At 69.7% G+C, this 56,401-nt stretch carries 54 protein-coding genes (1 of these 54 cut by a window edge); 30 read left to right on the top strand and 24 right to left on the bottom strand.

Annotated features, from left to right (window positions below; genetic code table 11):
- Positions 1-1,047: the 3' portion of a lysylphosphatidylglycerol synthase transmembrane domain-containing protein gene (locus CRP55_RS30090; RefSeq protein ID WP_245923475.1), read on the top strand. Its footprint begins 33 nt before the window's first position; the window shows 1,047 of its 1,080 coding nt (coding positions 34-1,080); the start codon falls outside the window, past its left edge; it ends in the stop codon at positions 1,045-1,047.
- A 47-nt stretch (positions 1,048-1,094) separates the two neighbouring features.
- Here CRP55_RS30090 and CRP55_RS30085 read toward each other — a convergent pair whose 3' ends face one another.
- The gene (locus tag CRP55_RS30085; protein ID WP_143234995.1) at positions 1,095-1,748 is read right to left on the bottom strand and encodes an Rv1352/Rv1906c domain-containing protein; all 654 of its coding nucleotides are present in this window, start codon (positions 1,746-1,748) and stop codon (positions 1,095-1,097) included.
- Positions 1,749-1,938: 190 nt separating this feature from the next.
- A complete protein-coding gene (locus tag CRP55_RS30080; protein WP_097323934.1) occupies positions 1,939-2,703 on the bottom strand; it encodes a tetratricopeptide repeat protein in 765 nt (254 codons plus the stop codon).
- Positions 2,704-2,854: 151 nt separating this feature from the next.
- Here CRP55_RS30080 and CRP55_RS30075 point away from each other — a divergent pair, with 151 nt between their 5' ends.
- A complete protein-coding gene (locus tag CRP55_RS30075; protein WP_179855388.1) occupies positions 2,855-4,726 on the top strand; it encodes a zinc metalloprotease in 1,872 nt (623 codons plus the stop codon).
- Positions 4,727-4,778: 52 nt separating this feature from the next.
- The gene (locus CRP55_RS30070; protein WP_097323930.1) at positions 4,779-7,688 is read left to right on the top strand and encodes a hypothetical protein; all 2,910 of its coding nucleotides are present in this window, start codon (positions 4,779-4,781) and stop codon (positions 7,686-7,688) included.
- Here CRP55_RS30070 and CRP55_RS30065 read toward each other — a convergent pair.
- The 5 genes from CRP55_RS30065 to CRP55_RS30045 form a co-directional block, all read right to left on the bottom strand.
- A complete protein-coding gene (locus CRP55_RS30065) occupies positions 7,669-8,142 on the bottom strand; it encodes a hypothetical protein (RefSeq protein ID WP_097323927.1) in 474 nt (157 codons plus the stop codon). The two genes, CRP55_RS30070 and CRP55_RS30065, sit on opposite strands and share 20 nt — an antisense overlap.
- Positions 8,143-8,299: 157 nt before the next feature.
- Positions 8,300-9,211 carry a carbohydrate ABC transporter permease gene (locus CRP55_RS30060; protein WP_097323924.1) on the bottom strand — a complete coding sequence of 304 codons (912 nt, stop codon included), beginning with the start codon at positions 9,209-9,211 and terminating at the stop codon, positions 8,300-8,302.
- Positions 9,208-10,149, bottom strand: a complete 942-nt coding sequence (locus CRP55_RS30055; protein ID WP_179855397.1) for a carbohydrate ABC transporter permease — start codon at positions 10,147-10,149, stop codon at positions 9,208-9,210. Before CRP55_RS30055 ends, CRP55_RS30060 begins: the two co-directional genes overlap by 4 nt.
- 131 nt (positions 10,150-10,280) lie before the next feature.
- Positions 10,281-11,651, bottom strand: a complete 1,371-nt coding sequence (locus CRP55_RS30050) for an ABC transporter substrate-binding protein (RefSeq protein WP_097323917.1) — start codon at positions 11,649-11,651, stop codon at positions 10,281-10,283.
- A gap of 307 nt (positions 11,652-11,958) precedes the next feature.
- The gene (locus tag CRP55_RS30045; RefSeq protein ID WP_097323914.1) at positions 11,959-13,323 is read right to left on the bottom strand and encodes a UDP-glucose dehydrogenase family protein; all 1,365 of its coding nucleotides are present in this window, start codon (positions 13,321-13,323) and stop codon (positions 11,959-11,961) included.
- 359 nt (positions 13,324-13,682) lie between these two features.
- Between CRP55_RS30045 and CRP55_RS30040 the strand changes: the two genes are divergently transcribed.
- The 6 genes from CRP55_RS30040 (at position 13,683) to CRP55_RS30015 (ending at position 26,286) form a co-directional block, all read left to right on the top strand.
- Complete coding sequence (locus CRP55_RS30040) at positions 13,683-16,346, top strand: cellulose-binding domain-containing protein (protein WP_097323911.1); 2,664 nt, start codon at positions 13,683-13,685, stop codon at positions 16,344-16,346.
- A 20-nt stretch (positions 16,347-16,366) separates the two neighbouring features.
- Positions 16,367-19,294 (top strand): glycoside hydrolase family 48 protein, encoded by a 2,928-nt coding sequence (locus CRP55_RS30035; protein ID WP_245923474.1) that lies wholly within the window; start codon positions 16,367-16,369, stop codon positions 19,292-19,294.
- A 10-nt stretch (positions 19,295-19,304) separates the two neighbouring features.
- Positions 19,305-20,402 carry a lytic polysaccharide monooxygenase auxiliary activity family 9 protein gene (locus CRP55_RS30030; protein ID WP_097323908.1) on the top strand — a complete coding sequence of 366 codons (1,098 nt, stop codon included), beginning with the start codon at positions 19,305-19,307 and terminating at the stop codon, positions 20,400-20,402.
- Between the two features lie 247 nt (positions 20,403-20,649).
- On the top strand, positions 20,650-21,939 hold the full coding sequence (locus tag CRP55_RS30025) for an SGNH/GDSL hydrolase family protein (protein WP_097323905.1): 1,290 nt from the start codon (positions 20,650-20,652) through the stop codon (positions 21,937-21,939).
- On the top strand, positions 21,936-25,070 hold the full coding sequence (locus CRP55_RS30020) for a glycosyl hydrolase 115 family protein (protein ID WP_101536220.1): 3,135 nt from the start codon (positions 21,936-21,938) through the stop codon (positions 25,068-25,070). Before CRP55_RS30025 ends, CRP55_RS30020 begins: the two co-directional genes overlap by 4 nt.
- 1 nt (position 25,071) lies before the next feature.
- On the top strand, positions 25,072-26,286 hold the full coding sequence (locus CRP55_RS30015; RefSeq protein ID WP_097323901.1) for an SGNH/GDSL hydrolase family protein: 1,215 nt from the start codon (positions 25,072-25,074) through the stop codon (positions 26,284-26,286).
- 3 nt (positions 26,287-26,289) lie between these two features.
- Here CRP55_RS30015 and CRP55_RS30010 read toward each other — a convergent pair whose 3' ends face one another.
- On the bottom strand, positions 26,290-26,910 hold the full coding sequence (locus CRP55_RS30010) for an L-threonylcarbamoyladenylate synthase (RefSeq protein WP_097323898.1): 621 nt from the start codon (positions 26,908-26,910) through the stop codon (positions 26,290-26,292).
- A 31-nt stretch (positions 26,911-26,941) separates the two neighbouring features.
- Here CRP55_RS30010 and CRP55_RS30005 point away from each other — a divergent pair, with 31 nt between their 5' ends.
- Positions 26,942-27,490 carry an RBBP9/YdeN family alpha/beta hydrolase gene (locus tag CRP55_RS30005; RefSeq protein ID WP_097323894.1) on the top strand — a complete coding sequence of 183 codons (549 nt, stop codon included), beginning with the start codon at positions 26,942-26,944 and terminating at the stop codon, positions 27,488-27,490.
- A gap of 13 nt (positions 27,491-27,503) precedes the next feature.
- Here CRP55_RS30005 and CRP55_RS30000 read toward each other — a convergent pair whose 3' ends face one another.
- Together CRP55_RS30000 and CRP55_RS29995 are read right to left on the bottom strand one after the other, a co-directional pair.
- Positions 27,504-28,229: a hypothetical protein gene (locus CRP55_RS30000; protein WP_097323891.1), complete on the bottom strand. Its 726-nt coding sequence runs from the start codon at positions 28,227-28,229 to the stop codon at positions 27,504-27,506.
- An 18-nt stretch (positions 28,230-28,247) separates the two neighbouring features.
- Entirely contained in the window at positions 28,248-29,000 is a 753-nt protein-coding gene (locus CRP55_RS29995) for a class I SAM-dependent DNA methyltransferase (protein WP_097323888.1), read from the bottom strand.
- A gap of 18 nt (positions 29,001-29,018) precedes the next feature.
- On the opposite strand from CRP55_RS29995, the gene CRP55_RS29990 reads away from it, so the two are divergent.
- Positions 29,019-29,672, top strand: a complete 654-nt coding sequence (locus CRP55_RS29990) for an NAD(P)H-binding protein (RefSeq protein ID WP_097323885.1) — start codon at positions 29,019-29,021, stop codon at positions 29,670-29,672.
- Here the strand turns inward: CRP55_RS29990 and CRP55_RS29985 are convergent.
- Complete coding sequence (locus CRP55_RS29985; protein WP_097323883.1) at positions 29,650-30,543, bottom strand: NAD(P)-dependent oxidoreductase; 894 nt, start codon at positions 30,541-30,543, stop codon at positions 29,650-29,652. The genes CRP55_RS29990 and CRP55_RS29985 overlap by 23 nt on opposite strands.
- A gap of 60 nt (positions 30,544-30,603) precedes the next feature.
- Between CRP55_RS29985 and CRP55_RS29980 the strand changes: the two genes are divergently transcribed.
- Both CRP55_RS29980 and CRP55_RS29975 read left to right on the top strand, forming a co-directional pair.
- On the top strand, positions 30,604-30,837 hold the full coding sequence (locus tag CRP55_RS29980; protein ID WP_097323880.1) for a hypothetical protein: 234 nt from the start codon (positions 30,604-30,606) through the stop codon (positions 30,835-30,837).
- A gap of 105 nt (positions 30,838-30,942) precedes the next feature.
- On the top strand, positions 30,943-31,926 hold the full coding sequence (locus CRP55_RS29975) for a hypothetical protein (RefSeq protein WP_097323877.1): 984 nt from the start codon (positions 30,943-30,945) through the stop codon (positions 31,924-31,926).
- Here CRP55_RS29975 and CRP55_RS29970 read toward each other — a convergent pair whose 3' ends face one another.
- Entirely contained in the window at positions 31,927-32,382 is a 456-nt protein-coding gene (locus tag CRP55_RS29970) for a cyclophilin-like fold protein (protein ID WP_097323872.1), read from the bottom strand.
- Between the two features lie 101 nt (positions 32,383-32,483).
- Between CRP55_RS29970 and CRP55_RS29965 the strand changes: the two genes are divergently transcribed.
- On the top strand, positions 32,484-33,347 hold the full coding sequence (locus CRP55_RS29965; protein ID WP_097323870.1) for a helix-turn-helix domain-containing protein: 864 nt from the start codon (positions 32,484-32,486) through the stop codon (positions 33,345-33,347).
- On the opposite strand, the gene CRP55_RS29960 is transcribed toward CRP55_RS29965, so the two are convergent.
- Entirely contained in the window at positions 33,257-34,582 is a 1,326-nt protein-coding gene (locus CRP55_RS29960) for a hypothetical protein (RefSeq protein ID WP_097323866.1), read from the bottom strand. The genes CRP55_RS29965 and CRP55_RS29960 overlap by 91 nt on opposite strands.
- Before the next feature lie 70 nt (positions 34,583-34,652).
- Positions 34,653-34,874 carry an HAD family hydrolase gene (locus CRP55_RS29955; RefSeq protein ID WP_097323862.1) on the bottom strand — a complete coding sequence of 74 codons (222 nt, stop codon included), beginning with the start codon at positions 34,872-34,874 and terminating at the stop codon, positions 34,653-34,655.
- A gap of 380 nt (positions 34,875-35,254) precedes the next feature.
- On the opposite strand from CRP55_RS29955, the gene CRP55_RS29950 reads away from it, so the two are divergent.
- Together CRP55_RS29950 and CRP55_RS29945 are read left to right on the top strand one after the other, a co-directional pair.
- Positions 35,255-35,548: a hypothetical protein gene (locus CRP55_RS29950; protein ID WP_097323859.1), complete on the top strand. Its 294-nt coding sequence runs from the start codon at positions 35,255-35,257 to the stop codon at positions 35,546-35,548.
- Positions 35,549-35,606: 58 nt separating this feature from the next.
- Complete coding sequence (locus CRP55_RS29945) at positions 35,607-35,960, top strand: hypothetical protein (protein WP_143234991.1); 354 nt, start codon at positions 35,607-35,609, stop codon at positions 35,958-35,960.
- A gap of 2 nt (positions 35,961-35,962) precedes the next feature.
- Here CRP55_RS29945 and CRP55_RS29940 read toward each other — a convergent pair whose 3' ends face one another.
- On the bottom strand, positions 35,963-37,405 hold the full coding sequence (locus CRP55_RS29940) for a peptide MFS transporter (protein WP_097323852.1): 1,443 nt from the start codon (positions 37,403-37,405) through the stop codon (positions 35,963-35,965).
- A gap of 35 nt (positions 37,406-37,440) precedes the next feature.
- Between CRP55_RS29940 and CRP55_RS29935 the strand changes: the two genes are divergently transcribed.
- A complete protein-coding gene (locus CRP55_RS29935; RefSeq protein ID WP_097323849.1) occupies positions 37,441-38,868 on the top strand; it encodes an NAD-dependent succinate-semialdehyde dehydrogenase in 1,428 nt (475 codons plus the stop codon).
- Here the strand turns inward: CRP55_RS29935 and CRP55_RS29930 are convergent.
- Positions 38,858-39,355: a GNAT family N-acetyltransferase gene (locus CRP55_RS29930; RefSeq protein ID WP_245923472.1), complete on the bottom strand. Its 498-nt coding sequence runs from the start codon at positions 39,353-39,355 to the stop codon at positions 38,858-38,860. The two genes, CRP55_RS29935 and CRP55_RS29930, sit on opposite strands and share 11 nt — an antisense overlap.
- A 107-nt stretch (positions 39,356-39,462) precedes the next feature.
- Between CRP55_RS29930 and CRP55_RS29925 the strand changes: the two genes are divergently transcribed.
- From CRP55_RS29925 to CRP55_RS29910, 4 genes are all read left to right on the top strand, one after another.
- The gene (locus CRP55_RS29925) at positions 39,463-39,870 is read left to right on the top strand and encodes a GntR family transcriptional regulator (RefSeq protein ID WP_097323845.1); all 408 of its coding nucleotides are present in this window, start codon (positions 39,463-39,465) and stop codon (positions 39,868-39,870) included.
- Positions 39,867-40,745: an ABC transporter ATP-binding protein gene (locus CRP55_RS29920; RefSeq protein WP_097323842.1), complete on the top strand. Its 879-nt coding sequence runs from the start codon at positions 39,867-39,869 to the stop codon at positions 40,743-40,745. The genes CRP55_RS29925 and CRP55_RS29920 overlap by 4 nt, the downstream gene beginning before the upstream one ends.
- Positions 40,742-41,752 carry an ABC-2 membrane transporter-related protein gene (locus CRP55_RS29915; RefSeq protein ID WP_097323840.1) on the top strand — a complete coding sequence of 337 codons (1,011 nt, stop codon included), beginning with the start codon at positions 40,742-40,744 and terminating at the stop codon, positions 41,750-41,752. Before CRP55_RS29920 ends, CRP55_RS29915 begins: the two co-directional genes overlap by 4 nt.
- A gap of 241 nt (positions 41,753-41,993) precedes the next feature.
- Complete coding sequence (locus tag CRP55_RS29910; protein ID WP_097323836.1) at positions 41,994-43,130, top strand: sugar ABC transporter substrate-binding protein; 1,137 nt, start codon at positions 41,994-41,996, stop codon at positions 43,128-43,130.
- 105 nt (positions 43,131-43,235) lie between these two features.
- Here the strand turns inward: CRP55_RS29910 and CRP55_RS29905 are convergent, their stop codons facing one another.
- On the bottom strand, positions 43,236-43,952 hold the full coding sequence (locus CRP55_RS29905) for an alanyl-tRNA editing protein (protein WP_097323832.1): 717 nt from the start codon (positions 43,950-43,952) through the stop codon (positions 43,236-43,238).
- The gene (locus CRP55_RS29900) at positions 43,952-44,422 is read right to left on the bottom strand and encodes a MarR family winged helix-turn-helix transcriptional regulator (RefSeq protein WP_097323828.1); all 471 of its coding nucleotides are present in this window, start codon (positions 44,420-44,422) and stop codon (positions 43,952-43,954) included. The genes CRP55_RS29905 and CRP55_RS29900 overlap by 1 nt, the downstream gene beginning before the upstream one ends.
- A gap of 47 nt (positions 44,423-44,469) precedes the next feature.
- On the opposite strand from CRP55_RS29900, the gene CRP55_RS52335 reads away from it, so the two are divergent.
- Complete coding sequence (locus CRP55_RS52335) at positions 44,470-45,615, top strand: TspO-related membrane protein (RefSeq protein ID WP_143234989.1); 1,146 nt, start codon at positions 44,470-44,472, stop codon at positions 45,613-45,615.
- A gap of 88 nt (positions 45,616-45,703) precedes the next feature.
- Entirely contained in the window at positions 45,704-46,018 is a 315-nt protein-coding gene (locus tag CRP55_RS29890) for a hypothetical protein (protein WP_097323822.1), read from the top strand.
- Between the two features lie 117 nt (positions 46,019-46,135).
- Here CRP55_RS29890 and CRP55_RS29885 read toward each other — a convergent pair whose 3' ends face one another.
- The 3 genes from CRP55_RS29885 to CRP55_RS29875 are packed head-to-tail and all read right to left on the bottom strand — an operon-like array spanning position 46,136 to position 47,929.
- Positions 46,136-47,167, bottom strand: a complete 1,032-nt coding sequence (locus tag CRP55_RS29885; protein WP_097323818.1) for an LLM class flavin-dependent oxidoreductase — start codon at positions 47,165-47,167, stop codon at positions 46,136-46,138.
- A 1-nt stretch (position 47,168) separates the two neighbouring features.
- On the bottom strand, positions 47,169-47,654 hold the full coding sequence (gene smpB / locus CRP55_RS29880) for an SsrA-binding protein SmpB (protein ID WP_097324300.1): 486 nt from the start codon (positions 47,652-47,654) through the stop codon (positions 47,169-47,171).
- Positions 47,655-47,665: 11 nt separating this feature from the next.
- Positions 47,666-47,929: a hypothetical protein gene (locus tag CRP55_RS29875; RefSeq protein ID WP_097323815.1), complete on the bottom strand. Its 264-nt coding sequence runs from the start codon at positions 47,927-47,929 to the stop codon at positions 47,666-47,668.
- A gap of 123 nt (positions 47,930-48,052) precedes the next feature.
- Here CRP55_RS29875 and CRP55_RS29870 point away from each other — a divergent pair, with 123 nt between their 5' ends.
- The 3 genes from CRP55_RS29870 to CRP55_RS29860 all read left to right on the top strand — a co-directional run bounded on the left by CRP55_RS29870 (position 48,053) and on the right by CRP55_RS29860 (position 52,120).
- Positions 48,053-50,137, top strand: coding sequence for an MMPL family transporter (locus CRP55_RS29870; RefSeq protein ID WP_097323812.1), 2,085 nt, complete (start codon positions 48,053-48,055; stop codon positions 50,135-50,137).
- Positions 50,138-50,204: 67 nt separating this feature from the next.
- Positions 50,205-51,161, top strand: coding sequence for an NAD(P)-dependent alcohol dehydrogenase (locus CRP55_RS29865; protein ID WP_245923471.1), 957 nt, complete (start codon positions 50,205-50,207; stop codon positions 51,159-51,161).
- Positions 51,161-52,120: an amidohydrolase family protein gene (locus tag CRP55_RS29860; RefSeq protein ID WP_097323805.1), complete on the top strand. Its 960-nt coding sequence runs from the start codon at positions 51,161-51,163 to the stop codon at positions 52,118-52,120. Before CRP55_RS29865 ends, CRP55_RS29860 begins: the two co-directional genes overlap by 1 nt.
- Here CRP55_RS29860 and CRP55_RS29855 read toward each other — a convergent pair.
- Positions 52,096-52,875 carry an IclR family transcriptional regulator gene (locus CRP55_RS29855; RefSeq protein ID WP_097323802.1) on the bottom strand — a complete coding sequence of 260 codons (780 nt, stop codon included), beginning with the start codon at positions 52,873-52,875 and terminating at the stop codon, positions 52,096-52,098. The genes CRP55_RS29860 and CRP55_RS29855 overlap by 25 nt on opposite strands.
- Before the next feature lie 74 nt (positions 52,876-52,949).
- On the opposite strand from CRP55_RS29855, the gene CRP55_RS29850 reads away from it, so the two are divergent.
- Positions 52,950-53,276 (top strand): putative quinol monooxygenase, encoded by a 327-nt coding sequence (locus CRP55_RS29850; protein ID WP_097323799.1) that lies wholly within the window; start codon positions 52,950-52,952, stop codon positions 53,274-53,276.
- A 149-nt stretch (positions 53,277-53,425) separates the two neighbouring features.
- Positions 53,426-54,304 (top strand): arginase family protein, encoded by an 879-nt coding sequence (locus CRP55_RS29845; protein ID WP_097323795.1) that lies wholly within the window; start codon positions 53,426-53,428, stop codon positions 54,302-54,304.
- 2 nt (positions 54,305-54,306) lie between these two features.
- On the opposite strand, the gene CRP55_RS29840 is transcribed toward CRP55_RS29845, so the two are convergent.
- Entirely contained in the window at positions 54,307-54,513 is a 207-nt protein-coding gene (locus CRP55_RS29840) for a metallophosphoesterase (RefSeq protein WP_218854734.1), read from the bottom strand.
- Positions 54,514-54,617: 104 nt separating this feature from the next.
- Between CRP55_RS29840 and CRP55_RS29835 the strand changes: the two genes are divergently transcribed.
- Together CRP55_RS29835 and CRP55_RS29830 are read left to right on the top strand one after the other, a co-directional pair.
- The gene (locus CRP55_RS29835; RefSeq protein ID WP_097323790.1) at positions 54,618-55,475 is read left to right on the top strand and encodes an NAD-dependent epimerase/dehydratase family protein; all 858 of its coding nucleotides are present in this window, start codon (positions 54,618-54,620) and stop codon (positions 55,473-55,475) included.
- 64 nt (positions 55,476-55,539) lie between these two features.
- Positions 55,540-55,905, top strand: a complete 366-nt coding sequence (locus CRP55_RS29830) for a hypothetical protein (protein ID WP_143234987.1) — start codon at positions 55,540-55,542, stop codon at positions 55,903-55,905.
- 120 nt (positions 55,906-56,025) lie between these two features.
- On the opposite strand, the gene CRP55_RS29825 is transcribed toward CRP55_RS29830, so the two are convergent.
- Positions 56,026-56,401 (bottom strand): transposase family protein (locus CRP55_RS29825; RefSeq protein ID WP_143234985.1); only part of this gene is annotated, 376 nt, incomplete at its 5' end.

The following is a 56,401-nucleotide window of genomic DNA, read 5'->3' as shown; positions in this document are numbered from 1 at the left end:
CCCGCGGCCCCGCCCGCCGGTGTCCGGAGGCGCTGGTGGCCGCGCCTGCGCCTGCCACTGATCCTCGTCGCGGCGGTCGCCCTGGCCGCCTACGGCCTGCGCGGCCGCTTCCCCGATCCCCGCGACTTCCTGGGCGCTTTGACCGGCGCCGACTACTGGTGGGTCACCCTGGCCGTGGCCCTTCAGGCCGTCTCGATCGGCGCTTTCGCCTGGCAACAACGTCAACTGCTGAGAGCTTTCCGGGTACGCATCCGGGCCCGCTTCGCTTTGGCGGTCACGCTGGCCCGTACGGCCATCTCCATCTCGATGCCCGCCGGCGCCGCCGTCTCCGCGGGTTACGCCGGCCGCCAGTACGTCCGCACCGGCGCCACCAAAGAGATCGCCGCCGCCTCGATGATCGTCTCCGGCCTGACCTCGATCGGCGGCCTGGCCCTGCTCTACGTGGTCCTCGGCGCCGCCCTGCTCACGACCGACCCCGACCTGCTGGCCACCCCCCAGCCGCTGATCGTCGTGGCCGCCCTGATCGCCCTGACCGCCACCGCCGTGATCCTGGGCCGCCGCGCCATGCACCGCCCACCGCGCCCCGACTCCGGCCGCACACGCTCCGGCAACAAGATTTTGGTGTACGCCCGCAAACTGCTCACCGCGGCCGCCGAGGCCTGGCGCGCCGGCGCGGCCCTGCGCTCCCGCGAGTGGATCACCGGCGTCCTCTACTACACCGTCAACTGGCTGACCGACCTCCTGTGCCTGGCCGCGACATGCCGCGCGGTAGGCCTCCCGGTAGGCGTCATGACCTTGGCCGGCATCTACTTGGGCGTCCAGATCGTCCGCCAGGTCCCGTTGACCCCCGGCGGCGTCGGCGTCATCGACACCGCCCTGGTGGCGGGCTTGACCGCAGCCGGCGCCACCGCCGCCACGGCCGCCGCCGCGGTGGTCATCTACCGCCTGATCTCCTGCTGGCTCCTGATCCCGGCCGGCGGCATAGCCGCCCTGTACCTGCGCCGCGACGTAGCCACGGTTCCCGCCCGAGCCGCCCGCGATCGATGATGAGGGGACGACCGCGCCGGCCCCCTCGTCGACCCGCGACTGCCGGGTCAGCCAGATGATGAGGGCCTCGTCCATCTGTTGTCGTCGTTGGTGCAGCCGCGTGAGGTGAAACCCTCGCCGGCGCGGATCGTGACCGTCACACCGGAGGGGGCGTTCGTGACGAAATTCTTCTCGATGCTCTCGCCGCTGGGGGTTGAGCGCTCCCAATAGCAGTCGGCCAGTGGGCCCTTCAGGCGGTAGGTGCCGGGCAGGACCATTCCCGCCTTGGTCCCCACGGTGTAGCGGCCGTCGGGGAAGCGCTTCGCGGGGTGGGTCTGGTTGTACTCGTCCTCGGCGGCGCGTGTGGCCGCGGCGTGGACCGCCGGCTGCAAGGTCTTCCACGCCGCGGTCATCTCCGGGCAGAAGTGCTCCAGTGACAGCTGCACCAGGGCGGTGTCGTCCATGGCCAGACGATCGATGTACTCGGCGTCGTCTCGGACGGTGTGGTCGGCGTACACCTTCACGCCGGCGGAGGTTTGGGTGGCGTAGTCGTCGGCGCGGGACATGACCGTGGCGACGTCGCCCTTCACCTGGTCCTCGTACGGCCAGGACAGCGGTTGGCCGCCGTTGACGGCCAGGGTGACGCAGACGTACACGGGAAGCTCTTCGAGGGTGTCGGCGTCGTAGGAGCCGGCCAGCCGCGCCTCGTATCGGCTCGCCATCGCCGGTGGCATGGCCGCGACGACGGCGGTGGGCCACAGTGCCGGAGTCGACGGAGACGGTGATGGTGACGGCGAAGGCGGAGGCGGAGGCGAAGTGACGGCGGCCGGCACCGGTGCCGCCGGCTCCGCGTCGCCGCACCCGGTGGCGGTCAACACGGTTGCCGCCACCACTGCGTGAAGCCATCGCATGTCAGGTGCGGCGACGGGGGTGGCGGTGGAGGGTCTTCCCAGGGGCGCCGCCCAGGCGGAGCAGGGCGCCGCGGCGGGTGGCGGCGGTGGCCAGAGTCTGGGGGTGGGACGGCCCGAGAGCGTTGATCATGCGGTTGACGGTGTCCTCCAGGAGGGCTCGAGCCGGGAGCAGGGCGCCGGCGGCCAGCAGGGCCCGGGCCAGCTCGTGGGCCGCGGTCAAGGTGTCGGGGTGGTCGGGGCCCAGGTCGGCGCTCCAGGCGGCGTGGAGCTCGGCGGCTATCGTGCGGGCGGGGCGGGGCTTGCCCCGGTGCAGGAGCGAGGCGACCAGGCGGTGGGCGGCCGAGCGCAGGGCCGGGTCGGAGCTGTGGGCGGCGTCGGCGGCGATCAGGTGCGGGGCCAGGGCGGCCCAGCGGGGCCACGTCTCCGGGTTCTCCACCTCGGCCGGTGCCGCGGCGGCGATCAGCGTGCCGGCGTAGGAGCGGCAGACGCGGACGGCGTCAGGGCCCAGGTCGTCGCGGACCGCGTCGCGCACCTGGTCGGGGATGGTGACGCCGGTGGCGTCCGAGGCGGCCAGGCCGTGGGTGGTCAGGGTTTCGACCACCGCGGGCAACGACGACGGGGCGACGGCGCCCAGTGGGCGGGGCAGTGCGGGCAGGCCCGGCGTGAGGACCTCGACGGGCAGGGGCGCGGGATGCAGGACGGCGCACACGCACAGGAGCTGGGCGGCGGCGGGGTTGTCGTCGCTGAGCTGGTCGATGGCCTCCATGCGAACCGTTATAGCGGCCGGTACAAACGGCCGGTGCGGTGCGGTGAGGCGCCGACCTGGGAAAAGCTGGTATCGGGGATGCGGGGTGCCGGAAAACATCACCGAAAGAGTGACGCTTGCCATCGATCTTTGTTGATGGTCTGGTGGCGTGATGAGACGAAGAAGCGTGTTCATCGTTGCGCTGACCGCTGTGCTCGTCGGTGCGTCGGCCACTCCGGCGGGGGCGGCGTCGCCCTCGTACAGATATCAGTTCCTCGATCCTGGAGGTCAGCCTCGCCTGACCGAGAAGGTGCCGGTCAACGTCGTTTTCGTCGGCTACGAGCCGGGGCGGGCGGCGTTCACCAAGGAGCTCGCCCGCAAGTACGAGCCGGTGGTGCGCTCGCGGCTCCCGTACGGCGTCACGGAGAAGCTGGGCATCACCTACACGTACGACTACAAGCTCCGGTACGCCGATGAATCGTACGAGAACAGGTTCTTCTCGCAGTTGACCAAAATGGCGAAACCGGCGCCGCTGACCGAATATCAGACGGCCTACAACGCGCAGCCGAAGCGGACGAAGACCATCACGCGCAACCACGCCATCGACGCGCCCAGCGTGGAGAAGTGGCTCGCGCTGAACCCGCCCTCGGGCGTGGACACCCGGCGCAACACGATCTTCTTCGTGAACTGGTACGGGCGGCCCGACTTCAAGTTCCACGTCTACACCAAAACGGGGGAGCCCGATCCGGACACCGGCTACGACTTCGGGGCCAACCGCGACAGCCGCAAGATGATCGCGTGGGGTGGCACGACCGCGGACGACGAGGAGACCGGGCTCGGGCGGACCCGCCGGGTCTGGTTCCACGACCTCTCGGCCGGGCCGGAGTCGTGGACGGGCAACTACGACATCACCAACGCCGACGTGGACGGCGACGGCGTCGCCGACTACCGGATGCCGCCGGTCTGGGAGTACGCGCCGGGCGGCTACCGTGCGCCGGGCGCGCTCGCCGGCGACCTCGGCAAGATCACCCGCTACGTGGCTCTGAACCTGCTCATGACCAGTTCGCCGCTCTACCCGGTCGAGCTGCCCACGCCGGAGCCGCCCAAGACGATCGACATCGACAGCAACACGTACGAGGGGTGGCCGGGCGTCGACGCCTCCGCGCGCTATCAGAAGCCGGGGCTGCTCCTGCGCGAGCTCGGTGAGCTGCGGTGGCGCAACAAATTCAGTTTCGACAGCCAGGATCTGCCGTACGACGCCGGGGCCGCGGCCTGCTACGCCGGCCTGCTCGAGGAGGAGAGCTGCTACCCGGAGACCGGATATCCGGCGTGGGCGAACCTCTACCTCTACAACCGGGAGAACCTCGCCCGTACGCGGGACGACCAGGGCCGGGTCGACTACGAGCTCCCGGTCTTCAACTACGCGGTGGGCGCGGACGTGGGCTCGCCGGCGCTGGGCTTCGCCGACGAGGACTACGTGACGGGCGACCAGACGTACGTCTTCACCTTCATCTCGCCGGAGATCGTCGAGTCCGGATACGGCCTGACCACCACGCAGATCCACGAGGTCGGCCACCACCTGGGCATGTCGCATCCGCACGACGGCTACGACAGCGAGACCGGTGTCGCCTACGAGCCGGTGGGCGCGTTCTTCTACGCCTGGGCCGGCGACGAGAACAACACGATCATGAGCTACATCGACGTGAACTGGGACTTCAGCCAGTTCGACCGGGACAACAGCGACCGTTTCCTGACCGCCGCCTACTGGGAGGCGGCCAACCGCCTCGCGGCGACGGTCCCGGCCGGCACGAGCCTGCATCAGGCGGACGCCCTGCTCGGTGTGGCCAAGGCGGCGTTCGCCAAACATGACTACCGGGTGGCGTACGCGCTGAGCGAGGCCGCCTACGCCCAGGTGGCCGCCGTCGCCGGCAAGGCAGCGGTGTCCACGTTGAAGGCCGGCACGCCACGCGAGAACACCGACGTGCACGGCCCGCACGAGTTCATCGACACGCTGGCGCCGGACGGCCCGCGCAGCCAGTCCTGACGCGACGATCGGCCGCCGTGGAGACGCGGCGGCCGATCGTTAGTGTGCAGGCATGACCGAGGAGCTGCCGGGATTCGTACGGCGGGCGTTCCTGCCCAGCCCGGAGGGGCGCGCGGTGGCCGCACTGGCCTGGTCCTGCGACGGGCGGCGCCTCGCCACGGCCGGTCTCGGCGGCGACGTGTGGGAGATCGACGGTTTCGAGGCGCGGCACGCGTTCACGTTCGGGGCGCCCCGCGAGGACCACTTCCAGGTGACGTGGTCGCCCGTCGACCCCGGCCTGTTCGTCTACGTCGAGAAGCACCGGATCGTCGGCGCGCGTGTCGCATCGCACGGCCGGCGCGCCGAGCGGCTGTGGAGCATCCCCTACGAGTCCGACCGGAGCCTGCGCCCGGTCGTCTCGTTCTCGCCGTCTGGGGACCGGATCGTGGTGGCGACCGGCGAGGACCACGTCGACATCTTCTCCATCGCCGACGGGGCGAAGACCGGCTCGGTGCCGGCCGGAGGGTACGCGCTCGGCGCGCTCTCGTCCCCGGCGACCTCGGAGATCCTGTTCCTGCACCACGGAAGTGTGTCGCTGGCGGAAAGCTCGCTCCTGCGCGCCCGCACCGGCAACCCGGTCCGGTGGGCGGCCTGGTCACCCGACGGGAAGGCGTATGCCATCGGAACCGAGGACCCGGTCATCCGGGTCGTCGGCGCCGGCCTGTCGGCGGTCACCCTGGAGGGGCACACGGCCGGTCTGCTGAGCGTCGAGTTCTCCACCGATGGCCGGTTGCTCTTCTCCGTCGGCCTGGACGGCACGCTTCGCCTGTGGCGCACCGACACCTGGCAGATGGTCGGCCGGGTCGACGTCGGTGAGACGCACGAGTTCGTCGGTGGTCTCGCCGCGGCTCCCGGCCGGCCCGTGCTCGCGCGCCGGAGCATCAACCCCACGGGCGTCGAGCTGTACGAGGTGGTCCTCCAGCGTCTCGTCGAGCCCGACGAGCGGCCCCGCACCTACGCCAACGCCAAGGTCGTGCTGCTCGGCGACACCGGAGTCGGCAAGTCCGGTCTGGCCATGGTGCTGGCCGGGGAGCCGTACGCGCCGACCGACTCCACGCACGCGCGCAAGGTCCGCACCTTCGACGCCTGCGAGGTCGAGCGCCCCGACGGCAGCGTCGAGCGGCGCGAGATCCTGCTGTGGGACATGGCCGGGCAGCCCGCCTACCGCCTCGTGCACCAGCTGCACCTGGCCGAGGTGGCGGCCGCCCTCATCGTCTTCGACTCGCGCAGCGAGATCGACCCGTTCGCCGGCGTGCACTACTGGGTGCGGGCCATGCGCCTGCGCGCCGACGTGCCGCTGATCCTGGTCGCCGCCCGCACCGACATCGGCGGGCGCCCGGTCGGCCGGGTGCGCGTCGACGGGATCCGTGACGGGCTGGGGCTGGCCGGATATTTCGAGACCAGCGCCCGGGAGGGCAAGCAGATCGCCGAGGTGGCCGCGGCGATCCGCGAGGTGATCGACTGGTCGTCGTTGCCGCGCTCGGTCTCCAGCGACCTCTTCGAGTCGATCAAGAGTTTCGTGCTGCGGGAGGCCGTCTCCCGGCAGATGGCGACCACCGCCGACCTGTTCCGGGCGTTTCAGCCGCAGGCCGCCGAGGTCGGTGAACAGGAGCTGCGGGCCAGCTTCGACACCTGCGTCCGCGTGCTGGAGCTGCGCGATCTCGTACGCCGGCTGTCGTTCGGCGATTTCGTGCTGCTGCGGCCGGAGCTGCTCGACTCGTACGCGGCCGCCCTCGTCATCGCGGCCCGCGACCAGCCGGACGGGCTCGGCAACATCGCCGAGGACGACGCGCTGGCCGGGCGTTTCCCGCTACCGGCCGAGGACAGGCTGCCGCCGGCCGAGGAGAGGCTGCTGCTGATCGCGGTGGTCGAGGAGTTGCTGCGGCACGACCTGGTGCTGCGGGAGCCGACCGTGGACGGTGTCGACCTGGTCTTCCCGTCGCAGCTCACCGTGGACCGGCCGGACTCGCCGGAGCAGGAGGCGGCCGACATCATCTTCCGGTTCGACGGGGCGGTGCAGAGCGTCTACGCGACCCTCGCCGTCCGCCTCGGCCACGTCCCGGAGTACCGGCGCGTGGGCATGTGGCGCGACGCCAGCGACTACCGGGCGCGGGTCGGGGGAGTGTGCGGGCTGCGCATCCGGCAGGTCCAGGAGGGCCGCGGCGAGCTCACTGTCTACTTCAGCGCCGCCGCGAGCGAGCAGACCAGGTTCTTGTTCGAGGAGTACGTTCGTCAGCACCTCGAAGCGCGGGCGGTTCCGGGCTCGGTCGAACGGGACCGTGTCTTCACCTGCCCCGGTTGCGCCTATCGGGTGCCGGTCGATCTCGTACGGCGAAGGCAGGCGCGAGGAAACCGCGACATGGCGTGCCCCGACTGCGAGGACGTCCGGATCTCCCTGCTCGACCGCGAGGAGCGCCTGCCCCGGCCGGAGGTGCGGCAGATGAACGCCAGCGCCGACCTCACCCGCGACCGTTCGGCCGCGACCGCGTCCGTGCTCGGCAAGGAGCAGACGCGCGACTACGACGTCTACGTCTCGTTCGACCAGAGCGACAGCGCGGTGGCCGCCGACCTGGTCGAGCAGTTCCGCCAGGTGGGCCTGCTGGCCTGCGTGTCCTCGGACGACACGGGTCAGTCCGGGATCCGCCTGAAGATGGCTCAGTCGCGGGCGGTGGCCGTCCTTCTCAGCCCCATGGGCGTCTGGCGCAAGCAGATCGACGAGCTCACGGCGGCCCACGACGAGCACCTGAAACGTCCCGGCTTCCGGGTGGTGGTGATCGACTTGCCCGGAGCCGAAGGCGCCGAGCTACCGGATTTCGAACGGATGGTCTACGTCTCGCTGGGCGAGGGCTTCGAACCGATTCGGCAGGCGATCACCGGGGATCGGCCGCGCGACGAATTTCCGCTCAAGCCGGAAGCGGGATGACGGGGCGGATCAGCACCTCGCCGACGCCGTGCGTGTTGTCGCGGATCGCGGCGCAATGGTGCTCGTCCCGGTAGGACGTGGCGAGCGTCAGCCACGAGACGAACACGCCGGCGCCTCCGCAGACCATGCTGCCCCCATCGCCGCCGCAGACCACACCAGGATCGGCCGTGCGTTCGTCGCGGTACGGGTCCTGGCCGATCTCGAGGCCGAACGCGTTCGGCTCCCACTGGACGCCCCGGACCATGGACGGGTCGTTCTCGAGCGGGCACGTGTCGCCCCACCGCCACAGCGTCGGCGCCCCGGCGCCGCACGCGTACTCCCATTCGTCCGGTGTGAGCAGCCGCTGCCCGGCCTCCGCGAGCCGCGCGACCTCGGCGCCGTACCGGCCGGCGCCCCTCGCCGCGACCGCGACCAGCATCGGCGGCACGGTGACGGTGCGCGGCGGCGTGGTCATCCGGTCGACGAACGCTCGGAGGTCCTCCGGCAGGCCCCATTCGGCTGCGCTACCGGCGTAGTCCTCGACCCCTGCTCCTGGGTGGGGGAGAAGCGGTGAGCATAGAAGAGGCCGCGCCCCCGTGGGGACGCGGCCTCTTCGTTGTGCGGAGCGGGTTTCAGCCCTTGACGCTGCCTGCGAGCAGGCCTCGTACGAAGTAGCGCTGCAACAGCAGGAAGACCACCACCGGGACGATGATCGAGACGAAGGCGCCGGCGGAGAGGAGCTGCCAGGCCGTGCCCCGGGTGCCGCTCAGGTTGGCGAGCTGCAGGGTGATCGGTGCGACCTCGTCGCCGCCGCCGGCGAAGACGAGGGCGACCAGCAGGTCGTTCCAGACCCAGAGGAACTGGAAGATGCCGAACGCGGCCAGGGCCGGGGTCAGCAGCGGGAGCATCACCTTGAAGAAGATCGACACGTGGCCGGCCCCGTCGATGCGGGCCGCCTCGATCAGGCCGCTCGGGATCTCGCGCATGAAGTTGCTCAGCAGGTAGATCGCCAGGGGCAGCGCGAAGGCCGAGTGGGAGATCCACAGGGTCCAGAACGTGCCGGTCAGGTCGATCTTCACGAAGATCTCGAGCAGCGGGATCAGGGTGACCTGCAACGGAACGATCTGCAGCGCGAAGACCACGATGAACAGGAAGTTCCGGCCCGGGAAGTGGATCCAGGTGAACGCGTACGCGGCCAGCGTGGCCAGCGCCATCGGGATCAGCACGGCCGGGATGCAGATCATCAGCGAGTTGACGAAGTACGCCGCCAGGTTGACGCCGCCCTCCTCGCCGAAGACCGCCTTGTAGTTCTCCATCGTGACCGTCGGGTCACTGAAGAACGTCCACCAGCCGGTCGTCTTGATCGCGCGCTCCGGCCGGAACGAGGAGACGAGCAGGCCGAAGGTCGGGATCGTCCACAGCACCGCCAGCACGATCGCCGCGATCGACGCCCACGGCGAGCTGAGCTTCCTCTTCGCGATACCGGCCGCCGTCTCCTTCTTCGGCGTCAGCGGGGGCGTCGTCGTCACAGGAGTGGCCGTCATGATGCCTCCGAACGACGGAGCGTGCGAATGTTGTAGGCGACGATCGGGATGACCAGGATGAACAGCAGCACCGCGAGAGCGGCGCCGAGGCCCTGGTTGTCGGCCCGGAACGTCTGGCTGTAGAACTCGTTGGCCACGACGCTGGTCTTGAACTGGCCGCCGGTCATCGTCCGCACGATGTCGAAGACCTTCAGCGTGGCGATGCCGATCGTGGTCAGCACGACCACGACGGTCGGCTGCACGCTCGGCAGCGTGATGTTGCGGAACATCGTCCACGCGTTCACGCCGTCGAGGCGGGCCGCCTCGATGATGTCGTCCGGGATCGCCTTGATCGCGGCCGACAGGATCGTCATCGCGAAGCCGGCCTGGATCCAGATCATCACGACGATGAGCAGGAACGTGTTCAGCGGCGACTCGATCAGCAGCTGGACCGGCTTACCGCCGAGCCACACGATGATCTGGTTGATCAGGCCGATCTGCTTCACATTGCCCTGGTCGGGGCGGTACTCGTACATGAACTTCCAGATGACGCTGGCCGCGACGAACGAGATCGACATCGGCAGGAAGATCAGTGCCTTGGCGAACGACTCGAACCGCGAGCGGTCGACCAGGATCGCGTAGACGAGCCCGATCGCCGTGGCCAGGAAGGGCACCACGACGACCCAGATCACCGTGTTGCGCAGGACCGTGAGCTGGTCGTTGTCGGAGAAGATCGTCGTGTAGTTGTCGAGGCCGATGAAGGTCTTGCCGGCCGCGTCGAAGAACGACTGGTAGATCGTGCGAAGCCCGGGATAGACGAGGCCGAACGCGAGCAGGAACACGGTCGGCAGCAGGTAGAGCCACGCGACGACCTTGTCGCCGCGCCGGCCGCCGAACTTGGCGGCGATGAAGAGGATGACACCGAGGATCGCGGCGAAGAGCAGCAGCGCCGCGAGCATCTGCAAGATTTTCTCGGGGGTGGTGGAGGCGGTGTTGAACACGCGACCCGGACCTCCTTGTGCGCTGGACTGAGAAAAGAGAGGGGTGGGGCCGGTCGGAAGATCCGACCGGCCCCGATGACGCTATGTGATTACTTAGGCCATGCCTTTTCGATGTTGTCCAGCGTGGTCTTCGTGTCCTGGCCGGTGACCCAGTTGGTCGCCTGCTTCCAGAACGCGTCCGAGCCCACGGCCGCCGGCATCTGGTCCGAGCCGTCGAAGCGGAAGGTCGCCTTCGGGTCGAGCAGGATGGTGCCGGCGAGCTTGTCGATCGGGTTGGTCAGGTTGTTCGGGTCGAGGCCCTTGTTGGCCGTGACCCAGCCCGACGAGAGCTTGGCCTTGGTGTTGGCCCAGGTGTCCGAGGAGAGGTAGGTCTGGAAGGCCTTGACCTCGGGACGGTCGGCGAACGCGACGACGAACTCACCGGCGCCCAGGACCGGCTTGGTGTCGGCGTCCTTGCCCGGCAGGTAGAAGGCGAACACGTCGCCGTCCTCCGCCACCTTGGTGCTCTTGTCGAAGTTGGCCGCGTAGAAGCTGGCCTGGCGGTGCAGCGAGCAGGTGCCCTGCGTGATCGGCAGGCCCGCGTCCTGGAACGTGGTGGTGGCGATGCTCTTGACGTCGCCGAGACCGCCGTTGACGTACTTGTCGTTCTTCAGGTACGCGCCGACGGCGTCGAGGGCCGTGGTGGCCTCGGGGCCGTTGAACGGGATGGTGTGGTTGACCCACTTGTCGTACGTGTCCGGACCGGCGGTCCGGAGCATGAAGTCTTCCATCCAGTCGGTGATCGGCCAGCCGGTGGCGTCACCACTGCTGATGCCGGCGCACCACGGCTTCTTGCCGTCCGCGACGATCTTGTCGGTCAGCGCCTGGAGCTCGGTCAGCGTGGTCGGCACCGTGTAGCCGGAGTCCTTGAACTCGGCCGGCGAGTACCACACCAGGGACTTGACGCTCGCGCCGAGCGGGGCGCCGTAGAACTTGCCGTCGATCGTGGTGTAGGCCTTCCAGGCCTTGTCCCAGAACTTGTCGACGTTGGCCGCGGTCTCGGCCGGGGCCTCCTTGGCCTTACCGGTCGCGACCAGCTGCTTGACCAGACCGGGCTGGGGCACGATCGCGAGGTCCGGCGGGTTGCCGGCCTTGGCGCGCACGAGGATCTGCGTCTCGAAGGACTTGTCACCCTCGTACTTGATGGTGGCGCCCGTGCAGTTCTCGAAGGGCTTGTAGGACTCCTTGTGCGGGGTGTCCTCGGGGGTCACGATGCCCGTGTAGATCGTGACCGTCTTGCCCTTGATGTCGCCGAACTTCGTGTATGGCGCACAGTCGATGGCCGACGCCGACGCGTCGGTGCCGCCCTCGCTGTCAGAGTCGTCTCCACCGCACGCGGCGAGGCTGAAGACCAGCCCGGCGCTCAGCGCGCTGGCGAGCGCAGCCCGGCGAAAACGCGGGCTCGTAGGTTGACCGAACATACCGCTCCCTATGTCAAATCGCGCCTCCGGCGTCCAAAGACGCCGCCGTCCGAAGCGCTACTTGGACAACAGTCAAGAGGTAACCGGCACGTTGCGCAATGATTTCCGCTCGATCGACTCGATAACGATACGGCCGCGATGGACGGGGCAGCTTAACCGGTTAAGGAAGAACCGCAGGTCATGGCCCATAAAGGGCCTACGGACGACCCTAGTCGCAAAGAGGCCACCCCGCTGAGTTATCGTCGAATAGACGAGAGCGGGGTGGCCTGTTCGGTGGAGGCCCTGCTGGCTGCGGCCAGCCGGTGGGTCAGCCGGCCATCGACAGGTACTTGAAGCCGAGGCGGGTCATCCGGTCGCGGTCGAGCACGTTGCGGCCGTCCAGGACGATCGGCGTGCGCATGAGGCCGACCATCTTGCCCCAGTCGAGCTCGAGGTATTGGGCCCACTTGGTCACGAGCACCACGGCGTCGCAGTCGTCGAATGCGCCGTCGAGGGTCTCGGCCAGATAGGGCGCCATCTCCGGGTATTCCTTGCGGAAACGCTCGGCCGCGATCGGGTCGTGCAGCCGCACCCGGGCGCCGCGGGCGATGAGCAGGTTGGCGATGTCGAGGGCCGGCGAGTCGCGCAGGTCGTCGGTGTTGGGCTTGAACGCGATGCCGAGCAGGCCGATCTTGCGGCCCTTGAGGATGCGCAGCTCGTCCTGCAGGCGCTCCACGGCGATGGCCCGCTGGCGCTGGTTGATGTCGCGCGCCGCCCGCACGATCGGCATCTCGTAGTTGTACTCGGCGCCGGTGGCGATCAGGGCCTTGGTGTCCTTGCCGAAGCAGGAGCCGCCCCAGCCGACGCCGGGCTCCAGGAAGCGCGAGCCGATGCGCTGGTCGAGGCCGATGCCCCGGGCCACCTCGGTGATGTCGGCGCCGACCTTGCCGGCCAGCTGGCCGATCTCGTTCACGAAGCTGATCTTCAGGGCGAGGAAGGCGTTGGCCGCATACTTGATCAGCTCGGCCGACGCGAGGTCGGTGGAGACCAGCGGAACGGCTGTGGTGTCGTCCGGGCGCGGCGCGAAACTGGGCGCCGTGAACGTCTGGTTGATGATCGGGCGGTAAAGCTGGTTGAGCACCTCGAGGCTGCGCGGATTGTCCGAGCCGATGACGATTCGATCCGGAAAGAGCGTGTCGTGGATGGCATTGCCCTCACGCAGGAACTCCGGATTCGACGCGACCGAGAATTCGCAGTTCTCGGGCCGGTCGTCACGCACCGCGAACGAGTCGCGCAGAATGGCGTCGACCCAGTTTCCGCTGCCGATCGGCACCGTCGACTTGTTCACCACGACGGTGAAGTCGTTGTCGAGGTTCTGCGCGACGCTCTCGGCCGCCGAGCGCAGGTAGCGCAGGTCGGGGGAGCCGTCGGCCGCCGAGGGGGTCTGCACCGCCACGAAGACCACGTCGGCGCCGGGCACGGCGTCCGCGTACGACGTGGTGAAGGTCAGGTTTCCCGCGGCCTCGGCGAGCAGATCCTCCATGCCGGGCTCGTAGATCGGGCAGTGCCCGGCGCGCAGCATGTCGACCTTCTGCTGGTCGAGGTCGACGCAGGTGACCTGGTGGCCCAGGAAGGCAAGACTGACGCCGGTGGTGAGCCCGACATAGCCAGTGCCGACAACGCAAACCTTCATCAAACGCTCCTCCACCGCGGCGGCCGGACGACCGCCGGTTCCTGTGACACAGCGAACGCCACGCCGTCCCCGTAATCAAGGCCAGATGATACACAGCGTAGAAAAACGCCCCGCAAATCCTTGACGTACGGTATTCGGTTCATTCCTAAGAGTCGCCGCGATTCACCGATCTCAATAGCTTGAGCGGTTTGCCCCGCTAGGTCTGGCGTGTACCCACCGCCGACGATCTCAAGCCTCGCACGGTGCCCAAGATATGCACGATTGTCAACTACTGGTTTCCAGGTCTTGACAGTCAGATGTCGGCGACTCACGCTTCTGGGAGCGCTCCCAATATGACGTCCATCGATGGAAGGTTGCGAATGAGGCGCTCCACCATCTCGGCCGCGGTCGTCGCGGTCCTGCTCAGCGCCGTGGCGATGGTGCTCGCCCGGCCTCTGACGGCCACGGCGGCGGCCGTCGATCCGTACAACTGGAAGAACGTCCGGATCGACGGCGGCGGATTCGTCCCGGCCGTCGTGTTCAACCCGGGCGAGCGGAACCTGATCTACGCCCGCACCGACATCGGCGGCGCCTATCGATGGAACGAATCGGGGCAGAGCTGGACGCCTCTGCTCGACTGGGTGGGCCAGGACGACTGGGGGTACAACGGCGTCGTCAGCATCGCGCCCGACCCGGTCGAGACCAGCCGGGTCTACGCCGCTGTCGGGATGTATACCAACAGCTGGGACCCGAACAACGGCGCCATCCTCCGATCCTCCGACAAGGGAAACACCTGGCAGATCACGACATTGCCGTTCAAGAACGGCGGCAACATGCCCGGGCGCGGCATGGGGGAGCGACTCGCCGTCGACCCGTACCACAACAGCACGGTCTACTACGCCGCCGAGGGCGGCAACGGGTTGTGGCGCAGCACGAACTACGGCGCGACCTGGGCCAAGGTCACCGCGTTCCCGAACGCCGGCAACTACGTGCAGGACCCGAACGACGCCAACGGCTACCTCAGCCAGAACCAGGGCCTGACCTGGGTCACCTTCGGCGCGGCGAACCAGATCTACGTCGGCGTGGCCGACAAGCAGAACCCGGTCTACCGCTCGCTCGACAACGGCGTGACCTGGCAACGCGTGCCCGGCCAGCCCACCGGCTACATCGCTCACAAGGGCGTCGTGCAGGGCAACTACCTGTTCATCGCCACCAGCGACACCGGCGGCCCGTACGACGGCGGCGCCGGGCAGGTGCAGCGCCTCGACCTGACCACCGGCGCCTGGACCGACATCTCGCCGACGCCGGCCGCCGACGCGCCGTACTACGGCTACTCCGGCCTGACCGTCGACAAGCAGAAGCCGGGCACCCTGATGGTGGCCACGCAGATCTCCTGGTGGCCCGACGCGATCTTCTTCCGCAGCACCGACAACGGCGCCACCTGGACCCGGATCTGGGACTTCGCCGGATATCCGTCGGTCACCAAGCGGTACACGATGGACATCTCGGCCAACCCGTGGCTCGACTTCAACACCAACCCGCAACCCCCCGAGTCGACACCCAAGCTCGGCTGGATGAACGAGACCCTGGCCATTGATCCTTTCAACTCCAACCGTTTTCTCTACGGGACGGGCGCCACGGTCTACGGATCGACCAACCTGACGAACTGGGACGCGGGCTCCACGATCACGATCAAGCCGATGGCCAAGGGCCTCGAGGAGACCGCCGTCCTCGACCTGGCCAGCCCGCCGTCCGGTGCGCCGCTGGTCAGCGCGCTCGGCGACATCGGCGGCTTCCACCACGCCTCGCTCGACACGGTGCCGGCCACCTTCCACGACACGCCGAGCCTGGGCAGCAACACCAGCCTCGACTTCGCCGAGCTCAACCCGCTGGTCTTCGCGCGGGTCGGCAACGCGGACGCGGCGCCGCACATCGGCATCTCCAGCGACGGCGGCAAGAACTGGTACCAGGGCCAGGAGCCGTCCGGGGTGACCGGCGGCGGGACGATCGCGGTCGGCGCCGACGCCACGTCGATGGTGTGGTCACCGCAGGGCGCCGGCGTGCACCACAGCACGACGCGGGGCAGCTCGTGGACCGCCTCGGCCGGGCTGCCGGCGGGCGCGATCGTCGAGAGCGACCGGGTCGACCCCAAGACCTTCTACGCGTACGCCGGGGGAGCCTTCTACACGAGCAAGGACGGCGGCGCGACCTTCACCGCGTCGGCCGCGGCGATGCCGTCGACCGGACGGCTCCACCTGCACGCCGTCCCGGGCGCGGGCGGGGAGGTCTGGTTCGCCGGCAGTACGGGGTTGCTGCGCTCGACCGACTCGGGGGCGACCTTCACGAAGGTCTCCTCGGTGACGTCGGCGATCAACGTGGCGTTCGGCAAGGCCGCACCCGGCTCCTCGAAGCCGGCGGTCTACCTGGTCGGCACGGTCGACGGGGTGACCGGTGTCTTCCGCTCCGACGACACCGGCGCGAGCTGGGTGCGGATCAACGACGACGCCCATCAGTACGGCAACGCCGGCGACGCCCTCGCGGCCGACCCCAACGTGTACGGCCGCGTCTACCTCGGCACCAACGGCCGGGGCATCGTCTACGGCGACAAAACGGGCACTCCGACGACACCGACCACGCCGGCGCCGACGACTCCCGCGCCGACGACTCCGGTCCCGACGACTCCCGTCCCGACCACCCCGCCCCCGACCACCCCGCCCCCGACCACTGCGGCTCCTGGGGGCTGCTCGGCCACGTACAAGGTGACCGGGCAGTGGCAAGGGGGCTTCCAGGGCGAGGTCACCGTCAAGAACACCGGAACCGCCGCCATCACCGGCTGGACCGTCGGCTGGTCCTTCACCGCCGGCCAGGCCCTGACCAACGCCTGGGGCACGACGGCCACCCAGAGCGGCACGACGGTGACCGCCCGCAACGCCGGCTACAACGGCACCCTCGCCGCCGGCGCCGGCACCACCTTCGGATTCCTCGGCAGCGTCGCCGGAACGAATAACCCCGTCCCCTCACCGATCACCTGCGCGTCCTCCTGAACAGAAAGGAAATCCCCCTCGTGCGAGCACGACAAAGAGTCAGAAGACGCCTGCGCCGCGGGCTGGCCCTCACCGGCGCCGCCGTCCTCGGCGCCGGCGTGGCCCTCACGGCCGGCGCACCCGCCCTCGCCGCCCCCGGCTGCACGGTCGTCTACAAAGTGCAGAGCCAGTGGTCCGGCGGGTTCACCGGCGACATCGCCATCACCAACACCGGCGACCCGCTGACCAGCTGGAAGCTCGAGTACGACTTCCCCGACGCGGCCCAGAAGGTGAGCCAGGGCTGGAACGGCGTCTACGCGCAGAGCGGCCGGCACGTCACCGTCACCAACGCCGCCTGGAACGGCGGCATCGGCACCAACGGGACGGTCAGCACGGGCTTCAACGGCACGTTCGGCTCGGCCAACCCGGTGCCCACGGCGTTCACGCTCAACGGCGCGCCCTGCAACGGGGCCGTCGCCGCGCCGACCGTCGAGATCACCAGCCCGGCCGCGAACACCCGCTACACCGCGCCCGCGTCCATCCCGATCACCGCCACGCCCACCGTGGCGAGCGGCGGCTCGGTCAGCAAGGTCGAGTTCTACCACGACGGCCTGCTCATCAACACCGACACCGCGGCCCCGTACACGTACACCTGGTCGGGGGTCCCGGCCCAGACCGCGGCCTATCACCTGCAGGCCATCGCTTACGACGCCAACGGGGTCAAGAGCAACACGGCCGACGTGCCGGTCTTCGTCGACGCCGCCACCACACCGGCCATCGTGGCCGACGCGTCGTCGGTGACCGTCTCGCCCGGCGGCAGCGCCACCTTCAAGCTGGCCCTGTCCAAGGCGCCCACGGCGAACGTGACCGTCGCGGTCGCCCGCAGCGCCGGGGCCACCACCCTGTCGGCGACGCCGGCCTCGCTCACGTTCACCCCGTCGAACTGGAGCACCGGCCAGACCGTCACCGTCGCCGCCACCAGCGCGGCCGCCCTCGGCGCCACCGCCACCTTCTCGGCCACCGCGAGCGGGCACACCGCCACCTCGGTGAACGCGACAGTGGCCCAGCAGGGCTCGGCCGACGCCCGCTTCACCCAGCTCTACAACGACATCAAGAACCCGGCCAACGGCTACTTCAGCCCCGACGGCGTGCCGTACCACTCGATCGAGACGCTGATCGACGAGGCGCCCGACCAGGGACACGAGACGACCTCGGAGGCGTTCAGCTACTGGCTGTGGCTCGAGGCCGAGCACGGGCACGCGGCCGGTGACTGGGCGCCGTTCAACAGCGCCTGGGCGACGATGGAGAAGTACATCATCCCGTCGCACGCCGACCAGCCGACGAACGACAAGTACGACGCGTCCAAGCCGGCCACCTACGCGGCCGAGTACCCGCTGCCCTCGCAGTACCCGTCGCAGCTCGACCAGAGCGTCTCGGTGGGCTCCGACCCGCTGGCGGCCGAGCTGAAGAGCGCGTACGGCACCTCCGACATCTACGGCATGCACTGGCTGCTCGACGTCGACAACGTCTACGGCTTCGGCCGCTGCGGCGACGGCACGTCGAAGAACGTCTACATCAACACGTTCCAGCGCGGCCCGCAGGAGTCGACGTTCGAGACCGTGCCGCAGCCGTCCTGCGACACCTTCAAGCACGGCGGCCCGAACGGGTTCCTCGACCTGTTCACCAAGGACTCCAGCTACGCCAAGCAGTGGAAGTACACCAACGCGCCGGACGCGGACTCGCGCGCGGTGCAGGCGGCGTACTGGGCGTACACCTGGGCCACCGAGCAGGGCAAGCAGTCGCAGATCTCCTCGGCCGTGACCAACGCGGCCAAGATGGGCGACTACCTGCGGTACTCGTTCTACGACAAGTACTTCAAGCAGCCCGGTTGCGCGTCGACCTCGTGCGCCGCGGGCACCGGCAAGAACGCCTCCAACAACCTGATGTCCTGGTACTACGCCTGGGGCGGCGCGACCGACACCAACGCCGGCTGGGCGTGGCGGATCGGCTCGAGCACCAGCCACTTCGGATATCAGAACCCGATGGCCGCCTACATCCTCTCGAACGTCAGCGCCTTCGCACCGAAGTCGCCGACCGCCAAGGCGGACTGGCAGGCCAGCCTCAACCGGCAGCTCGAGTTCTACCAGTGGCTCCAGTCGTCGGAGGGCGCGATCGCCGGCGGCGCGACCAACAGCTGGAACGGCAGCTACCAGGCCCGCCCGGCCGGGGTGCCGACGTTCTACGGTCTCGCCTACGTCGAGGCGCCGGTCTACGAGGACCCGCCGTCGAACCGCTGGTTCGGCATGCAGACGTGGTCGCTCGAGCGGCTGGCCGAGTACTACTACACGACCAACGACGCCAAGGCGAAGTCGGTGCTGGACAAGTGGGTGCCGTGGGCCCTGGCCAACAGCACCATCAGCGCCACCGATTTCTCCATCCCGTCCGACATGGCGTGGTCGGGCGCCCCGGCCACCTGGAACCCGTCCTCGCCCGCGGCCAACACCAACCTGCACGTCACGGTGACCAGCAAGGGCCAGGACCTCGGCGTGGCGGGCTCGTTCGCCAAGCTGCTGACCTACTACGCGGCCAAGTCGGGCAACGCGGCGGCCAAGACCGCGGCGAAGAACCTGCTCGACGCGATCTGGACCAAGAAGGACAGCAAGGGCGTGTCGGTCACCGAGACCCGCGCCGACTACAACCGGATGGACGACACCTACAACGCCTCGACCGGCCAGGGCATCTACATCCCGCCGGGCTGGAGCGGCACGATGCCCAACGGCGACGCCATCAAGCCGGGCGTGTCCTTCCTGGACATCCGCTCCTTCTACAAGAACGACCCGGACTACCCGAAGGTCGAGGCCTACCTGAACGGCGGCCCGGCGCCGACGTTCAACTACCACCGGTTCTGGGCCCAGGTCGACGTCGCCACGGGCTACGCCGACTTCGCCCGGCTCTTCCCCAACGGCTGAGGGGTTCGCGATGAAGAAACGCTTTCTCATGTACGCCGTGAGCGCGGTCCTCGCCGCGGGAGCGGCCCTGATCGGACTGCCGGGCGCGGCCGAGGCACACGGCGCCATCATGGTGCCGGGCAGCCGGACCTGGCTGTGCTACAAGGACGGCCGCAACCCCACCACCGGGGCGATCGAGCCGACCAACGCGGCCTGCGCGGCGGCGGTCGCCCAGAGCGGCACGACGTCGCTCTACAACTGGTTCGCGGTGCTGCGCTCGGACGGGGCGGGACGGATGTCGGGCTTCATCCCCGACGGCCAGCTCTGCTCCGGGGGCACCGGGGGACCGTACAACTTCACCGGTTTCAACCTGGCCCGTGACGACTGGCCGGTGACGCACCTGACCTCGGGGGCGACGCTGGGCGTGAAGTACAACAACTGGGCCAAGCACCCGGGCACGTTCCGGCTCTACATCACCAAGGACAGCTGGAGCCCGACCCGGGCGCTGGCCTGGAGCGACCTGGAGTCCACGCCGTTCGACACGGTGACCAACCCGCCGGACAACGGCGGGCCGGGCAGCGACGACGGCTACTACTACTGGAACGCGAACCTGCCGTCCGGCAAGAGCGGGCGCCACATCATCTACTCGGTGTGGCAGCGCTCGGACAGCAACGAGACGTTCTACGGCTGCTCCGACGTCGTCTTCGACGGCGGCAACGGCGAGGTGACGGGCATCCGGGGGAGCGGCACCACGCCGGGCAGCCCGACCCCGCCGACCTCACCGCCGGTCACGCCCACCACACCCAACACGTCGCCCAACCCGGGCAACGGCGCCTGCTCCGCGATGTTCAACGTCACGGGCACGTGGAACGGCGGCTTCCAGGCCGAGGTGATGGTGCACGCCGGCACCGCGGCCATCGGCAAGTGGACGGTCACCTGGACCTGGCCGGGCGGGCAGGGCCTGACCCAGGCCTGGAGCGGCACGGCCACGAGCAGCGGCTCGCTGGTGACGGTCAAGAACGCCAGTTGGAACGGCACGGTGGCGGCCAACAGCCATACGACGTTCGGGCTGCTCGGCTCGGGGACCGCACCACCCAGTGTGAACAACCTGGCCTGTTCGACGGCCTGACACTTCCCTGAACCCGGCGGCGGCGCGAGTGTCCTCGCGTCGCCGCCGGCGTCTGCCCGCTCCGAAAGTTCCGATGATTCCCGGAAACGATTCAATCGCGTTACCAGGTCATGATCGGCTCATGATGTCTTGACGGCATAGATGAACGCCTTTACGTTACGAAGGTCAGCTTGATTTGTTTCCGAAACTTTCAGCGCCGTCCCCCTCACGCCTTCGCCGCCGTTCCCCGCCGCCGAGAAGGAGCCCCATGCCCACCCGACGCGAACTCCTCGCCCTCACCTCAGGCGCGGCCGTCACCGCCGCCGCGTCCGGACTGGCCGTACCCACCGCGGCCGCCGCATCCCCCGGCCACGTCGACGACGACCTCGACTGGGTCGCCTCGTGGGCCGCCGCGCCCACCACCATCCCGCCGACCCCGCCGCTGGTGCTGGCCGCGCAGACCGTCCGCCACGTCGTGCACCTCAGCGCCGGCGGCGACGAGCTCCGCATCCGCGTCACCAACGAGTTCGGCACCACCCCGCTGCGCGTCGGCGCGGTGCGGGTCGCCCTGCGCGCCGGCACCGGCGCCAGCACGGCGATCGTCCCCGGCACCGACCGCCGCGTCACCTTCGGCAACCGGGCCGAGGCGATCGTGCCGGCCGGCGCGCCGCTGCTCAGCGACCCGGTCCGGCTGCACGTGGCGCCCGGAGCCGACCTCGCGGTGAGCCTGTTCCTGCCGGCCCGGACCCCGGTGACCACGCTGGCGGCGTTCGCGTTCCAGGACAACGTCATCGCCGAAGGGGACGTGACCGCGGCGCGCACGCTCAACCCCGTACAGACGATCGGTCAATATCTGTTTCTTTCGGGTGTGGCCGTGCGTGACCGGGGGTCGGCGATCGTCACCCTGGGCGACTCGATCACGAACGGCGCCAACACGCAGAACAACCTGAACCACCGCTGGCCCGACCTGCTGGCGGCCCGGCTGCGAGCGGCCGGCCTCGAACGCGGCGTGGCCAACGTCGGCATCTCGGGCAACCGGCTGCTGCACGACCCGAACCCGGCCCCCGGAAGCGACGCGGAGACGTTCGCGAACTACTTCGGGCACAGCGGGCTGCGGCGCTTCGACCGCGACGTGGTGGCGCAACCCGGCGCCCGATACCTGATCGTGCTGCTCGGCGTGAACGACCTGGGCCACCCCGGCACCGTCGCGCCGGCGTCGGAGGTGGTGACGGCGGACGACCTGATCGCCGGCCATCGGCAGCTCATCGCGCGCGCCCACGCGGCCGGGATCACCGCGATAGGGGCCACGATCCTGCCGTTCAAGGGCGACACGCTGGGCTTCTACTCGGAGGCCAACGAACGCAAACGCGACGTGCTGAACCGCTGGATCCGCTCCGGCGGCGAATACGACGGCGTCATCGATTTCGACCGGGCGATGGGCGACCCGGGCGACCGCTTGCGGCTCAACCCGGCGTACGACAGCGGGGACGGCCTGCATCCCAACGACGCGGGCATGGCCGCCATGGCCGACGCCGTGCCGCTGAGGTTGTTCAAGTGAGGGCCGCGGTTGTAGCGCTCGCCTTGACCGCGACGCTGATCTCCGCCCCGACGCCCGGATTCGCGTCCGCGGGCGCCTCCAGTTCCGCTCCCGGCTCTGCGTCCGCGCGCACCTCCAGCTCCGCGTCCGCGGGCGCATCGGCTTCCGGCGCCGTCTCCCCGAACACCAACGGGTACATCGCGAGCCGGACCGGGCCGGGGCGCTTCCCGCTGGTCGCGGGCGGTAAGGCGGCGCCCATCGTGGTGAGCAACGCCGACCACGCGGGCGTCATTCGCGTCGTGGACGACCTGCAGAGCGACATCGAGAAGGTCACCGGTGTGCGGCCGGTCGTGGTGCACGATGACACGGTTGCCGGGGCGTGTGCCGAGTTGTCCACAGCCGGCGGTTGTCCACAGGGCGCCGACACGATCAAGAGCAAAACCGGGAGAATGACCGACGGGGGCTCCCCCTTGGGAAGGGCGGGCTCTCTGGTGGGGTCTGCTGGCGATCTTGTGATTGTGGGGACGATCGGGAAGAGCCCGCTGATCGACCAGATCGTCGCCCGGGGCAAGCTCGACGTCACCAGCATCCGCGGCAAGTGGGAGACCACCGTCGAGCAGGTAGTCAGCGATCCCCTGCCCGGCGTCCGGCGCGCCTTCGTGATCGCCGGCAGCGACCAGCGCGGCACCATCTACGGCGCCTACGACGTCTCGAAGAACATCGGCGTCTCGCCCTGGTACTTCTGGGACGACGTCCCCGCCGCCCACTCCGACGCTCTCTACGTCCTGCCCGGGCGCCATTCCCAGGGCACCCCCAGGGTGAAGTACCGGGGCTTCTTCATCAACGACGAGAATCCCGCGACCGGCACCTGGGCGCCCGGCTTCTTCGGGCCCGGCAAGGCGCCCGGCTACCCGGGTGGCCTCAACGCCGCGTACTACGAAAAGGTCTTCGAGACCATGCTGCGCACCCGGGCCAACTACCTCTGGCCGGCGGTGTGGGGGCGCGCGTTCGCCGAGGACGACCCGGCCAACCATGCCACCGCCAGCTTCTACGGCGTTGTCATGGGCACCTCGCACGAGGCGCCGATGATGCGCGGCATCGAGGAGTGGAATCGGCATCCGGCCGGGACCGGCGAGTGGAGCTTCCGGCGCAACCCGGACGCGATCAAGGCGTACTGGCGGGACGGCGCCGAGCGTATGCGTGACCAGAACATCGAGGGTGTCATCACGCTCGGCATGCGCGGCAACGGTGATGTGTCGCTGCCGGACGGTGACGGCATCGACCTGATGTCGTCGATCATCGACAGCCAGCGGCAGATCCTTCGTGAGACCGGGCTGATCGACCGGCCGCAGGTGCAGACCCTCTACAAGGAGGTGCAGCGGTACTGGGACAACGGCTACCGTCCGCCGGATGACGTGACCGTGGTGTTCTGCGACGACAACTGGGGCAACATGCGCCGGTTGCCGACGACCGAGAAACGCAGCGGCGGTTACGGGCTGTACTACCACTTCGACTACGTGGGCGACGGCCGCAACTACAAGTGGGCCGACACGGTCAACATCACGAACACCTGGGAGCAGTTGCACCGGGCGTACACCTCAGGGGTCGACCGCCTCTGGATGGTCAACGTCGGTGATCTGAAGAACGAGGAGTTGCCGGCGCAGTTCTTCCTCGATTACGCCTGGAACCCGGACGCGCTGCCGGTCGGTGCGCTGGGGGAGTGGCATCGCCGTTTCGCCGCGCAGAACTTCGGGCCGGCTCTCGCGCCGGCGGTGGCCGACCTGCTCGAGGTGTACGGGCATCTGCAGTCGCGCCGCAAGCCGGAGCTGCTCAACCGGAGCATCTCGACGAACCCGGCGACCGGCGAGGTCACCTACAACGACGAGGCGAGCCCGTTCAGCCGTACGGCCTATGGCGAGATGGACCGGGTGACCGAGGAGTGGCTCGATCTCGCGGCCCGCGCCACCAGGCTGAAGAAGCGGGTGCCGCAGGCCTGGCAGGACGCTTTCTACCAGCTCGTTTACTACCAGATCAAAGACACCGCGATTGTGTACGACCTCAGGCGCGCCGAATTCACCAACATCGAGTACGCGGGTCAGGGCCGGGCCGTGACCAACGCGCTGGCCGACCGGGCCGAGGCGCTGTTCGCCGAGGACCAGGCGATGAGCCGCTACTACAACGAGGTGCTGGCCGGCGGGAAGTGGAAGGGCTGGCAGACCCAACCCAAGATCGGGTACGGGAACGTGGCCCGCTACGGGCCGAACGCGCCCTGGCAGCAGCCGGAGCTGAACAACGTGGCCCTGCCGGACGAGATCTACCCGTACCTCAAGCGCATCGAGGTCCCGGCCGAGCCGTCACTAGGCGTCCTGCCGGTGCTGCCGTCGTCGCTGAGCCCTTGGTCCTCGGACCGGTCCGGACATGTGGAGATCTACAACAAGGGCACGACACCTTTCCCGTACGAGGTCAGGTCCGCCTCACCGTGGGTGACCGTGACCCCGGCGACGGGCGAGGTCAGTGACGAGGTGCGGGTCGCCGTCCGTGTCGACTGGAGGCGTGCTCCGGCCGGAGTGACGTCCGTGCCGGTCACGGTCAGTGGCGCCGGGTCGAGCGTCGTGGTCGACGTCAAGGTCGAGAAGCCAACGGTCGCCCCGGCCGGCTTCCTCGAGGCCGGCGGCGCCGTGGCGGTCGAGGCCGACCACTACTCCCGCCGGACCGGCTCGTGGCAGTTCCTGCCGGACATCGGCCGGACCGGTGACGGGCTCACACCGCGCTCGGAGAACGCCACCCTGTCGTACACGGTGACCCTGACCGGCGACCGGCCGGCGCGGATCGCCGCCCACCTGTCACCGCGCAACAGCGTCTACACCCCGGCCGGGGTCCGCTACGGCATCTCGGTCGACGGCGGGCCGGTGCAGATCGTCAACATCACCACGGCGACCGGGGCCAACGACACCACGATGAACCGTCAGTGGGCGCGCAACACCTCCGACAACATCAACATCACCACGACCGCCTTCGACGGCCTGAAAGCCGGCAAGCACACGGTCACCTTCCACGCGGTCGACCCGACGGTCGTCCTGCAACGGATCGTCATCGACACCGGTGGGCTGCAACAGTCGTATCTGGGCCCGCCCGAGAGCCGGAGGTCCTGACATGCGCAGGCGAACCCTTCTCGCCGTCGGGGGCGCGGCAATTCCGGCTGCCGCCGCGCTGCCCGGCCGAGATGAAAAGCGCCCGTCCTGGGCGCACACCTGGACGGCGATGCCGCAGCTGACCGAGCCGCACAACCTGCCGCCGGCGCCGTTCGCCGCGCTCGCCGACACGACCCTGCGGCAGACCGTGCACGTGACGATCGGGGGCCGTCAGCTGCGGGTGCGGTTCTCGAACGCGTTCGGCACCGGCCCGCTGCCGATCACCGCCGCCTCGGTCGGGTTGCCGCTCGGCGGCCGGGCCGGGGTGCCGGCGGTCGAACCCGGCAGCACGCGGCCGCTCACCTTCGGCGGCCGGCCCTCGGTGGTGGTCCCGGTGGGCGCGCAGATCGTCTCCGACCCGGTCTCCCTGCCCGTCGGGGCGGCGGCGAACCTGACGATCTCGGCCTATCTCGCCACCGGGCTGACCGGCGGCGCGGTCACCGGCCACCCGGGATCACGCACGACGTCGTACCTGGTCAACGGCGACCGCCACGCCGATGAGGATCTGCCCGGCGCGGTCGGCACCGACCACTGGTATCTGATCAGCGCGGTCGAGGTGCGGGCGTCCGTGGCCGCGCTGGCCATCGTCGGTGACTCGCTGACCGACGGCCGCGGGTCGACCACCAACGGCAACGACCGCTGGCCCGACCAGCTGTTCGCCCGCGGGTCGAAGGTCGCCGTGCTCAACCAGGCCGCGGGCGGCAACCGGGTGCTCAACGACGGCCTCGGCCCGAACGTGCTGGCCCGGCTCGACCGCGACGTGCTCGCGGTCGGCAACGTGGACCGGATGCTGCTGTTCGAGGGCGTCAACGACATCGGCACGGCGGAGGCGACCGAGCAGGCGCAGAAGCAGGTGGTCGACGATCTGCTCGTGGCGTACGACCAGATCGTGCTGCGCGCGCACGCGGCCGGCCTCACCGCCTACGGCGCCACCCTGACCCCGTTCGGCGGCAACACGGGCTACGACGATCCGGAAGGTCTGCGCCGGCGTTCCCGCCGGGCGGTCAACGAGGCCGTCCACCGCATCTTCGACGGGGTGGCCGACTTCGACGCCGCGTCCCGCGATCCCTCTGCTCCGGAGACGCTCCTCCCGGCGTACGACACCGGAGATCATCTGCATTTGAACCCGGCCGGCTATGCGGCCCTGGCCCGCGCGGTGCCCCGCCGCTGGATCTGACCCCTACTCGAAGCGTGCCGGATCGCCCGCACCCACGCGGAGGATCTCCGGCTCGCCGTCGGACAGGTCGACGACCGTGGTCGGCTCGGTGCTTCCCTCACCCGAGTCGACCACGGCGTCGAGCTGATGGTCGAGGGTCTCCTTGATCTCCCAGCCCATCGTCATCGGCTCCTCCTCGCCCGGCAGCAGCAGCGTGCTGGAGACCAGCGGCTCGCCGAGCTCCTCGAGGATCGCCTGGGCCACCAGGTGGTCGGGGATGCGGGCGCCGACCGTCTTCTTCTTCGGGTGCAGCAGGCGGCGCGGCACCTCCTTGGTGGCGGGCAGGATGAACGTGTACGGGCCCGGGGTGGACGCCTTCACCAAGCGGAACGACGCGTTGTTGATCTGCACGAACTGGCCGAGCTGAGCGAAGTCGCGGCACATCAGCGTGAAATGATGGCGGTCGTCCAGATGCCGGATCTCCCGGATCCGGTCGAGACCGTCCTTGTTGCCCATCCGGCAGCCGAGCGCGAAACAGGAGTCCGTCGGGTACGCGATCAGCCCGTCACTCTTGACGATGTCCACCACCTGACGGATGGCGCGGGCCTGCGGGTTGTCCGGATGTACGTCGAAATACTTCGCCACCCGCGAAGTCTAGAGAGTGGGACCGCCACACGTGATCGACTCCCCGCGGATATCCGCCGTCACCGTCCCCGGCATCGACGGGTCCGGCCCCGGCCACTGGCAGACTTTGCTCGACGCCGACCCCACATTTCTGCGCATTCAGCCCGCCTCCTGGAGCGACCCGGTGCTGGACGACTGGATCGCCGCGCTCGACCGGGCCGTCGCCGTGGCCGACCACCCGGTGCTGGTCGCGCACAGTCTGGGCACCCTCGCCGTCGCCCACTGGGCCGCCCGCCCCGACCGCTCGCCGGTGGCCGGCGCCCTGCTGGTGGCCATTCCCGACCCGGCCGGCCCCGGCTTCCCCACGACGGCGGGCACGTTCCGCGAGCCGCCCCTGACCCCGCTGCCTTTTCCCTCGATCGTGGTGGCCAGCACCAACGACCCGTACGACACCGAGGGCGTCGCCGCCGGCTACGCCGAGGCCTGGGGCAGCCGCTTCCTCGACCTGGGCGACGTCGGCCACATCAACACCGACGCCGGCTACGGCGAGTGGCCGCTGGCGAAGACCCTGATCGACTCCCTGCACCGCTCGGCCGGATAGCGCCGGACGCCGATCACTCGGGGACGACAGCCGTCCACGACTGCCCCTCGCCGGTGCGCCACGCGGCGACCACCGTTCGCGGCGCCGCGAAGCCGGGATCGCGGGCGCCGAGGAAGAAGGCGCCGGTGGCGCGGGCACTGTCCGCGGTGCGGCACAGATGACGCAGATGATCCCGCAGCCCCGGATGCCGCACGGCGGCCAGCCGCTCGTCCCACACCGGGTCGACACCCCAGTCAGGGCTCAGGGCGAACAGATGCCCGGGCCCGCGCATCGCCCCGGTGGCGGCCGCGAGCGCACCGGCCAGCGACCCGTCGGTGTCCACCCGGAACTCCACCTCCGGGTAGGCGTCGCGGACGTCGCGCGGCTCGAGCCCCCGCTCGCGCAGAATCCGCCCCAGCTCGGCGCCGGTCACCCCCGCGTCGAGCTCGGGCACGCCGGCGTCGGCTCCGTCCCCCTCGACGGCGGCCCGGAACTTCGAGCGCCCGAGATCGATGCTCCAGTACGGGGCGATCAGATCCCACTCCTCCAGCAGCGTCCCCAGCACCGGGACGGAGGAGAACGACGGCCGTACGACCTCACCCAGCGCCCCCACGTCGAAACCCTTGGCGAACAGGTCATCGGCCAGATCGTCACAGCTGTAGTACACGGCGTACTCCGCCGCGTCGCCGTCCACCGCCCGCCCCAGCAGCACCGAGAACCCGTCCACGAGGGCCACGTGCCACTCGTCCGTCACCGTCATGAGTGCGCATTTTAAGGGTCACGCCGACTCGCAGACGCAGAGCTGAAGCGGCGCGTCCGTCGCGAAGGGCCGGCCGGCCCAGTCGCCGAAGCGCCCGACGAGCCGAAGGCCGCCGAGCGACAACAGCAGCGGCAGCTCTTGCGGAAAGACGCTCCTGATCTCGAGCGGCGCGGCGACGAAGTCCGGCTCGGAGCCGGTCGAGAAGAACCACGTCCCCCGCGTGACCTGCGCGGCCGCGTCGTAGACCTCGGCGACCTCCACACGGACGTCGCCCCGGTCGGGATCCACGAACGACAGCGACTCCCGCCCGCGCCGCACGCCATCGGCCGCGGCGAGCAGGCGTACGTTCGGATTGAACACGTCGAAGACGAACCGTGCGCCCGGCGCCAGATGCCGTCGAACCGACCGGAAGCAGCTGATCAGGTCGTCCGCCTCGTGCAGGTGCAGCAGGGAGTTGGCGGCGATGAACACGAAATCGAAGGTGCGGCCCAGATCGAAGTCCCGCATGTCGCCCCGCGCCCACTCCACTGTCACGCCGCGCTCGTCCGCCTTGCGCCGGGCCTCGGCCAGCATGTCGGCCGAGAAGTCCAGCCCCGTGCAGGGGCGCCCCTCGGCCGCGAGCGGGATCAGCTTGTGGCCGGTGCCGCACCCGAGCTCCAGCACGCTCCCACCCTGCCGCCCGGCGTAGTCGCGGTAGTAGTCGACCGCTGGCCCGCCACCCGGAAACATCAAGTCGTACAGCTTCGCGTGCGAGTAGATCGATCCGCTCATCCCGCTAAGGTAGAGCGCGTGCGCGTCTTCGTGATCGGGGCGGCCGGTGGCGTCGGGCGCCGGCTCTCGAAGCTGCTGACCGGGCAGGGCGACGACGTCACCGGCATGCACCGCGGGGCCGATCAGGCGGAGGCCGTGGCCGCGTCCGGGGCGAGGCCCCTGCTCGGCGACCTCGTGCACGACACCGTGGACGAGCTGGCGCTGCGGTTCCAGTGGCATGACGCCGTCGTCTTCAGCGCCGGGGCGCACGGCACCGGCCGCGACCAGACCACTCTCATCGACGGCAAAGGGCTGGAGAAGGCGGCCGAGGCGGCCGGGCTCGCCGGCGTACGGCGGTTCCTGCTGGTCTCCGTCTTTCCCGAGGCCGGCCGCAGCCGCGAGCCCACCGAGGGCTTCGAGCACTACATGCGGGTCAAGAAGCAGGCCGATGTCCTGCTCAGCCGGTCCGGGCTGGACTGGGTCATCGTGCGGCCGGGCACCCTCGTCGACAACGCCGGCGAGGGGCGGGTCACGGCCGGACCGGCTGTTTCGTACGGCGACACGCGGCGCGACGATGTCGCCGCGTTCCTTGCGGCCGTGCTGCACGAGCCCCGGCTCAACCGGGTGATCGTGGAGGTGACCTCCGGGGACGAGCCGGTCGCCGATGCGGTCAGGCGGCTCGCGTCCGGTTAGCGATCGCGTGCACCACGGCCGCCATGTCCTCATTCCCGTGGCCCCGGTCGAGGGTCTCGCGGTAAAGATCCCGGCAGACCTCCAGCAGCGGCATCGCGGTGCGGGCGGCGCCGACGATCAGCTCGTTGTTCATGAGCACGTCGCGGATGGACGCCTGCACGGCGAAGTCGCCGTCGACCAGCTTGGCCGCCTTGACCCGCGACACCGTGCTGGCCATCGGGCCGGCGTCGAGGACGCGGCGCAGCGTCACCGGGTCGAGGCCGTGGCCCTCGGCGAAGTGGAACGCCTCGGCCAGGCCGGTGACCATGCTGATGAGGTACGTGTTGACGGCCAGCTTCATGAGCAGGGCACCCGGCACCGCACCGCAGTCGAAAGTCTGAGCGCACATGGGTGCGATCAACGGGCGTACCACCTCAAGGTCGTGGGGTTCTCCGGCCAGCATCGCGACGAGCTGGCCCGCCTCGGCCGGACCGCGCGAGCCGGAGACGGGGGCCTCGGCGTAGCGGCCGCCGGCCTTCTCGACGCGATCACGCAGCCCGGCCGAATAACCAGGGTCGGTGGTTCCCATGTGGACGATCAGATGGCCGTCGATCAGAGAAGGGTCGAGAACGCTGTCGATCGCATCGGCGCCGGCCAGCATGAGGATCACGATGTCGGCCCGCTCGAAGACCTCCGCGACCGTGGCCGCCCGCTCGGCGCCCGGCGGTGTCTCGCGGGACGGCGTGCGGCTCCAGACGATCAGATCGGTGCCGGCCCGGGCGAGATTGGCCGCCATCGGCCCGCCCATCACGCCCAGCCCGAGGAATCCCACTGTCATGCGCCCGAGGCTAGGAGCAGCGCGGCGGCGGCACCCGATCCAATCCGGCGGCATTGGTTCGCGCCATCCGAAACGGGACGGTCCCCGGCCGCCGGGGCGTGCGATGGTGCGGGCATGGCAGTGACTGCGAACCTCGACGCCCTTCTCGACGAGCCGTACCGTTCCCTCGACCTGAAAGACCTCGTGGCGGCGCCGGTCTCGGCCCTGTCCGGCGTCAGCGACGAGGAGGCGCAGGGCCTGTCGCTGGCCTTCGGCATCGACACGATCGGCGACCTGGCCGAGAACCAGTTCATCCGCGCCGCCGTCGCCATCACCGCTCTCGCCAAGGTCATCGAACCTGAAGCGTGAGCGCCGGCCCTCCGTTCGGCGGGTACTGTGCCCGCATAGGCGATGCTTTAGTCGGATTTCGCGGCATATGGTCGGGCCTCATATCTGCTTCTGCGTGAGGTGCCCATGTCCCGCCTGTCCCGGCCCGCGTTGCTCACGGCCGCCGTCTCCCTGACCGCCGGCCTCGTCGTCGCTCCCGGTGCCGCGTACGCCGCCGACACCGCGACCCAGCTGTCCGCCGCTCAGATGGCCGCGGCGCTGAAGTCGGTGGCCACCACGTCGACCGCCGCGGCCGCCCCCGGCTGGAGGGCCACGACGGGCCTGTCCGGCCAGCTGTCCGGTTCCGGCCTGTTCGTGGCCGACCCGGCCGGTGGGGTGGGGTTCGAGCGGTTCATCTCCGGCGGGCTGATGGCGGCCGAATACGCGGTGGCCGGCAAGGGCCGGTACGAGTACCTGGGCGACCCGACGGCGCGGTCGGCGGTGAAGATGATGGGCCGGCCCGCGGTCAAGTTCGTGTTCACCGCGGACAAGGCGCTCAATTTCGACGCGTACGTCAAGGACGCCGCCACCTCCCCGGCGACCGTCCTGACCGACGACACCGACCACGCCGGCACCAAAACGGTGCACGACGACGCGCCCGCCGACTACCGGTTCAAGGCCGACAGCACGACCGTCACCATCCACGTCAACCCGGCCGGGGTGCTGACCTCGGCCCGGGCGACCGACGACGGCGTGGCCGTCACGCTGGCCTACGCCTACGGCCCGCAGCACGTGACGGTGCCGGCGGCGACGGCCACGATCGGCGCCGCCGCGCTGGACCAGGGCATCACCTACCTGGACATGCCCACCATCGTGAAGCAGGTAGCCCGCCAGGGCGCCGCCGACGCGCGCAAGGCCGCGCACGGCCACAAGGTCAAGGTCGCCTCGCTGCGCAAGGTGGTCCGGCGCGACGTCGCGGCGGCCAACAAGTCCCTGCGACTGACCATGGTCAAAACCAAGAACACGACCAACGGTGTCCGCGTGTACGCCACCAACCCGTGGACCCACAAAACCACCGCGTACACCCTCAAGGCGTCCGGCACGAAGGTCGTCACGACCAAGAACAGCTGATCACTCGATGCGGACGGCGGCACCGCGGCCGATGGCGGTGATCTCGGTCAGGCCGTCGTCGATCGTGCCGAGGGCAACCAGTCCCGGCGCGGGCACCCGCTGGCCGAGGTCGTCGTAGTAGACGGCGATGACCTCGGTCAGCGGCCAGAAATAGATGTGGCCCGGCGCCGGGTCGTGCACGGCGACAGCGTCCTGCACGGTCAGTGGTTGCGGTAGGCGGCCGGACTTCGCCTGACCCCACACATCCTTGAGCTGTACGGTCACCGGCAGCATCCCGGCGAGCTGCCGCGCGGCCGGGCTGCCGGTCAGGGTCGCCCGTACGGCATGGTGACCGAACCGCAGCACGACCGAGGCGCCGCCGCCGGCCGGAAGAGGGGCCGGGGCCGCCGCGGGCACCGAGCATCCGGCCACGGCGGCGAGCATCAGCGCGGCCGCGCCGGCGAGGATCGAGTTCATTCCTGCATCGCACGCCCGCCGCGCGGCAGGTGGAAGCTACTGACGACAGGTGTGCCACCAGCACACCCCACATTCCCGGCCCGCGCCGTAGCCTCGGGACCGTGGACAACCGAGCCGACGTGCGCGAATTCCTCGTCTCACGCCGCGCCAGGATCACCCCCGCCCAGGCGGGCCTGCCCGCCGGCGGCCCGCGCCGCGTGCCGGGCCTGCGGCGCAGCGAGGTGGCCGCCCTGGCCGGCGTGAGCGTCGAGTACTACGCCCAGGTCGAGCGCGGTTCCCTGCGGGGCGTCTCGGCCGGCGTCCTCGAGGCGATCGCCCGCGCCCTGCGCCTCGATGAAGCGGAACGCACCCACCTGCTGCGCCTGGCCCACGAGGCCGGCGCCGCCGCGGCCCGCCGCCGTCGCCGCCAGCCGGGGGAGTGGATCGTCCGGCCCAGCGTGCAGTGGTCGCTGGACGCCCTGACCGCCCCGGCCGGCGTCGGCACCGGCCGGCTGGACCTGCTCGCCACCAACACGCTCGGCCGGGCCATGTTCAGCGACCTCTACACCGATCCGGGCCGGCCGCCCAACTTCGCCCGGTTCACCTTCCTCGACGAGGCGGCCCGACGCTTCCACCCCGACTGGGACCTCGCCGCCGACACGGCGGTGGCCAACCTGCGTACCGCGGCCGGCAAGGATCCCCACGACAAAGACCTGCACGACCTGGTCGGTGAGCTGTCCACCCGCAGCGACGACTTCCGCCGCCGCTGGGCCAGCCACGACGTGCGCACCCACGGCACCGGCGTCAAACACTTCCACCATCACGTCGTGGGCGCCTTGACGCTCGCCTACGAAAGCTTCGACCTGCGCGCCGACCCCGGCCTCACGATGACCGTCTACACCGCCGAGCCCGGCTCCCCGTCCGCCGAGGCACTCACCTTGCTCGCCGCCTGGGCCACCACGAGCCCGGAGGTGCCAGCGTCGTAGGTCCGCGACAGGGTCTGCACGGCGAGGGCGGTGTAGTACGGGCTGACGCCGCCGGCCCGCTCGATGACCCACGACGAGAAGCGCACCTGCCAGACGTTGCGCCGGGGAACACCGAGATGGCTGGCGTACGTGACGTGCAGGCTCAGAATCTGCGCGATCTCATCGGAGATCGGATCGAAGTAGTCCCTGCGGTACGCGGAGTCCGTCGCCGACGCGACCGTGAAGGCCATCGCCGAGAACCCGGCGAGCAGCCCCGCGACATGCACCAGGGCGACCGGCACGTCGTCGCTCCACGACAGCGTCTCGTAGCCGGCTCCGAGCCACTGCTTCATCGTGTCCGGGACCAGCACGATCACGCCGAGGGTGAAAAAGTACAGGAAGACACCCACGCCAACCCACACCGCCCCGGCCAGCTGCCGGGTGGTGAGCGCCATCGCCACGTTGAAACGCTGCGCGGCCGTGAGCGCGGGCAGCGCCTGGCCGGCGCCGCCCGTGCCGAGCCGGCCGTGGACGCGGCTCAGGTTGTCGCGGACCTCCCGGATGCGGGCCCCGCCCGCGAACAGGGCCACCACCGCGAACAGCAGCAGGGCCAGGCTGAGCCGGCCCGCGTCGAGATGCTCGGCGGCCTGCCACACGTCGGCGTTGAGGAACAGGAAGAGGGTGAGCACCACCATCGCCGGCAATGTCTTGGTCTGCAGCCGCACGATCCCCGGCATGTGGCTGAAGAAGTCGGCCAGCGCGTGCTTGGCCAGCGACACCGCGCCGACCCAGACCGAGGCCAGGAGCAGCAGCGCCACGCAGGCCCAGATCGCGGCCAGGTACAGAGCGGACAGCCCGGCCGTCAGGAGCAGGTCGGCGTACCCGGGGTCCGCGGGGGTCTTCACGCCCGACGGCAGGATGTCCGGCAGAGCGGTGGGGGACAGGACCGCGTACAGCAGAGGAACCGCAACCGGCCACGCCCAGCAGATGACGACCATCGTCCCGCGCACCGGCATCCAGGACGCGAGGAGCTGGAAGGCGGCGGTCGACCCGAGCCAGATGACGAGGATCGTCCAGAAGCCCCGCCCACCGGCGAGGACGAACGGCACGGTCGCGGCGGCCGCGGTCAGCGGGGGCAGCACCCGCGGCGCGACATGTTCGCGCAGGCTGTAGTCGTAGGTGAGAGCCGGGACGCCCGCCTTGCGGAACCTTCTCTCGTACGTGATGCGATCGAACGCAGGAGCAGGAGCGGACACTGCGATCTCCCTCCCGTGTCAGCCGCCGACGAGAGCAGCATCGAAGAGGAAGCCGGTAGATCGCCATCCATCAGGCGACTGAACGGTTGTCAGGACGAGAGCACCCGAAGAACTTGACGTTGGGCTTCTCCCAGCCGACGACGGCCGACGTGAAGACCGCGTGCACGTGCTCGCCCAGGCCCAGGCCGGTCACGAGGCGGTCGAGCTCGGGCACGTGGTTGCTCAGGATGGCGTTGCGCCAGCCGGCCTCGGCGAGCCGCCGCAGCGACGGCTCGGCTTCGGGGAAGACCACCCACGGGCCGGGCTCGGTGAAACGGTGACGGACCAGCCCGGCGCCAGGTGCTCGTGACCGGCCTCGTGCTCATGCCACGGAAAGCCGGAGCCGAGGAACGGGCGAAGGTCGTCGCGGCTGATCGCCGTGGTGCCGCCGCTCACCTCGGCCAGGCACTCCACCAGGCAGGTGCTCCACATGCCTCGCCGGTGGGCCAGCGTCCCGTCGAAGTCCCAGAAGACCACCGGCCCGGCCACCGACACACCCTAGCGCGGCGTGAGTGTCGTAAGTCCGTCGCTGGTCTTGGGCCGGTGCAGGTCGCGCTCGTCCGGCTGATCTCGGGCGGCGGTTGGCACGGCGGGTAGGCAAGCATTCACCGATGACGATGTAATGATCGGCGTATGAGCCGGATACCGCTGTTGCGGCACCTCCTGCGCCGGGGGCAGCCCTGGACCCGGGCCGATCTGCTGACCGCGTTCGGCCTGGTGATCGCCCTGGCCGCCGTGATCGTCCCGACCGTGCTGGCCCGGCGGGGCAATCAGGTCGCCACGTCCGGGGTCGAGCAGGCGCGGCGGGCCAACGAGCTCGCCGCCTCAGCGCAGTCGGCGCGCTCCGATCCCAAGGTCAGTGCCGTGGCGGCCTATCTGGTCGACACAATCTCCGGCAAAGCGGGTGAGGGCACCAACGTGGAGTAAGCTGCTGATCCCCAACGATCCGGATGTTCCGGAGGTTCCGTTTCCGCTCGATGTGGACATGCGCTTCACGGTGGCGGCCGGCTCGTACGACCGGCTGGCGTTGACCGTCGGGCCGAAGCAGTACTCCGAGGGCGACCCGCCGACGATCGTCGCCGGCGAGGTGACGCTGGTCGACGACGCCGGGCGGCGGCTTCCCGCCGGGTCGTTCGCGGTGGTGGACGCGGGATCTGACGGCAACCTGCACTGGGACTGGGACCAGAAGGCCTGGGCCGTCAATCCGGACGACATGCCCCCCGAGCGGGTCGACTGCTACCACCGCAACCACGATCTGGTGGACGGCGTGCTGGACGAGCCCGGCCGGACAATCGCGCCGGAGCTGACGGCGCTGCAGGAGACTCTGGAGGCGCTGTAGCCCTACCGGATGCCGCCCATCAGGCGGCGGATCCACGGGCTCATGGCCCACAGGATGCCGCCCAGGGCTATGGCGATCAAGCCCAGGATGCCGAAGTACGCGACCTCGTGGTCCTCGCTGTAGTAGCCGGCGAGGGTGCCCGACAGGGCCGTGCCCAGGGCGACCGACAGGAAGAACAGGGCGACCATCTGGGTCTGGAAGGCGCGCGGGGCCAGCTTGGTCGACAGGGACAGGCCGACGGGGGAGAGCAGCAGCTCGGCGACGGTGAAGACCAGCAGGATGCCGGCCAGGCCGAGCAGGGGGACGCTGGCGCTGCCGGCGAAGGGCAGGAACAGCAGGAACGCGACGCCCATGATGGCGGTGCCGGCGGCGAACTTCACCGGGCTGGAGGGCTGGCGGTCGCCGAGCCGGGTCCAGAGGGCGGCGAAGACGCCGGACAGGATGATGATGAAGACCGGGTTGATCGACTGCACCCAGGAGACCGGCATCGTCCAGCCGAAGATGTCGCGGTCGAGCCGTTTGTCCGAATAGATCGTGACCACCGTGAACTGCTGCTGATAGAGCGACCAGAACGCCGCCGAGGCGATGAACATCGGGATGAACGCGTAGACACGGTTCCGCTCCACGTGATCGATCTTTCGGCTGCTGAGGATCACCACGAAGTAGGCGACCGCGGCGAGGATCGAAAGAACGACGACGATGTCCGACAGATGCGAAGCGGGGATCAGGCCGGTGAAGGCGAGCACCGCGATGACCGCGACCACGGCCAGGGCGGCACCGAAGACCAGCGGGCGGCGCCCGGGCGGCAGGGGATTGGCCACCCGGCTCGCCGCGGCCGGCAGCGAGCCGCGGGTGAGCGCGTACTGGGTCAGGCCCAGCGCCATGCCGACCGCCGCCAGCGCGAAGCCCCAATGAAAGCCCGCCTCCTGCTGGAGCAGGCCGGTCAGCAACGGCCCGACCAGCGCACCCAGGTTGATGCCCAGGTAGAACAGTGAGAAGCCGGCGTCGCGGCGCTCGTCCTCCGGCGCGTACAAGGTGCCCACGATCGACGTGGCTGTCGCCTTGACGCCGCCGCTGCCCAGTGCGATCAGGACCAGACCCACGGCCACTCCCGCGATGCCCGGGATCACCGACAGCCCGATGTGCCCGCACATGACCAGGATCGCGCTGCCGAAGAGCACCTTCTCCGGGCCGAACAGGCGGTCGGCCGACCAGGCGCCGACCACCGTGGCCAGGTAGACCGAGCCGCCGTAGGCGCCGACGATCGACGTCGCCGTGTCCTGGTCGATGCCCAGGCCGCCCCGCGAGGCCTCGTAGTAGAGGTAGATCAGCAGGATGCCCTGCATGCCGTAGAAGGAGAACCGCTCCCACAACTCGACCCCGAAGAGGTTGGCCAGCGGCCGGGGCTGGCCGAAGAAGGTGCGCTCGGTCGTCGTCTCCACCATTGGCGTGGTGTACCCAGCAGGACGAGACTAAGAGCGTGGAAACTGAACTCTTCATCGGCGGCAAGTGGGTCCCCTCCTCGACCGGGGACCGTTTCGATGTGAAGGACCCGGCGACCGGCGACGTCATCGCGACGGTCGCGGACGGGTCGGAGGCGGACGCGACCGCCGCGGTGGATGCGGCGGCCGAGGCGGGCAAGGCCTGGGCGGCCACGGCTCCGCGCGTACGGGGTGAGGCCCTGCGCAAGGCGTGGGAGCTCATGACCGAGCGGGCCGGCGAGCTGGCCAAGCTGATCAGCCTCGAGAACGGCAAGGCGCTGGTCGACGCGAAGGGCGAGGTGACGTACGCGGCCGAGTTCTTCCGCTGGTTCGCCGAGGAGGCCGTGCGTGGCGCCGGCGACTTCGCCACCGCCCCCTCCGGCGCCAACCGCATCCTGGTCACCCGCCAGCCGGTCGGCGTCTGCGTGCTGGTGACACCGTGGAACTTCCCGGCCGCCATGGCCACCCGCAAGATCGGCCCGGCGCTCGCCGCCGGCTGCACGGTCGTGCTCAAGCCGGCCAGCGACACCCCGCTGACCGCGCTGGCCATGGCCGCCATCCTGGCCGAGGCGGGCGTGCCCTCGGGCGTGGTCAACGTGCTGCCGTCGCGCAGCTCGGGCAAGGTCGTCGGCAAGATGCTCAAGGACCCGCGGGTGCGGAAGCTGTCGTTCACCGGCTCGACCGAGGTCGGGCGCATCCTGCTCGCCCAGGCGGCCGACAACGTGATCAACACGTCGATGGAGCTGGGCGGCAACGCGCCGTTCCTGGTCTTCGCCGACGCCGACCTCGACGCGGCGATCGACGGCGCGATGATCGCCAAGATGCGCAACGGCGGGGAGGCGTGCACGGCCGCCAACCGCTTCTACGTCGAGTCGTCGATCGCGCCGGCCTTCAGCGAGAAGCTGGCCGAGCGCATGTCCGCCCTGCGCGTGGGCCCCGGCACCGACGAGAACACGCAGGTCGGCCCGCTGGTCAACGAGGACACCGTCGGCAAGGTCGACAGCCTGGTCAAGGAGGCCCTCTCCGGCGGCGCGACCGCGGCCACCGGCGGCTCCCGTCCCGACGGTCCCGGCTACTACTACCCGCCGACCGTGCTCACCGGGGTGGCGCCGGACGCGCCGATCCTGCGCGAGGAGATCTTCGGGCCGGTGGCGCCGATCGTGACCTTCACCGACGAGGCCGAGGCCGTCCGGCTCGCCAACGACACCGAGTTCGGCCTGGTGGCGTACGTCTACACGACCGACCTGGCCCGGGGCCTGCGGGTGAGCGAGGCCATCGAGGCGGGCATGGTCGGCCTCAACCGGGGCCTGGTCAGCGACCCGGCGGCGCCGTTCGGCGGCGTCAAGCAGAGCGGCATCGGCCGCGAGGGCGGCCACGAGGGCCTGCTCGAATACCTCGAGTCGAAGTACATCGCCGTCAACTGGTGACTTTCTTCCTCATGCGTACGAGCGGGACGGGGGCGCCCCCGCGGGCGTCCTCGACCTGCTCGACGACGTGGAAGCCGTACGCCTCGTAAAGCGGTTGCCCGGACAGGGTGCCCATCAGTTCCAGCGTGGTGAAGCCCTCGGCCGCCGCGGCCTGCTCGCAGAGCGACAGGATCAGCCGGCCGATCCCCCGCCGCGTGTGCGCCGGGTGCGTGTACATCGCCCGTACCTTGGCCGGATCTTTGGAAGGGTCCAGCAGGCCCGCGTCACGCCCGGTGGAATGGTCGCCGCCGTAGAGCGTGGCCCGCCGGCTCCACCCGCCGCAGCCGGCGATCTGCCCGTCCTCCTCGATCACGAAGTACGTCTTGTCGCTGATGAGCTGAGTGTCCAGCCCCATGATCGCGTTGCTGCTCGCGATCTGCGACGGCGTCAGAAAGTCTTTCTGGTTCTCCGCGATGGCCGCCGCGATCAAGGGCTCCAGAGCTGGCATATCCGACATTTCGGCAAATCGGCTCGTCAGGGTCATGGCCTCCATCTTCTCTCATGTGGAGCGCACTGATATTGTGCTAGTCACCTAGTGAAATAGAGGGGTCAAGGATGATCGAGTTTCACCTGGACGCGCGATCAGGGGTCGCGCCGTACCTGCAGTTGATCCAGCAGGTCCGTCACGCTCTGCGGCTCGGGATGCTCAAGGAGGGCGACCGGCTGCCCACCGTCAAGGACGTGGTGGCCCGCGTGGCGATCAACCCCAACACGGTGCTCAAGGCCTACCGCGAGCTGGAGTACGAGGGACTCGTCCAGCCCCGCCCCGGCCTGGGCACCTTCGTCACCCGCACCCTCGCGGGCGGCGACGAGGCCATCGCCGCGCACGAGCCGCTGCGCCGCGAGCTGACCGACTGGCTCGGCCGCGCCCGCGCCGCCGGCCTCGACGACGAAGACGTCGAGGCGCTCCTGATCAGCACGTTTCGCGAGTTTTCGGAAGAGCGAGCGGGGAGACGGGGATGACTGACGCCGTCACCACCACCGGCCTGACCAAGCGGTACGGGCGGCGTACCGCGCTCAGCGACTGCACCCTGAACATTCCGGCCGGCCACGTGGTCGGCCTGGTCGGCCCGAACGGGGCCGGCAAGTCGACGCTCCTGCAGCTCACCTGCGGTCTGCTCGCGCCGACCGAGGGGCGCATCGAGGTGCTCGGCCACACCCCGCACACCGGTTCCCCGCGCCTCGGCTTCGTCGCGCAGGACACCCCGGTCTACGGCAACCTCACCGTCGCCGACCACCTGCGGTTCGGCGCCCACCTCAACCCCGGCTGGGACAAGGCGCTCGCGCAGCGGCGCATTGCCGAGCTGGGGCTCGACCCGTCGCAGCGGGCCGGCAAGCTCTCCGGCGGCCAGCGGGCGCAGCTCGCCCTGACGCTCGCCATCGCCAAGAGGCCCGAGCTGCTGCTCCTCGACGAGCCGGTGGCCGCGCTCGATCCGCTGGCCCGCCGTGAGTTCCTTCAGGGCCTGATGTCGTACGCCGCGGAGAACGGCACCAGCGTCGTCATGTCCTCGCATCTGGTGGCCGACCTCGAGCGCGTCTGCGACTACCTGATCGTGCTCGTGGCCTCGCGGGTCCGGGTCCACGGCGACGTGGACGAGCTGCTCGGCACGCATCACCGGCTCACCGGGCCGCGCCGCGACCCGGACACGCTCGGCCCCGGCCGGGAGGTCGTGCAGGCCAGCCACACCGACGTGCAGTCCACCCTCGTCGTGCGCAGCACGGCACCGGTCGACGACCCGTCCTGGACGTCGGACCGGCTCGACCTGGAGGACATCGTCCTCGCCTACATGGCCCAGGCCGGCACCCACGGCCGCGACCGAGTGCTGGAGAAGCGATGATCTGGCTGACCTGGCGTCAGTTCCGCGTGCAGGCGTGGGTGGCGGCGGTCTTCGCCGTCGCCATCGCGGCCGCGCTCGCGGCGACCGCCCCGCACCTGTTCGACCTTTACCAGAGCAGCGGCCTGGCCGACTGCACCAGCAACTGCGGCGACCTCGCCGACACCTTCGTCATTCAAGCCGGGACGAGACTCAACACGATTTTGTACGGGGTGGGCACGGCCGCCCTCTTGCTGATGCCGGCGCTGGTCGGCATCTTCTGGGGCGCTCCCATGGTGGCCCGCGAGCTCGAGACCGGCACCCATCGGCTGGTCTGGAACCAGACGGTGTCGCGCCGCCGCTGGATCCTGACCAAGCTGATCGGGATCGGCCTGACCACCGCGGTCACCGCCGCCGTGGTCAGCGCGGTGGTGACCTGGTGGGCGGCGCCGCTCGACGACGGCCGGGCCGGGCGCATCTCGCCGGAGCTGTTCTCGGCGCGCGGCGTCGTCCCGATCGGCTACGCGGCGCTCGGCTTCGCGGCCGGCGTGCTGATCGGCATGCTGCTCCGGCGGTCGATCGCGGCCATGGCGGTGACGCTGCTGGCGATCGTGCTCGTCCAGGTGGCGGTGCCGTTCTTCGTTCGGGAGCACCTGACCACGCCGGTCAGCAGCTCGACCCCCTTCGACCCGGAGAACATCGCGTCGCTCGGTATCAGTGAGGACAACACCATCACCGTCCATGCCGCCTCGCCGGTCGAGGATGCCTGGGAGCTGTCGAACGTCACCCTCGGGCCGGACGGCGAGGAGTTCGAAGGTCCCATCGACCCGGCCAAGTGCGGACCGGACGCCGCTGGTGGGAAGCGGGAGTGCGATCGGTATCTCGGCACGCTGAACCTGACGCAGAAGAGCACCTACATCCCGGCCGACCGGTTCTGGAGTCTGCAATGGCGGGAGCTCGGGCTACTTTTGTCGGTGACGGCGCTCCTGGGCCTGGCCTCAGTGTGGTGGATCAGCCGAAAAGTCGCGTGAATCCGGACTTATCCGAAAGGTCGGCGGTTCGGGGGACCGCCGGCTTTTTCGCGCGCCTGACCAGGGCATGATCACGAGTGTCGATACCGTACGTAGTTGACGCGTGCTTACTGACGGGAAATGAACTATTTTTCTCTCCGGCACCGTACCCCTTGTCGAGTGCATTGACGGGTATCCGATACTGGGTCCGCTCGTTCGGGCGTTCCACAGCTCGGGTTCCACCGGAGAGGACGACTTCCCCATGCGCAGAAAATTGTTGGCTCTCGCCATGGCGGGTGTGATGGCGACAGCCACCATGACTGCGTGTGACGACTCCGACGGCTCGAGCGACGCCAGTAACACCAACACGAGCAGTGGCGGCAAGGCTCGCGTCGGCGTGATCCTCCCCGACACCGTGAGCTCCCAGCGGTGGGGCAACGACGACCCGAAGTATCTGCAGAAGGCGTTCGACGCGGCCGGTGTACCCGTCGAGATCAAGAATGCCGAGGGCGACGAGGCGAACTTCGTCAAGATCGGCGAGTCGATGATCAACAGCGGCGTCAAGGTGCTGATCATCGCCAACCTCGACGCGGCCAGCGGCAAGGCGGTGCTCGACAAGGCCCGGGAGAACAAGATCCCGACGATCGACTACGACCGGCTCACCCTCAACGGCGGCGCCAACTACTACGTCAGCTTCGACAACGAAGAAGTCGGCCGGCTGCAGGCGCGCGAGCTCACCAAATGTCTCAGCGCCCGCAAGGTCACCAACCCGGTGATCGCCGAGCTGAACGGGTCGAAGGCCGACAACAACGCCACGCTGTTCAAGAACGGCTACGACGAGATCCTGCAGCCGATCTACGACAACGCCGCCGCCAAGAAGGGCCCGGACCAGTGGGTGCCGGACTGGGACCCGAAGGAGGCCGAGAAGATCTTCACGCAGATGCTGCAGCAGGCCCCGAACATCAACGGCGTGCTCGCCGCGAACGACGGCATCGGCGGCGCGGTCATCAAGGTGCTGAAGAAGAAGGGCCTCAACCGTAAGGTTCCGGTCACCGGCCAGGACGCCACCCTCGAGGGCCTGCAGGCGGTGCTGAGCGGCGACCAGTGCGTCACCATCTTCAAGCCGCTCGAGCAGGAGGCCGCCGCGGCCGCCAAGATGGCCATCGACCTGTTCAAGGGCCAGGCGCCGAAGGTCACCGAGCAGATCAAGGACCCGGAGTCGGGCGCCTACATCCCGTTCCGCTCGATCGTCCCCCAGGCCATCACCAAGGACAAGATCAACAACGTGCTCGCGGCCGGCTTCGTCGAGAAGGCCAAGCTCTGCGCCGGCGCCTACGCCAAGCTCTGCACCATCAACAAGATCGGCACCACCGCCACCACAAACACCGACGCCGAGTAGCAACCCGGCAGCCTCGCTCTGAGCGGAAGTCCCGCCCCGCCGCCGCCCTCGATCGGGTGGAGGCGGGGCGGTCGCCTTTTCGGCGTGGCGCGCTGCCTCGCGCGTTCAGGCGGCCAGGCGGATCCTCACCCGGCGGTTCTGCCGGCCCTTGCTCTCCACCTTGACCACCTCGACCCGGCCGACCTGTCGCGTCGAGGCGACGTGGGTGCCGCCGTCGGCCTGCACGTCCAGCCCGACGATGTCGATGATCCGGATCTCCGGCTCCTCCAGCGGGGGCAGCGCGTCCTGCGTACGGACCAAGGTCGGAATTTGAAGTGCCTCGTCGCGAGGCAGCACCCGGGCCACGATCTTCCGATCCGCCGCGATCTCCGCGTTGACCGCGTCCTCGAGGGACTGCTTGAAACCCGCCGGAACCTCCGGCAGGTTGAAGTCCATCCGGGCCTCACCCGGCTGCATGTTTCCGCCGGTCACCAGCGCCCCGAAGTCACGGAACACCGTGCCGCAGAGAATGTGCAGCCCCGAGTGGGTCCGCATCAGCGTCGTCCGCCGCTCGTCGTCGATCGCCCCGCGCACCTTGGTCCCCGCCGCCGGCACCGGATCGCCCGGCGCCGGAATCAGCCGGAAGTCATCGCCCTTGCGCGTGTCGACGATCCGCGTCCGCACGCCCTGCCAGAGCAGCACCCCATGGTCGGGCGGCTGACCGCCCCCGCCCGGATAGAACGCCGACCGGTCGAGCACGATCCCCTCCTCCGGATCGGACCACACCACGGTGCAGTCCCACTCCCGCAGAGTCGGATCGGCCCAGTCCAGACGCTCACCCATCACTCGACCTTAGCCCTGTCGCTCGATCGTCCCTCTCCGGTGCGCCGGCGGTGGAGACGGGCCAGGTCGTGCAGGACGTCGATGACCAGGCGGCGGTGCTCGGCGGGCAGAGCCGCCGAGACGCGGGCGATGTCGCCGGCCAGCGGGTGCAACTCGGCGAGCACGGCTTCGGTGGTCCGAGGGGTGGCGGTGAGAACCTGGCGGCGGCGGTCGCCGGGATGCGGCGCGCGGTCGACCCAGCCCGCGCGCTGAAGGCGGTCGACCAGGCCCGTGGCCGCACCGGAGGTCAGTCCCAGCAGGCGGCCCAGCTCGACGGGTCCGATGGGCTCTTCGGCGACCATCAGGTGTTTCAGAGCCAGGAAGTCGCCGGCGCTGAGGCCCATCCGACGGGCCGTCGCAGCATCCACCTCGGCCGCGGCGGTTGCCAGATGGTGCACAGCCCAGGCCAGTTCGTTCGGCGGCTCCTCCATGGGCACTAGCTTAGAAACTAAGCTACTCAGTTGCCTAGGGGGAGAACATGGACGGAGCAAGGTCCCTGGCGCTCGCCGGCGCCTGCACGGCCTTCATCGCGGTGCCGAACCTGGGCGCCCTGCTCGGCCGGGGCGAGCAGACCGCCCGATACGACACGGCGATCACCCCACCGGACTACGCCTTCGTGGTGTGGGCTCCCATCTTCACCGCCTGCGCCGCCTCGACGATCGCCCAGTGCCGCCCGGCCGGCCGCCACACCGAACTGAGCCGCCGAACCGGTTGGCCCTTGGCCGCCGCCTACGCCGCCAACACCGCCTGGTCCCTGGCCGCGCAGAGCAACCGGTTCGCCCTCACCCCCTACCTGTTGCCCGCAGCCGCCGCCTTGGCCGCCACCGCCCACTTCCGCCTGCAACGACTGCCTTCAGCCGCGCCCGCCACCTCAGCCGCGACGCCCACGTCGGCCGTGACCCCCACTTCGACCGCGGGCGCTGCTGTGGCTGCGGCTCCGACTTCGGCCGTGGCCCCTGCTTCGGCGGGCGCTGCTGGGGCTGCGGCTCCCAGTTCGGCCGCGACCCTGAGCCCGGCCGCCGCCTCAACTCCGTCCGTGGGTGCTGCGACGGCGGCCGCCTCAGCCCCGGCCGCGGGTGCTGTTACGGCCGCCGCCTCCACTCCGTCCGCAGGTGCTACCACGACGGCCGCCTCAGCCCCGGCCGCGGGTGCTGTTACGGCCGCCGCGTCCGCCCCAGCCGCGGGTGCTGCTACGGCCGCCGCGCCCACTTCAGCCGTGCCCGCTGGTACAGCCGCAGGTGCTGCTACGGCCGTTGGTGCTACGGCGGGCCTGGGGCCAGCGACGGCCACGGGGAGTGAGGCGGCCGACGGTCCCATCGGGATCACCGCTGCCAGCACCGGGATGCTCCTCGGCTGGACCGCCCTGGCCTCCGTCGTCAACATCGTGGCCGCACGAGCCGACCGCGACGCCCCTCGGACCGTGGCCGCCGCCACTGCCGCCCTGTTGGCCACCGCGGGCGCGGTGGCTGCCGTCGTGGCCCGAAGCCCTCACGGTGGCCGAGCGGTAGCCCTCACCTCCGCCTGGGGCCTGACCACCCTCGCCGCCAGCCGGAAACGCCCCACCACTGTCCGGGCTGCCGCCGCCACCGGCGCCGCGACGATCGTGGCGGCGACCCGGCACTAGCCGCCGCGGCCGAGCTCCCCGACGTGGCCTGAGATCACCCCGGCCGCGAGCGCGGAAACTTGTCGTAGGGGGCCGCTATGGTCCCGGCATGAGTGGCGTTTGGCAGTTGCGGCGGCGCGACGACGGCCGGGTCCTGGCCGATCTCGTGGTGACCGGCGCCGACTTTCCCTGGCTCTACGCGCGGGTCGACGAGCGGGCCGGCCTCGACGAGGTGCGCCCGTTCTTCGCCGAGGAGTTACGGCTTCTGGAGCGCCTCGACGAGGATGTCGGTGCCTGGGAGCGGGCCCACGACGGCGTGGCGGCCGCGGTGGCGCTGCGGTCGCCGGATGACGTCGACGTTCCCGAGTTTCTGATCCACCTCGACGGCGACGAAGCTTGGTGGCGTTGGAGCGGTGGGCCCTGAAAAGAGGGTGACCACTCACGCACGTCGCCGTGGTGGGGTGAGCGTTCTGGGCGCGCAGCGCCCTGCTCACCCCGCCGCGGCCCTCGGCGTGAGCGACGGTCTGTATGCCCCACCCCGCTACGACTTCAAAAGCTCTTTGACCCTCGGGATGACCTTGGTGCCATACAGCTCGATCGATTTCATCATCTGCTCGTGGGGGAGGGTGCCGGCTGAATATTTGAGGTCGAAGCGCTGAATGCCCAGTGCCTTGATGGTGCGGGCGATCTTCTGCGCGACCGTCTCGGGGGAGCCGGCATGCCAGGCGCCCTCGGTGATGTCGTGTTCGAAGCGGTCCCGGGCCATGGGCGGCCAACCGCGTTCGCGGCCGATGCGGTTGAGCATGGTGCGCGCGTGCGGCCAGAGGGTCTCGACGGCCTCGTCGTCGGTGTCGGCGATGAAGCCGGGGCAGTGGACGGCGACCGGCTGATCGGGCTGGCCGAACTCCTTCAGCGCGTGGTGGAAGAGCTCCACATAGGGGGCGAACCGCACGGGCTCGCCGCCGATGATGGCCAGGACCAGCGGGAAGCCGTACTTGGCGGCGCGGACGACCGACTCGGGGCTGCCGCCGACGCCGATCCAGGTGGGGATGCGCCCGGCCGCGGTCTTGGGGTAGACCTGCTGGTCGGTCAGGGCGGGCCGCACCGTGCCGGACCAGGTGACCGGGCCCTCCTTGAGGAGCTCGGCCATCAGGGCGGCCTTCTCCTCGAAGAGCTTCTCGTAGTCGTGCAGGTCGAAGCCGAACAGCGGGAACGACTCGGTGAACGAGCCGCGGCCCAGGGTGATTTCGGCGCGGCCGTTGGAGACGGCGTCGAGGGTGGCGAAGCGCTCGTACACGCGCACCGGGTCGTCCGAGCTCAGCACCGTGACGGCAGTTCCCAGGCGCAGCGTCGACGTCCGCGCGGCGATGGCGGCCAGCACGATCTCGGGGGAGGAGACCGCGAAGTCGTCGCGATGGTGCTCGCCCAGGCCGAAGGCGTCGACGCCGACCTTTTCGGCGAGCACGGCCTGCTCGACGACGTTGCGGATCACCTCCGCGTAGGGGAGGCGCTGGCCGTGGCTGTCGGCGGTGACGTCGCCGAACGTATCAAGTCCGAATTCCACCATGATCATCCTACCGGCGGGTCCTGCCCTTCAGGCGGCGGCCCATCTCGCGCGCGATCTCCTTCTCGGCGTCGCGCTTGGCCATCACCTGACGCTTGTCGTACGACTTGAGGCCGCGCGCCATCCCGAGCTCGACCTTCGCCCAGCCCTCGCTGAAATACATCGACAGCGGCACCAGGGTGAGCCCGTTGCCGTCGTTCAGCTGCGACAGGATCTTGACGATCTCCTGCTTGTGCAGCAGGAGCTTGCGGGTACGGCGCGGGGCGTGATTGGTCCAGCTGCCGTACCCGTACTCCGCGATGTGCAGGCCGTAGAGCAGGATCTCGCCCTCGTGCTCGGCGGCGAACGCGTCGACCAGCGAGGCGCGGCCCTCGCGCAGCGACTTCACCTCGGTGCCGGCCAGCACCAGGCCCGCCTCCCACGTCTTGAGGATGGCGTAGTCGTGCCGGGCCTTCTTGTTCGAGGCGATCAGCTTGCGTCCGGTTTCCTTGCTCACGACCACCTAATTTAGGGCACGGGCCGCCGCATCGAGTACGTGACACTGCTCAACCGGTGCGGCTCGTTGTGCACGTGCATCGCCGCCCGGTCGTACGCCTGCCAGCCGGCCGCACCGGCCCGGTTGAGGTGGCGCAGGTCGTCGTAGCGCTCGTCGGTGCCCCAGCGCAGCGTGCCGCCGGGGTGGTGGAAGGTCGCGGTCCAGTCCATGAAGCGGTCGGCGCCGAGCGTGCCCGCGGCACGGTATTCGAGCCGTGCGTATTCCCAATTCGTCACCCGACGGATTATTCACCATCAACGTCCGCTGTGGATCTCCCCTGAGATAACCCTGAGGTACGCCTTCGGGGGGTTCTGCGTTTTCAGAAGCGGGCTTACGCTGCCCGCCGGGGGGAATTCATCATGGGGAGATTTATCTGCGGCCGCCGTTCCAAGTGGATCGTGCTGGCCCTGTGGATCGTGATCCTGGTCCTGACCGCGCCGCTCGCGGGCAAGCTGGGCAGCGTCGAGAAGAACGACAACTCGGCCTGGCTGCCCGGTGGGGCCGAGTCGACGCAGGTCATCGAGGAGAGCCGCGCGTTCCAGCCGGACGACGTCGCGCCCGCGATCGTCATCTACGAGCGTCCCAGTGGCATCACCGAGGCCGACATGGCCAAGGCAAAGGCGGACGCGGACGAGATGAAGAGCGTCCCGGGCGTGACCGGCGACATCATCGGGCCGATTGCGTCCGAGGACAAGCAGGCGATCCAGCTCATCGTCCCGGTCAAGATCGACGATGACGGCTGGGAGGCCTTGCCGGATATCGCCGATCAAATCCGGCAGATTGCCGAGGGCGGAGCAACGGTATACCTGGCCGGACCGGTGGCCAACGCGGCCGACTCGGCCGACGCCTTCGCCGGCATCGACGGCACGCTGCTCTACACCACCCTGATCGTCGTCGCGATCATCCTGCTCATCACGTACCGAAGTCCGGTCCTCTGGCTGTTCCCGATCATCAGCGCCGGCGTGGCCCTGGTCGCCGCCCAGGCCGTCATCTATCTGCTGGCCAAATACGCCGACCTGGTGGTGAACGCGCAGAGCGCCGGCATCTTGACAGTCCTCGTCTTCGGCGCCAGCACCGACTACGCGCTGCTGCTGGTGGCGCGCTATCGGGAAGAGCTGAGACGCCACGAGGACCGGCACGAGGCCATGCAGCTCGCGCTGCACCGGGCCGGGCCGGCCATCATCGCCAGCGCCGCCACCGTCGCCATCGGCATGTCGATCCTGACCCTGGCCGAGCTGAACTCGACCAGCGGCCTCGGCCCGGTGGCCGCGATCGGCGTCGTCGTCGGCCTGGCCGCGATGGTCACCCTGCTGCCGGCCATGCTGGTGATCTGCGGGCGCTGGCTGTTCTGGCCGGTCAAGCCCAAGTTCGGCACTCCCGAGCCGACCGCCACCGGCTTCTGGGCGCGGCTCGGCAACCGGATGGCCAAGCGGCCACGCCGGGTCTGGATCGGGACGGCCCTGGCCCTGGGTGCGATGGCGCTCGGCCTGCTCCAGCTCAACGCGACCGGCCTCACCACGGCCGAGCAGTTCACCTCCGACAAGCCGTCGGTGGCGGCCGAGGAGGTGCTGGCCGCGCACTTCCCGGCCGGCGGCGGCCAGCCGGTCACGGTGATCGCCAACGCGGGGACCGAAGACCAGGTCAAGGCCGCCTTCGAGGGCGTCGACGGCATCACCGCGGTGGCCGAGCCGGTCGTCAAGGAACCGAAGGCGCTGATCGACGGCACCCTGGAGTCGTCGCCCGACAGCGAGGAGGCCCAGCGGACCGTCGAACGGGTCCGCGACGCCGTGCACGCCGTGCCGGGAGCGGACGCCATAGTCGGCGGCACGTCGGCCGCGCTGCTCGACATCAACAACGCCAACAAGCACGACAACCGGCTGATCATCCCGCTCGTGCTGCTGGTCGTGCTGATCATCCTGGCGCTGTTGTTGCGGGCGATCGTGGCGCCGCTGATCCTGATCGCCACCGTGGTGCTGTCGTTCGCGGCCGCCCTCGGGGTGAGCGTGCTGGTGTTCCGCTACATCTTCGACTTCCCGGCCGAGGACACGTCGTTCCCGCTGTTCGTCTTCGTGTTCCTGGTCGCGCTCGGCATCGACTACAACATCTTCCTGATGACCCGGGTGCGCGAGGAGGCGCAGAAACACGGCACCCGCCAGGGTGCGCTGATCGGCCTGGCCGCCACCGGCGGTGTGATCACCTCGGCCGGCATCGTGCTCGCCGGCACCTTCGCGGCGCTGGCCAGCCTGCCCCTGGTGGCCTTCGTGGAGATCGGCTTCGCGGTGGCCTTCGGCGTGCTGCTCGACACCCTGATCGTGCGCTCGGTGCTGGTCACGGCGCTCAACCTGGACGTCGGCCGGCACATGTGGTGGCCGTCGAAGATGGCCAAGGCCCCGGAGCCGCAGGAGCAGCCGTTGTCACCATCTGAACCGGAGCTAACACACTAGGGCGCGGGCGGCGCAGAGTCCGCCTATGAAGGCTGTTCGAGTACACGCGTACGGAAAAAGGCCCTCGGTGGACGACGTGCCGGAACCGAGGGTGACCGGGCCCTTCGATGTGCTGGTCCAGGTCGGTGCGGCGGGACTCTGCCGCACCGACCTGCACATCGTGGAGGGTCAGTGGGCCGAGAAGTCGGGCGTTGCGCTGCCCTACGTGATCGGCCACGAGAACGCCGGCTGGGTGCGCGAGGTCGGCTCGGCGGTGAGCAACGTGGCACCGGGCGACGCGGTGATCCTGCACCCGCTGGTGACCTGCGGGCTGTGCGGGCCGTGCCGCCGCGGCGACGACGTGCACTGCGAGAGTTCCCGGTTCCCCGGCATCGACAGCGACGGCGGGATGGCCGAGCTGCTGCTGACCAGCGCCCGCTCGGTGGTCAAGCTGGCCGACGGCCTCGAGCCGGCCGCGGTGGCCGCGCTGGCCGACGCCGGCCTGACCGCGTACCACGCCGTCCGCAAGGCGGTGCCGCTGCTGCACCCGGGCGCCACCTGCGTCGTGATCGGCGCCGGCGGCCTCGGCCACATCGGCATCCAGTGCCTGGTCGCGATGACCGCGGCCCGGATCGTCGTGGTCGACCCGAACCCGCGCGCCCGCGAGCTGGCCTCGCAGCTGGGCGCGCACGAGGTCGTCGAGAGCGGGAAGGACCTGACCGATTCGGCCCACATCGTGCTCGACTTCGTGGGGGAGCAGGGCGCCGAACGCGAGGGCCTGGCCATCACGCGGCGGGCCGGAAGCTACTTCATCATCGGCTACGGCGGAAAGATCGACATCCCGACCATCGACCTGATCTCCACCGAGCGCAACATCATCGGCAACCTGGTCGGCTCCTACACCGACCTCGACGAGCTGATGACCCTCGCCGCCCAGGGCCAGGTCACGCTGCATACGAAGCGATATCCGCTGGCGTCGGTCAACGAGGCCATGGACGACCTCGAGGCGGGACGACTGCAGGGACGCGGAATCCTGGTTCCCTGATGTACCAGGGCTATTTCGTGGTCGACGGTCACGTCCGGTTCTGGGACGGCAGCCCAGCCAACCAGATCAACCGGTACGGCGAGGGGTTCACCCGGTGCCTGCACGGCTACCACTCGAACCTCTCGCCGGCCGAGTACCGGTGGCCGCTCGAGGAGTTCGAGCGGGTCGGCGAGAAGCAGATGATGCACGACCTGTTCGAGGTGGGCCACGCCGACGTGGCCGTCCTCCAGTCGACCGGCCTGACCGACTGGTTCGTCAACGGCTTCACCACCACCGGCCACCACGGATCGCTCGCCGAACGCCATCCGGGCCGGTTCATCGTCAACGGGCGGTTCGACCCGCGCGACGGCGAGGCCGGCCTGGAGAGCCTGGAGCGGCTGTACGAGCGGTGGAAACTGCCGGGCGTGACGCTGTGCACCGCCGAGTGGAAGGGGAACAGCAAAGGCTGGAAGCTCAGCGACCCGTGGGCGTACCGCTATCTCGAACTTTGCGAGCAACTCGGCATCCGTAACATTCACGTGCCCAAGGGCCCGACCGTCTACCCGATGAACCGGGACGACTTCGACGTGGCCGATGTGGACGACGCGGCGACCGCCTTCCCCGGGCTGCGTTTCATCGTCGAGCACGTGGGCCTGCCGCGTGTGGAGGACTTCTGCTGGATCGCCACGCAGGAGCCCAACGTGTACGGCGGTCTGGCCATGGCGATGCCGTTCCTGCACAGCCGGCCGCGCTACTTCGCGCAGATCATCGGCGAGCTGCTCTACTGGCTCGGCGAGGACCGCCTGCTGTTCGGCAGCGACTACGCCGTCTGGCAGCCGAAGTGGCTGGTCGAGGAGTTCGCCGGCTTCCAGATCCCGGACGACATGCGCGGCGAGTACGGCGAGTTGACCGACACGACCAAGCAGAAGATCCTCGGCCTGAACGCGGCCCGGCTCTACGGCATCGACGTGCCGGGATGAACGCGCCCGGCCAGTGCCACGGCCCGGGTCGCCCGTACCGCCCCGAGCCGCACGGCCCGCTCCACCGACCAGCGGTCCGTGCGCAATCGCAGCGTCGGCATCGAGATCGCCACCGCCCCCACGAACCGCCCGGCTGCGTCGGTCACCGGCGCCGCCATGCAGCTCAGCCCCTGCTGGAACTCGTCCACCTCGATTGCCAGCCCGGTACCGGTCACCTGCCGTAGCTGCCGGTGGAGCACGGCACGGTCGGTGACGGTCGCCGCCGTCACCTCCGGCAACCGCACCTCGTCGAGCACCCCCGGCAGCATGGCCAGCATCAACTTCCCGAAGGCGGTCGCATGCGGCACCTGGTGAAAACCCACACCGAGCGGGTTGATCCGCGGATGGTCCGGGCACTCCTCGACATGCGCCACGATCATCTCGTCGTCCCGCAGCGCCGCGTAGTAGGCCGCCGCCCGGGCCTGGAGGTGCACGACCGACGCCACCCGGCGCACCTCGGGCGGCACCGCGATCTGCCGGTGCAGCCCGCGGGCCAGGTCGTCGACGCGGTGCCCGAGCGCGTAGGCCCGCTCGTCGGCCAGATGCACCAGATAGCCGCCGCCCACCAGCGTCGTGAGCAGGTGATATGTCGTGGGGAGGGTGAGGCCGAGGGCCTTCGAGAGATCTTTCGCAGTCACCGGCCCGGTCGCCGCCGCGACGTGATCGAGCACGCGCATGGCCCGTTCGACCGACTGGAGCACCCCGGCGCGCTTCATGTTCTTCAGCCTGCGTCGCGCGTCAAGATGAGGAAACCCTGGTAACTGATCGTGCGAAAGGATGGTGCTGTGACATGATTTTCATTACGGCCAGGTTCCGGATCAAGCCCGAGCACGCCGAGGACTGGCCGCGGATCTCGGGGCCGTTCACCGAGGCGACCCGCTCCGAGCCCGGCTGCCTCTGGTTCGACTGGTCCCGCAGCCTGGACGATCCGACCGAGTATGTCCTGGTCGAGGCCTTCCGCGACGGCGACGCGGGCGCCGCCCACGTCGGCTCGGCGCATTTCAAGCAGGCCCAGCAGGATCTGCCGCCCTACCTGGTGGCCACCCCGAAGATCATCAGCCAGAACATCGACCAGAGCGATTGGTCCGAGCTGGGGGAGCTGGCGGTTCGTTCGTAAAAGACGAAAGGCGATGTCGTAGCGGGGTGGTGGGTACGGACCGCAACTCCCGTCGAGGGCCCGGGCGGGGCGAGCAGGGCGCTGCGCGCCCAGAACGCTCACCCCACCCGGGCGACCTGAGTAAATGGTTGCGCTCGAAAGGAACCCCGATGTCCGACACGACTCTTCGGTTGCTGTGGCCCCAGTGGCAGGGGGCGGGAACGTCGAGTGTGCGCGAGCTGGCGCCCGAGTTTCCGTTCGACGTCGCGCGCAGAGGCTATGCCGTGGGATCGGCCGTGCTCGAGGCGGTGCTTCCCGCGCATGAGGGGCCCACTGACTCCGTACCCGTCGCAATGAATGACTTCGGTCTTGATCTGCGGGACGGCATCGAAGCCAAAGAGGCCGTCATCGCGCAACTTGCCGCCGCCTTCGACGTCATCCGGCGGCACGACGCCGACCGGATCGTCACGCTCGGCGGAGAATGCGAGGTCAGCGTCGCGCCGTTCGCCGCGCTGGCCGAGCGCTACGGCGACGACCTGGCCAACGTGTGGATCGACTCGCACCCCGACATCGGCACGCCGAGCAGCGCCTATCCCGGCTTCCACGCCATGGCCGTCTCCGCGCTGACCGGCCACGGCGACCCCGGCATCCTCCGCCTCCTGCCCGCCACCGTCGACCCCGCCCGTGTGACCCTGGCCGGCCTGCACGCCTGGACCGACGACGACATCGGCAACGTCGCCGACCGGGGCATTCGCAGCTTCGCCCCCGACGACCTGCGCACCACGTCCCAGCCCCTGCTCGACTGGCTGGCCGCCACCGGCTGCTCCCGCGCGGCCGTGCACTTCGACGTCGACACCGTCGACGGCGACGAGATCGTCTTCGGCCTGGGCGCCGAACCCGGCGGCCTCACCACCACCCAGGTCCGCCGCATCATCGCCGACCTGCACGCCACCACCGACGTCGTCGGCCTGACCATCGCCGAGTTCATCCGCCGCCAGGTCATCCACCTGCAACAGCTGCTGCGGGGCTTCCCTCTGCTAGGCCCATAGGGTCAACCGGCCGCCCCGGCTTCGGGCAGCGGCTCCGGCCAGAACCTCTCACCGCCCAGGTACTGCCACTCGTGGTTGCCGATCAGCCGCACCCACCGCCGCGGATCACCTTCGAGCCGCCGCCGCACCACGTCGAGCACCCCGGCGCTGTCCGGTCCCCGATCGACCAGATCGCCGACCTGCACGACCACCGCCTCGTCGTCGCCCACGACGCGCGAAGCTCGCCGGGGAATCCTCCGACGTCACCGACCACCATGATCCGCGCCATGGATCCAGCCTAGAATCCGGAGGCCACCACCACCCCGGGAGAGAAATGCCTCGCATCGCCGTCACCGGCGGCAGCGGCAAGTTGGGCCGCGCCGTCGTCCAGGACCTGCTCGACCACGACTACGAGGTGGTCAACCTCGACCGGGCCGCGCCGCGGGAAGCCTCGGCGCCGTTCACGCTGGTCGACCTCACCGACTACGGGCAGGTCGCCGAGACGCTGAGCGCCATCGACGACCGCTACGACAGCATCGACGCGGTCGTGCACCTGGCGGCGATCCCCGCCCCGGGCCTGCGCCCGAACGCGGCCACGTTCACCAACAACATCACCGCCAGCTACAACGTGTTCGCCGCGGCCCGCGCGGCCGGCATCCGCCGCATCGTGTGGGCGTCCAGCGAGACCCTCCTGGGCCTTCCGCTCGGCCCCGAGAACCCACCGCCGTACATCCCGGTCGACGAGGACTACCCGGCCCGGCCCGAGACCTCGTACTCCCTCTCCAAGCATCTCGAGGAGAAGATGGCCGAGCAGTTCTGCCGCTGGAACCCGGAGCTGACCGCCATCGGCCTGCGCTTCTCCAACGTGATGGAGCCCGCCGACTACGAGGCCTTCCCGTCGTTCGACGCCGACCCCCGGCAGCGCATCTGGAACCTGTGGGGCTACATCGACGCCCGCGACGGTGCCCAGGCCGTCCGCAAAGCCCTGACCTACGACGCGACCGGCGTCGAGATCTTCGTGATCGCCAACGCCGACACGGTGATGAGCCGCTCCAGCGCGTCCCTGGCCGCCGAATACTTCCCCGGCATCCCCGTCACCCGCGACCTGGGCGAGCACGAGACCCTGCTGTCCATCGACAAGGCCCGTCGCCTGCTGGGCTACGACCCCCAGCACTCGTGGCGCCACCAGTGAAGGCGGCCGACAGGGACGGGGAGGTTACGGTGGGTTGTCAGCGATCCGAGGATGAGGGCTACAGATGATCAATACGCAGGAGTTCGCACGACGGTTGAGCACTCTCGGAGGTCATGCGTTCACCAGCGACGACGTCGTGGACCTGGCCACCGCCGCCGACGTGCGCATCAGCGCCGACCTCGAGATCGACGCCACGCTGGCGCAGCGCTTGCTCGACCAGATCTCGCCCAAGGTGCCGGTCACCGGTGCACAGATCGCGGCGTCGCAGTGGCCGCCACCCCAGTCGTCCCGGCCGGCGGCACCTTCGGTGTCGTTCTCCAGCCCCGGCGCCGTCGACGGCCCAGGAGACCAGCCGGGCCGGCCTCGCAGTTCGGGGCCTGCTCGGGGTGGCCGGCGCCACGGCCCCGGAAAGGCGCGTCGATCAAACTGAAGGCCGGGGCGCTCGACGGCAGCGTCGCCGAACGGCCCGGCCGCGTCACCATCGTGCGTCCCAGTGCGGCGATCGCGCCACTCGCCAGAGTCGTTCTTGCCAACATCGACTGAGGTGATCTCAGGGAGTTTCGGGTAGAGCTCGGTATTCGAAGTGGGTTAGGTGCAGTGCCGCAGCGACGATGTCGCCGATTCGGCGTGGGCTCGCGGTGGTGTGTCGTAGCGTCTTCCAGCGGCCGACGAGGATCGCGAAGCCGCGTTCGTCTTGCCAGCGCAGGCCGCGCAGCAGCCGGTTGATGCTGCGGTTGGCCACGGCGAGCCGTTTGCCGCCAGCGGGTTGTTTGGTCGGCGTCTTGATGCCGTGACCGGCGCCTTCGTAGCCGGCGTCGGCCAGAGTGGGCAGGTTCAGTTCGGCGGCGGCCCAGTTGAGGGCGGCGGTGATACCCAGTTGCTGGGCGCAGTTCAGGTCATGAGCGTGCCCGGGCATGGCGGCTGAG

Origin of the sequence: Paractinoplanes atraurantiacus (genome assembly GCF_900215205.1) — a bacterium.
GTDB lineage: Bacteria > Actinomycetota > Actinomycetes > Mycobacteriales > Micromonosporaceae > Actinoplanes > Actinoplanes atraurantiacus.
The sequence above is the reverse complement of the archived record's forward strand: the minus strand, read 5'-3'. Positions and strand labels throughout refer to the sequence as shown.

Excerpts from the sequence above, each read along its gene's own strand:
- CRP55_RS30085 (WP_143234995.1), bottom strand. The coding sequence starts at position 1,748 with ATGGCGAGCCGATACGAGGCGCGGCTGGCCGGCTCCTACGACGCCGAC.
- CRP55_RS30080 (WP_097323934.1), bottom strand. The coding sequence starts at position 2,703 with ATGGAGGCCATCGACCAGCTCAGCGACGACAACCCCGCCGCCGCCCAG.
- CRP55_RS30075 (WP_179855388.1), top strand. The coding sequence starts at position 2,855 with ATGAGACGAAGAAGCGTGTTCATCGTTGCGCTGACCGCTGTGCTCGTC.
- CRP55_RS30070 (WP_097323930.1), top strand. The coding sequence starts at position 4,779 with ATGACCGAGGAGCTGCCGGGATTCGTACGGCGGGCGTTCCTGCCCAGC.
- CRP55_RS30065 (WP_097323927.1), bottom strand. The coding sequence starts at position 8,142 with ATGACCACGCCGCCGCGCACCGTCACCGTGCCGCCGATGCTGGTCGCG.
- CRP55_RS30060 (WP_097323924.1), bottom strand. The coding sequence starts at position 9,211 with ATGACGGCCACTCCTGTGACGACGACGCCCCCGCTGACGCCGAAGAAG.
- CRP55_RS30055 (WP_179855397.1), bottom strand. The coding sequence starts at position 10,149 with ATGCTCGCGGCGCTGCTGCTCTTCGCCGCGATCCTCGGTGTCATCCTC.
- CRP55_RS30050 (WP_097323917.1), bottom strand. The coding sequence starts at position 11,651 with ATGTTCGGTCAACCTACGAGCCCGCGTTTTCGCCGGGCTGCGCTCGCC.
- CRP55_RS30045 (WP_097323914.1), bottom strand. The coding sequence starts at position 13,323 with ATGAAGGTTTGCGTTGTCGGCACTGGCTATGTCGGGCTCACCACCGGC.
- CRP55_RS30040 (WP_097323911.1), top strand. The coding sequence starts at position 13,683 with ATGAGGCGCTCCACCATCTCGGCCGCGGTCGTCGCGGTCCTGCTCAGC.
- CRP55_RS30030 (WP_097323908.1), top strand. The coding sequence starts at position 19,305 with ATGAAGAAACGCTTTCTCATGTACGCCGTGAGCGCGGTCCTCGCCGCG.
- CRP55_RS30025 (WP_097323905.1), top strand. The coding sequence starts at position 20,650 with ATGCCCACCCGACGCGAACTCCTCGCCCTCACCTCAGGCGCGGCCGTC.
- CRP55_RS30015 (WP_097323901.1), top strand. The coding sequence starts at position 25,072 with ATGCGCAGGCGAACCCTTCTCGCCGTCGGGGGCGCGGCAATTCCGGCT.
- CRP55_RS30000 (WP_097323891.1), bottom strand. The coding sequence starts at position 28,229 with ATGACGGTGACGGACGAGTGGCACGTGGCCCTCGTGGACGGGTTCTCG.
- CRP55_RS29995 (WP_097323888.1), bottom strand. The coding sequence starts at position 29,000 with ATGAGCGGATCGATCTACTCGCACGCGAAGCTGTACGACTTGATGTTT.
- CRP55_RS29985 (WP_097323883.1), bottom strand. The coding sequence starts at position 30,543 with ATGCCGCCGGATTGGATCGGGTGCCGCCGCCGCGCTGCTCCTAGCCTC.
- CRP55_RS29980 (WP_097323880.1), top strand. The coding sequence starts at position 30,604 with ATGGCAGTGACTGCGAACCTCGACGCCCTTCTCGACGAGCCGTACCGT.
- CRP55_RS29975 (WP_097323877.1), top strand. The coding sequence starts at position 30,943 with ATGTCCCGCCTGTCCCGGCCCGCGTTGCTCACGGCCGCCGTCTCCCTG.
- CRP55_RS29970 (WP_097323872.1), bottom strand. The coding sequence starts at position 32,382 with ATGAACTCGATCCTCGCCGGCGCGGCCGCGCTGATGCTCGCCGCCGTG.
- CRP55_RS29950 (WP_097323859.1), top strand. The coding sequence starts at position 35,255 with ATGAGCCGGATACCGCTGTTGCGGCACCTCCTGCGCCGGGGGCAGCCC.
- CRP55_RS29945 (WP_143234991.1), top strand. The coding sequence starts at position 35,607 with ATGCGCTTCACGGTGGCGGCCGGCTCGTACGACCGGCTGGCGTTGACC.
- CRP55_RS29940 (WP_097323852.1), bottom strand. The coding sequence starts at position 37,405 with ATGGTGGAGACGACGACCGAGCGCACCTTCTTCGGCCAGCCCCGGCCG.
- CRP55_RS29930 (WP_245923472.1), bottom strand. The coding sequence starts at position 39,355 with ATGCCAGCTCTGGAGCCCTTGATCGCGGCGGCCATCGCGGAGAACCAG.
- CRP55_RS29925 (WP_097323845.1), top strand. The coding sequence starts at position 39,463 with ATGATCGAGTTTCACCTGGACGCGCGATCAGGGGTCGCGCCGTACCTG.
- CRP55_RS29920 (WP_097323842.1), top strand. The coding sequence starts at position 39,867 with ATGACTGACGCCGTCACCACCACCGGCCTGACCAAGCGGTACGGGCGG.
- CRP55_RS29915 (WP_097323840.1), top strand. The coding sequence starts at position 40,742 with ATGATCTGGCTGACCTGGCGTCAGTTCCGCGTGCAGGCGTGGGTGGCG.
- CRP55_RS29910 (WP_097323836.1), top strand. The coding sequence starts at position 41,994 with ATGCGCAGAAAATTGTTGGCTCTCGCCATGGCGGGTGTGATGGCGACA.
- CRP55_RS29905 (WP_097323832.1), bottom strand. The coding sequence starts at position 43,952 with ATGGGTGAGCGTCTGGACTGGGCCGATCCGACTCTGCGGGAGTGGGAC.
- CRP55_RS29900 (WP_097323828.1), bottom strand. The coding sequence starts at position 44,422 with ATGGAGGAGCCGCCGAACGAACTGGCCTGGGCTGTGCACCATCTGGCA.
- CRP55_RS52335 (WP_143234989.1), top strand. The coding sequence starts at position 44,470 with ATGGACGGAGCAAGGTCCCTGGCGCTCGCCGGCGCCTGCACGGCCTTC.
- CRP55_RS29890 (WP_097323822.1), top strand. The coding sequence starts at position 45,704 with ATGAGTGGCGTTTGGCAGTTGCGGCGGCGCGACGACGGCCGGGTCCTG.
- CRP55_RS29885 (WP_097323818.1), bottom strand. The coding sequence starts at position 47,167 with ATGATCATGGTGGAATTCGGACTTGATACGTTCGGCGACGTCACCGCC.
- CRP55_RS29870 (WP_097323812.1), top strand. The coding sequence starts at position 48,053 with ATGGGGAGATTTATCTGCGGCCGCCGTTCCAAGTGGATCGTGCTGGCC.
- CRP55_RS29860 (WP_097323805.1), top strand. The coding sequence starts at position 51,161 with ATGTACCAGGGCTATTTCGTGGTCGACGGTCACGTCCGGTTCTGGGAC.
- CRP55_RS29855 (WP_097323802.1), bottom strand. The coding sequence starts at position 52,875 with ATGAAGCGCGCCGGGGTGCTCCAGTCGGTCGAACGGGCCATGCGCGTG.
- CRP55_RS29850 (WP_097323799.1), top strand. The coding sequence starts at position 52,950 with ATGATTTTCATTACGGCCAGGTTCCGGATCAAGCCCGAGCACGCCGAG.
- CRP55_RS29845 (WP_097323795.1), top strand. The coding sequence starts at position 53,426 with ATGTCCGACACGACTCTTCGGTTGCTGTGGCCCCAGTGGCAGGGGGCG.
- CRP55_RS29835 (WP_097323790.1), top strand. The coding sequence starts at position 54,618 with ATGCCTCGCATCGCCGTCACCGGCGGCAGCGGCAAGTTGGGCCGCGCC.
- CRP55_RS29830 (WP_143234987.1), top strand. The coding sequence starts at position 55,540 with ATGATCAATACGCAGGAGTTCGCACGACGGTTGAGCACTCTCGGAGGT.